This window comes from Streptomyces sp. NPDC126499 (genome assembly GCF_040302485.1).
Lineage (GTDB): Bacteria > Actinomycetota > Actinomycetes > Streptomycetales > Streptomycetaceae > Streptomyces.
Genome location: NZ_JBEOUO010000002.1, coordinates 394,641 through 452,311, shown reverse-complemented (window position 1 = coordinate 452,311; position 57,671 = coordinate 394,641). Strand labels below are relative to the sequence as shown.

General features: G+C 72.7%; 45 protein-coding genes (2 of these 45 cut by a window edge). 18 read left to right on the top strand and 27 right to left on the bottom strand.

Features of this window, described 5'->3' with window-relative positions; genetic code table 11:
* The 3 genes from ABTZ91_RS04675 to ABTZ91_RS04665 form a co-directional block, all read right to left on the bottom strand.
* Positions 1 to 549 carry the 5' end (the start) of an aminotransferase class I/II-fold pyridoxal phosphate-dependent enzyme gene (locus ABTZ91_RS04675; protein ID WP_407077893.1) on the bottom strand. 2,844 nt of this gene lie to the left of the window's left edge, so 549 of the gene's 3,393 nt are visible here — the first part of the coding sequence; it begins with the start codon at positions 547 to 549; the stop codon falls past the left edge of the window.
* Positions 550 to 1,908: 1,359 nt separating this feature from the next.
* On the bottom strand, positions 1,909 to 2,229 hold the full coding sequence (locus ABTZ91_RS04670) for a putative quinol monooxygenase (protein WP_352075657.1): 321 nt from the start codon (positions 2,227 to 2,229) through the stop codon (positions 1,909 to 1,911).
* 265 nt (positions 2,230 to 2,494) lie between these two features.
* Positions 2,495 to 3,289: an IclR family transcriptional regulator C-terminal domain-containing protein gene (locus ABTZ91_RS04665; protein WP_352075656.1), complete on the bottom strand. Its 795-nt coding sequence runs from the start codon at positions 3,287 to 3,289 to the stop codon at positions 2,495 to 2,497.
* 150 nt (positions 3,290 to 3,439) lie between these two features.
* Here ABTZ91_RS04665 and ABTZ91_RS04660 point away from each other — a divergent pair, with 150 nt between their 5' ends.
* Positions 3,440 to 5,242 carry a VanW family protein gene (locus ABTZ91_RS04660; protein WP_352075655.1) on the top strand — a complete coding sequence of 601 codons (1,803 nt, stop codon included), beginning with the start codon at positions 3,440 to 3,442 and terminating at the stop codon, positions 5,240 to 5,242.
* 76 nt (positions 5,243 to 5,318) lie between these two features.
* Here the strand turns inward: ABTZ91_RS04660 and ABTZ91_RS04655 are convergent, their stop codons facing one another.
* A complete protein-coding gene (locus tag ABTZ91_RS04655) occupies positions 5,319 to 6,695 on the bottom strand; it encodes an MFS transporter (RefSeq protein ID WP_352075654.1) in 1,377 nt (458 codons plus the stop codon).
* 624 nt (positions 6,696 to 7,319) lie between these two features.
* On the bottom strand, positions 7,320 to 9,941 hold the full coding sequence (locus tag ABTZ91_RS04650) for a LuxR C-terminal-related transcriptional regulator (RefSeq protein WP_352075653.1): 2,622 nt from the start codon (positions 9,939 to 9,941) through the stop codon (positions 7,320 to 7,322).
* 629 nt (positions 9,942 to 10,570) lie between these two features.
* Here ABTZ91_RS04650 and ABTZ91_RS04645 point away from each other — a divergent pair.
* Together ABTZ91_RS04645 and ABTZ91_RS04640 are read left to right on the top strand one after the other, a co-directional pair.
* A complete protein-coding gene (locus ABTZ91_RS04645) occupies positions 10,571 to 12,145 on the top strand; it encodes a S8 family peptidase (RefSeq protein WP_352075688.1) in 1,575 nt (524 codons plus the stop codon).
* Between the two features lie 771 nt (positions 12,146 to 12,916).
* Positions 12,917 to 13,516, top strand: a complete 600-nt coding sequence (locus ABTZ91_RS04640; RefSeq protein WP_352075652.1) for a protease inhibitor I9 family protein — start codon at positions 12,917 to 12,919, stop codon at positions 13,514 to 13,516.
* Positions 13,517 to 13,605: 89 nt separating this feature from the next.
* Here the strand turns inward: ABTZ91_RS04640 and ABTZ91_RS04635 are convergent, their stop codons facing one another.
* Positions 13,606 to 14,214 (bottom strand): proprotein convertase P-domain-containing protein, encoded by a 609-nt coding sequence (locus tag ABTZ91_RS04635; protein ID WP_352075651.1) that lies wholly within the window; start codon positions 14,212 to 14,214, stop codon positions 13,606 to 13,608.
* Positions 14,215 to 14,379: 165 nt separating this feature from the next.
* On the opposite strand from ABTZ91_RS04635, the gene ABTZ91_RS04630 reads away from it, so the two are divergent.
* Together ABTZ91_RS04630 and ABTZ91_RS04625 are read left to right on the top strand one after the other, a co-directional pair.
* Positions 14,380 to 15,783 (top strand): GAF domain-containing SpoIIE family protein phosphatase, encoded by a 1,404-nt coding sequence (locus ABTZ91_RS04630; RefSeq protein ID WP_352075650.1) that lies wholly within the window; start codon positions 14,380 to 14,382, stop codon positions 15,781 to 15,783.
* Complete coding sequence (locus ABTZ91_RS04625; RefSeq protein ID WP_352075649.1) at positions 15,780 to 16,148, top strand: STAS domain-containing protein; 369 nt, start codon at positions 15,780 to 15,782, stop codon at positions 16,146 to 16,148. Before ABTZ91_RS04630 ends, ABTZ91_RS04625 begins: the two co-directional genes overlap by 4 nt.
* A gap of 571 nt (positions 16,149 to 16,719) precedes the next feature.
* Here ABTZ91_RS04625 and ABTZ91_RS04620 read toward each other — a convergent pair.
* On the bottom strand, positions 16,720 to 17,358 hold the full coding sequence (locus ABTZ91_RS04620) for a HEAT repeat domain-containing protein (RefSeq protein ID WP_352075648.1): 639 nt from the start codon (positions 17,356 to 17,358) through the stop codon (positions 16,720 to 16,722).
* 252 nt (positions 17,359 to 17,610) lie between these two features.
* On the opposite strand from ABTZ91_RS04620, the gene ABTZ91_RS04615 reads away from it, so the two are divergent.
* Together ABTZ91_RS04615 and ABTZ91_RS04610 are read left to right on the top strand one after the other, a co-directional pair.
* On the top strand, positions 17,611 to 18,735 hold the full coding sequence (locus ABTZ91_RS04615; protein WP_352075647.1) for a histidine kinase: 1,125 nt from the start codon (positions 17,611 to 17,613) through the stop codon (positions 18,733 to 18,735).
* Positions 18,732 to 19,406 carry a response regulator transcription factor gene (locus tag ABTZ91_RS04610; protein WP_352075646.1) on the top strand — a complete coding sequence of 225 codons (675 nt, stop codon included), beginning with the start codon at positions 18,732 to 18,734 and terminating at the stop codon, positions 19,404 to 19,406. The genes ABTZ91_RS04615 and ABTZ91_RS04610 overlap by 4 nt, the downstream gene beginning before the upstream one ends.
* Before the next feature lie 56 nt (positions 19,407 to 19,462).
* On the opposite strand, the gene ABTZ91_RS04605 is transcribed toward ABTZ91_RS04610, so the two are convergent.
* Positions 19,463 to 20,533, bottom strand: a complete 1,071-nt coding sequence (locus ABTZ91_RS04605) for a glycosyltransferase family 2 protein (protein WP_352075645.1) — start codon at positions 20,531 to 20,533, stop codon at positions 19,463 to 19,465.
* A gap of 228 nt (positions 20,534 to 20,761) precedes the next feature.
* Between ABTZ91_RS04605 and ABTZ91_RS04600 the strand changes: the two genes are divergently transcribed.
* Positions 20,762 to 20,911: a hypothetical protein gene (locus ABTZ91_RS04600; protein WP_352075644.1), complete on the top strand. Its 150-nt coding sequence runs from the start codon at positions 20,762 to 20,764 to the stop codon at positions 20,909 to 20,911.
* A gap of 216 nt (positions 20,912 to 21,127) precedes the next feature.
* On the opposite strand, the gene ABTZ91_RS04595 is transcribed toward ABTZ91_RS04600, so the two are convergent.
* On the bottom strand, positions 21,128 to 21,877 hold the full coding sequence (locus ABTZ91_RS04595; protein ID WP_352075643.1) for an alpha/beta hydrolase: 750 nt from the start codon (positions 21,875 to 21,877) through the stop codon (positions 21,128 to 21,130).
* Positions 21,878 to 22,289: 412 nt separating this feature from the next.
* Complete coding sequence (locus ABTZ91_RS04590) at positions 22,290 to 24,635, bottom strand: Orn/Lys/Arg decarboxylase N-terminal domain-containing protein (RefSeq protein WP_352075642.1); 2,346 nt, start codon at positions 24,633 to 24,635, stop codon at positions 22,290 to 22,292.
* A gap of 366 nt (positions 24,636 to 25,001) precedes the next feature.
* Here ABTZ91_RS04590 and lanKC point away from each other — a divergent pair, with 366 nt between their 5' ends.
* The 4 genes from lanKC to ABTZ91_RS04570 all read left to right on the top strand — a co-directional run bounded on the left by lanKC (position 25,002) and on the right by ABTZ91_RS04570 (position 31,663).
* Positions 25,002 to 27,632 (top strand): class III lanthionine synthetase LanKC, encoded by a 2,631-nt coding sequence (gene lanKC, locus ABTZ91_RS04585; protein WP_352075641.1) that lies wholly within the window; start codon positions 25,002 to 25,004, stop codon positions 27,630 to 27,632.
* Between the two features lie 45 nt (positions 27,633 to 27,677).
* Complete coding sequence (locus tag ABTZ91_RS04580) at positions 27,678 to 27,806, top strand: SapB/AmfS family lanthipeptide (protein ID WP_345491208.1); 129 nt, start codon at positions 27,678 to 27,680, stop codon at positions 27,804 to 27,806.
* A gap of 165 nt (positions 27,807 to 27,971) precedes the next feature.
* The gene (locus ABTZ91_RS04575) at positions 27,972 to 29,813 is read left to right on the top strand and encodes an ABC transporter ATP-binding protein (RefSeq protein WP_352075640.1); all 1,842 of its coding nucleotides are present in this window, start codon (positions 27,972 to 27,974) and stop codon (positions 29,811 to 29,813) included.
* 86 nt (positions 29,814 to 29,899) lie between these two features.
* Positions 29,900 to 31,663 (top strand): ABC transporter ATP-binding protein, encoded by a 1,764-nt coding sequence (locus tag ABTZ91_RS04570; protein ID WP_352075639.1) that lies wholly within the window; start codon positions 29,900 to 29,902, stop codon positions 31,661 to 31,663.
* 36 nt (positions 31,664 to 31,699) lie between these two features.
* Here the strand turns inward: ABTZ91_RS04570 and ABTZ91_RS04565 are convergent, their stop codons facing one another.
* The 4 genes from ABTZ91_RS04565 to wecB form a co-directional block, all read right to left on the bottom strand.
* Positions 31,700 to 32,311, bottom strand: coding sequence for a response regulator transcription factor (locus ABTZ91_RS04565; RefSeq protein WP_352075638.1), 612 nt, complete (start codon positions 32,309 to 32,311; stop codon positions 31,700 to 31,702).
* Between the two features lie 254 nt (positions 32,312 to 32,565).
* Positions 32,566 to 33,945: a glycosyltransferase gene (locus ABTZ91_RS04560; RefSeq protein ID WP_352075637.1), complete on the bottom strand. Its 1,380-nt coding sequence runs from the start codon at positions 33,943 to 33,945 to the stop codon at positions 32,566 to 32,568.
* Positions 33,946 to 34,036: 91 nt separating this feature from the next.
* Complete coding sequence (locus tag ABTZ91_RS04555; protein ID WP_352075636.1) at positions 34,037 to 34,183, bottom strand: hypothetical protein; 147 nt, start codon at positions 34,181 to 34,183, stop codon at positions 34,037 to 34,039.
* Between the two features lie 118 nt (positions 34,184 to 34,301).
* Complete coding sequence (wecB, locus tag ABTZ91_RS04550) at positions 34,302 to 35,441, bottom strand: non-hydrolyzing UDP-N-acetylglucosamine 2-epimerase (protein WP_352075635.1); 1,140 nt, start codon at positions 35,439 to 35,441, stop codon at positions 34,302 to 34,304.
* A gap of 535 nt (positions 35,442 to 35,976) precedes the next feature.
* On the opposite strand from wecB, the gene ABTZ91_RS04545 reads away from it, so the two are divergent.
* The gene (locus tag ABTZ91_RS04545; RefSeq protein WP_352075634.1) at positions 35,977 to 37,422 is read left to right on the top strand and encodes a hypothetical protein; all 1,446 of its coding nucleotides are present in this window, start codon (positions 35,977 to 35,979) and stop codon (positions 37,420 to 37,422) included.
* Positions 37,423 to 37,604: 182 nt separating this feature from the next.
* On the opposite strand, the gene ABTZ91_RS04540 is transcribed toward ABTZ91_RS04545, so the two are convergent.
* The 6 genes from ABTZ91_RS04540 to ABTZ91_RS04515 form a co-directional block, all read right to left on the bottom strand.
* Positions 37,605 to 39,719, bottom strand: coding sequence for a VCBS repeat-containing protein (locus ABTZ91_RS04540; protein ID WP_352075633.1), 2,115 nt, complete (start codon positions 39,717 to 39,719; stop codon positions 37,605 to 37,607).
* The gene (locus ABTZ91_RS04535) at positions 39,716 to 40,900 is read right to left on the bottom strand and encodes an FG-GAP-like repeat-containing protein (protein ID WP_352075632.1); all 1,185 of its coding nucleotides are present in this window, start codon (positions 40,898 to 40,900) and stop codon (positions 39,716 to 39,718) included. Before ABTZ91_RS04535 ends, ABTZ91_RS04540 begins: the two co-directional genes overlap by 4 nt.
* A 144-nt stretch (positions 40,901 to 41,044) precedes the next feature.
* On the bottom strand, positions 41,045 to 42,349 hold the full coding sequence (locus tag ABTZ91_RS04530; RefSeq protein WP_352075631.1) for a VCBS repeat domain-containing M23 family metallopeptidase: 1,305 nt from the start codon (positions 42,347 to 42,349) through the stop codon (positions 41,045 to 41,047).
* A gap of 253 nt (positions 42,350 to 42,602) precedes the next feature.
* Positions 42,603 to 44,021, bottom strand: a complete 1,419-nt coding sequence (locus tag ABTZ91_RS04525; RefSeq protein WP_352075630.1) for an FG-GAP-like repeat-containing protein — start codon at positions 44,019 to 44,021, stop codon at positions 42,603 to 42,605.
* 314 nt (positions 44,022 to 44,335) lie between these two features.
* Complete coding sequence (locus tag ABTZ91_RS04520; RefSeq protein ID WP_352075629.1) at positions 44,336 to 44,524, bottom strand: hypothetical protein; 189 nt, start codon at positions 44,522 to 44,524, stop codon at positions 44,336 to 44,338.
* A 165-nt stretch (positions 44,525 to 44,689) separates the two neighbouring features.
* Positions 44,690 to 45,661, bottom strand: coding sequence for a helix-turn-helix transcriptional regulator (locus ABTZ91_RS04515; RefSeq protein ID WP_352075628.1), 972 nt, complete (start codon positions 45,659 to 45,661; stop codon positions 44,690 to 44,692).
* 144 nt (positions 45,662 to 45,805) lie between these two features.
* Between ABTZ91_RS04515 and ABTZ91_RS04510 the strand changes: the two genes are divergently transcribed.
* The 5 genes from ABTZ91_RS04510 to paaI all read left to right on the top strand — a co-directional run bounded on the left by ABTZ91_RS04510 (position 45,806) and on the right by paaI (position 49,325).
* Positions 45,806 to 46,102: a hypothetical protein gene (locus ABTZ91_RS04510; RefSeq protein ID WP_352075627.1), complete on the top strand. Its 297-nt coding sequence runs from the start codon at positions 45,806 to 45,808 to the stop codon at positions 46,100 to 46,102.
* A 342-nt stretch (positions 46,103 to 46,444) separates the two neighbouring features.
* A complete protein-coding gene (locus ABTZ91_RS04505) occupies positions 46,445 to 47,026 on the top strand; it encodes a carbonic anhydrase (RefSeq protein ID WP_352075626.1) in 582 nt (193 codons plus the stop codon).
* An 11-nt stretch (positions 47,027 to 47,037) separates the two neighbouring features.
* Positions 47,038 to 48,540 carry a SulP family inorganic anion transporter gene (locus tag ABTZ91_RS04500; protein WP_352075625.1) on the top strand — a complete coding sequence of 501 codons (1,503 nt, stop codon included), beginning with the start codon at positions 47,038 to 47,040 and terminating at the stop codon, positions 48,538 to 48,540.
* Between the two features lie 87 nt (positions 48,541 to 48,627).
* Complete coding sequence (locus ABTZ91_RS04495) at positions 48,628 to 48,771, top strand: hypothetical protein (protein WP_352075624.1); 144 nt, start codon at positions 48,628 to 48,630, stop codon at positions 48,769 to 48,771.
* Between the two features lie 110 nt (positions 48,772 to 48,881).
* Entirely contained in the window at positions 48,882 to 49,325 is a 444-nt protein-coding gene (paaI, locus tag ABTZ91_RS04490) for a hydroxyphenylacetyl-CoA thioesterase PaaI (protein WP_352075623.1), read from the top strand.
* A gap of 142 nt (positions 49,326 to 49,467) precedes the next feature.
* Here paaI and ABTZ91_RS04485 read toward each other — a convergent pair whose 3' ends face one another.
* The 7 genes in view from ABTZ91_RS04485 to ABTZ91_RS04455 are tightly spaced (at most 53 nt apart) and all read right to left on the bottom strand, a layout consistent with a single transcriptional unit that may run on beyond the window.
* Positions 49,468 to 50,724 (bottom strand): AMP-binding protein, encoded by a 1,257-nt coding sequence (locus ABTZ91_RS04485; protein WP_352075622.1) that lies wholly within the window; start codon positions 50,722 to 50,724, stop codon positions 49,468 to 49,470.
* Positions 50,724 to 51,596, bottom strand: a complete 873-nt coding sequence (locus tag ABTZ91_RS04480; protein WP_352075621.1) for an SDR family NAD(P)-dependent oxidoreductase — start codon at positions 51,594 to 51,596, stop codon at positions 50,724 to 50,726. The genes ABTZ91_RS04485 and ABTZ91_RS04480 overlap by 1 nt, the downstream gene beginning before the upstream one ends.
* A 53-nt stretch (positions 51,597 to 51,649) precedes the next feature.
* Complete coding sequence (locus ABTZ91_RS04475) at positions 51,650 to 52,951, bottom strand: MFS transporter (protein WP_352075620.1); 1,302 nt, start codon at positions 52,949 to 52,951, stop codon at positions 51,650 to 51,652.
* On the bottom strand, positions 52,948 to 54,168 hold the full coding sequence (locus ABTZ91_RS04470) for an AMP-binding protein (RefSeq protein WP_352075619.1): 1,221 nt from the start codon (positions 54,166 to 54,168) through the stop codon (positions 52,948 to 52,950). Before ABTZ91_RS04470 ends, ABTZ91_RS04475 begins: the two co-directional genes overlap by 4 nt.
* Before the next feature lie 3 nt (positions 54,169 to 54,171).
* Complete coding sequence (locus ABTZ91_RS04465; RefSeq protein ID WP_352075618.1) at positions 54,172 to 55,257, bottom strand: hypothetical protein; 1,086 nt, start codon at positions 55,255 to 55,257, stop codon at positions 54,172 to 54,174.
* Positions 55,254 to 56,684 (bottom strand): lysine 2,3-aminomutase, encoded by a 1,431-nt coding sequence (locus tag ABTZ91_RS04460; protein ID WP_352075617.1) that lies wholly within the window; start codon positions 56,682 to 56,684, stop codon positions 55,254 to 55,256. Before ABTZ91_RS04460 ends, ABTZ91_RS04465 begins: the two co-directional genes overlap by 4 nt.
* Before the next feature lie 12 nt (positions 56,685 to 56,696).
* Positions 56,697 to 57,671: the 3' portion of a class I adenylate-forming enzyme family protein gene (locus tag ABTZ91_RS04455; protein ID WP_352075616.1), read on the bottom strand. 732 nt of this gene lie beyond the right edge of the window; 975 of the gene's 1,707 nt are visible here — the last part of the coding sequence; its start codon lies off the right edge, out of view; its stop codon occupies positions 56,697 to 56,699.

Genomic DNA, 57,671 nt, shown 5'->3' with positions numbered 1-57,671 from the left:
GCTCACGGCGTCGTCGGGGGCGAGGAGTTCGCTGAGCGGGGTGCCGGGCAGCAGGGGGTGCCCGAACAGTTTCTCGGCGGACGGGCTGGCGTAGCGGACGGTGTCGTCGTCGTCCACGATCAGGATGACGTCCGAGGCGTTGTGGACCAGGGTGCGGAAGTAGGCCTCGCTGGTGCGGCGGTTGACCTCTTCGCTCAGTCCGAAGCGTTCCAGGGCGAGCGCGGCCTGGGAGGCGAGGGACTGGGCGGGGTCCGCGATCTCGGAGAGCTTCTTCTCGGTCCCGGCGAGCAGCAGGGCGCCGAGCAGCGGCTCGCCGCCGGCCGGGGCCTGGAGGGCGAGCGGGCAGATCAGGGCGTGGGTGTGGGGTGTGAGGGCGCGCGCGAGGGCCGGGTCGAGCCGTTCGACGGGCAGCAGCCGGCTGCCCCCGGAGAGGAGTTCCGGCCAGGGCGGACCGTGGGGTGCGGTGAGCTCGGCGACCTGGACGCGCCAGGGCCGCAGCCCGGTGGGCACGGCGGACAGCCGGCCGTGGCGGTCGCGGGCGAGCAGCATCGCGTGGTGCGGGACGCCGCGGCCGAAGAGGGTGGCGGTGGCCGTCTCGACGGCGGCGGCGACCTCGCGCGGGCTGAGCGCCGCCACCAGGGACGCGGCGGCCACCCGCAGGCTGCGCTCGTGGGCCTCGGCCCTGCGGTGCTCGGCCATCATGCCCCACAGGCGGACCAGGACCAGCAGGAACATCAGGGCGGAGAAGATGGAGATGACGCCGATGTCCCGGCCGGGTTCCTGGCGCAGCGACTGGAACAGCAGCAGGGCGGGGGCGATGAGGGAGGCGAGGGCGAGCAGGAACAGCCGGCGTTCGGCGCTCCCGGAGACCGGTTCGGGCGTGGGCTCGGTGAGCCCGGTCATCGAGGGGTGCAGGGCGGCGAGGCCCCAGGCGGTGAAGAAGACCACCCAGCCCAGGTCCCACGGGGTGCCGACCTGCCAGGTGCCGTCCAGCTGCTTCACGCCGTAGACGACGTCGGAGAAGAGGATGCCGCAGGTGCCGAGGGCGAGGAGCTGCACGGCGCGGGACCGCAGTCCGCCGGGGACGAGGAGGCGGGCGAGCATGGCCAGCATCAGCACGTCGCCGAGCGGATAGGCGAGGGAGATGGTGCGCTCGACCCAGGTCATGTCGGGGGACGTGGCGAGCGGGGTGATCAGGTGGACCCAGGACAGCAGCGCGAGCCCGGTGGTGAGGATCAGCGCGTCGAGTGTCACGGCCAGGTTCCGGCCGACGGCGCGGTGGCGGATGAAGCCGGACAGGCCGAGCGCGAACAGCGGATACGTGGCGAGGTAGAAGGCATCGGCGACGGAGGGGAACGGCCGGGGCTGGCGGAAGAACGTCTCCAGCGTGTTGTACGCGGTGTCACCGGCGACGAAAGTGAAGTTGGCGGCGGCGAGCACCAGCCAGGGCCAGCGGCGGGCGGGCCGGTGGAGGTGGACGCCGGTGAGGATGACGGCGACGCCGCTGAGGCCGATCAGCGCCCACAGGACGGTGTGCCGGGACGGCACCAGCAGATAGGCGACGGTGACGGTGGCCACGAACAGCACGTACAGGACGGTCCATCGGCGCAGTGGCCAGGACACCCGTCGCAGCGGCACATCCACCGCCCCCTTGCCGTGTGGGCCCGTGTGACCCCGGATACGTTCAGTCTCCCGGGTGCGACGGGGCCGTGCATCTCACGGCGCCCGCCGCGGTGGGGGCTTGGTCGGGGGCTGGCGGGGGGCCTGGTGAGGGGCCCGGTGGGGGCCGACCGGACTCGGCCGGTGGGCAGGTCGGGGCCGGCCGGGCCGCCGGTCGGGGTAGGCGGAGTAGGCGGGTCCGGCCGGTCGGGGTAGGCAGGTCCGGCCGGTCCAGGCGGGTGGGGCGATTCAGCGGGCGAGCTCGGCCATGGCGCCCCAGCCCTGCTGCGGCACCTCGACGTTGATGATCTCGGGGGTCGCGGCGATGGCGGCGCCCATGGCCTCCAGACCCGCCCTGAAGTGCTCGGACGCCACATGGGCGGCGCCGGCCTCGGCGTCGGCGAAGGCCTCCAGGAGGACGTACCGGTTCGGGTCCTCGACGCTGCGGGACCAGTCGAAGAAGAGGTTGCCGGGCTCCTCGCGCGTGGCACGGGTGAAGTCGGCGACCCGGTCGAGCCAGGTGTCGGCGTGCTCGGGACGGACGGTGAAACGTACGGCGATGAAGATCATGCGTCTACGCTGCTCCGCCGCGCGGGGACCGGTCCAGCGACCCGGGCGGCGATTCCGGCAGGGCCGGAAACGGGGCGGGGGACTGGGGTACGGGCCGGGGTACGCCGTCGGCCGGCCGACGGCGGGCTTACGGGGCAGCCGACCGGCAGCGTGCGCACGGAGCAGCCGGCCGACGGCGGGCGTATGGGCCAGCCGGCCGACGGCGGAGCTGCCGGTCAGCCCGCGTGGCGGAGGTGCCGGTCAGCCCGCGTGGCGGAGGTGTCGGTCAGCCTGCCGTCCCCGGGGCGCCCGGCGCGGTGTCGCCGGCCGTGAACAGCGGCACGGCCCGGGCCAGGGCGGCGCGCACCTCGCCGTGCCGGCGCCGGAAGTCGGCGGTGGGCAGCGACACGGACAGCGCGTGCAGGGCACCGTCGGCCCGCCCGGGCCCCGGCAGGACCGTCGCCACACAGGTGTACGCGGGGTCCGCCTCGCCCACGGAGACGGCGAAGCCCCGGTCGCGCACCCGGGCCAGCTCCGCCTCGAAGCGCTCGGGGCTGGTGATGGTGCGCTCGGTGAAGCGAGCCATGCCGTGCTCGTCCAGGTACCGGCGGCGCAGCGACCGGGGCAGGTGGGCGAGGAGCGCCTTGCCGTGTGCGGTCGCGTGAGCGCGGGCCTCGGGTCCGGGCGCGAAGGGGTGGGCGGTGTCGGTGAGGGGCGCGGTGGTGTCGACGACCGTGATCCGGCCGCCCTGGTAGGCGGTGAAGTAGGCGTCGGCGCCCGACGCGCGGCGCAGCCGGCCGAGGAGCTCGGCGACACCGCCGTCGAGGCCGTGGTGGCGCTGGTAGGAGCGGTGGAGCGCGGGGACGCGCGGCCCGGGCGCGTACCCCTCGGAGGTGCGGACGAGGTGTCCGCGGGCGACCAGCGGCCCGGTGAGGTGGTACACGGTCGACAGGGCGCAGCCGAGCGTCCGGGCCAGCGCCTTCGCCGCGACGGGCCGGTCGGCGTCCGCGACGGCGTCGAGGATGGCGAGGGCCCGCTCGACGGACTGGGGGCCGGGCGTGCCGGAGGGGGTCGGATGCACCGGTCCACTTTAGAGCGCCGTTTTCGGAGCGCCGTTCGGCGGGGTGAGAGGAGAGTCACCACCCAGCAAATCGGATCATATAGATCTTTTACCCCCATTCGGCGTACCGTCGAGGGATACCCCTGACTCCATACCGCACCGGGAGGGTGTGTGCGCCGCTCCACGACCGACCACGCCGCCGCGGGCCCGCACGGGCGCCGCGGCCACATACGCAAGGCGGCGATCGCGACCGGTGTGGTCGCGGCCGTCGCCGGCGGACTGTACGTGGCGGGCCTCGTCGCCACCGGAGACGACATCTCCGAGGGAACCCGGGTGGGCGGTGTCGACATCGGCGGCCTGAGCCGCTCGGAGGCCGCCGCCCGCCTGACCTCCGCGGCCCCCGCCGCCTGGAAGGACCCGATGCGGGTCACGGTCGGTGACACCATCACGGCCCTCGACCCCGCCGAGGCGGGGCTCACGGTCGACGTGGCGGCCACCGCGGAGCGGGCGGCCGACCCCTCCCGCGATCCGGTCACCGTCATCGGCCGGCTCTTCTCCTCCGGCAGCAGGGACATCGATCCCGTCGTCTCCTTCGACGCCACCAAGGCGCGGGAGGCGGTCACCGAAGTCGCCGAGAAGCACGACCGGACCGTCCGCGAGGGCGCCGTGGCCTTCAAGAAGGGCAAGACGGTGGTCACCCCGGCGCGGGACGGCCGGAAACTGGACGTCGACCGGGCCGTGGACGCCCTGCGCGCCGCGTATCCCGGCGCCGGAACCGCCGCCGCGATCGGCAGCGGCCTGGGGACCGGCACCGGGGTCGGGGCGGGCTCCGGCGGCTCGAAGCCGGTGCCCCTGCCCGTCGCGGTCACCAAGCCGAAGGTGGGGCAGGCGGAGGTCGACCGCTTCGTGAAGGAGTTCGCGACGCCCGCCCTGTCGGGCCCGGTCACGCTGACCGCGGCCGGCAACCGGCTGACGATCCCGGCGGTCACCCTCGCCGACCACCTGAAGGTGACGACCGAGGGCGGCCGGCTCACCCCGTCGCTCGACTCCCCCGGGCTGCTGCGCGACCCCGACGTGGCACGTCCGCTGCACACGTTCACCGGCGGTCCCGTCGAGGCGAGCCTCGGCGTGCGGGACGGCAGGGTCGTGGTGGAGCGGGACGGCCGGGCGGGCCGCGAGGTGTCGGCCGACGCCCTCGGCCGCGCGGTGACGCCGCTGCTCACCAAGGTGGGCGACGCGGCCCGTACCGGCCCGGTCGCCACCACGGTGACCGAGCCGGAGCTGACGGCGAAGAACCTGGCCCCGCTCGGGATCACCGAGGAGATGTCCACGTTCACCGTGAACTTCCCGGCCGCGCCGTACCGTACGACCAACATCGGCCGGGCGGTCGAGCTGATCAACGGCTCGCTGGTCCGGCCGGGCGAGGTGTGGAGCTTCAACCGCACGGTGGGCGAGCGCACCGAGGCCAACGGCTTCGTCGACGGCACGATGATCATGGACGGGCAGTACCAGAAGGCGCCGGGCGGCGGTGTGTCGGCGGTCGCCACGACCGTGTACAACGCGCTGTTCTTCGCCGGGGTCAAGCCCGTCGAGCACGGGGCCCACTCCTTCTACATCGAGCGCTACCCGGCCGGCCGGGAGGCGACGGTGGCCTGGGGCACGCTGGATCTGAGGTTCCGCAACGACTCGGGCAAGGCGATCTACATCAAGGCGAGTTCGACGGACTCGTCGGTGACGGTGAGCTTCCTCGGCACGAAGAGGTACGACTCGGTCGAGGCGGTCGCCGGCCCGCGCACGAAGATCACGCCGCCGGCGGAGCGCAAGGGCACCGGCGAGAAGTGCGAGGCGCAGGAGCCGCTGGAGGGCTTCGACATCAAGGTCGACCGGGTCTTCAAGATCGGTGGCACCGAGGTGAAGCGCGAGACCTTCGACACGCACTACACGCCGCGGGACAAGGTCACCTGCGAGCGATGACGGAACGCCGAAGGGCCCCTCTCGGAGGAGAGAGGGGCCCTTCGGCGTGTACGGGTGTACGGGTCGGCGCCGCCGGTCAGGCGTCGGCGCGCACCGGGGCGGCGGGCGCCTCCCGGCCGGCGTCGTCGAGGTCGGCGAGGTCGCGGTTGCGGGTCTCGCGGGCGCAGGCGACGGCGACGACGGTGAGCAGCGCGGCGGCGATCACGTACAGGGCGATGGGGGTCGAGGTGCCGTAGTCGTCGAGCAGCGCGGTGGCAATCAGGGGGGCGGGGGCGCCGGCGGCGACGGAGGAGAACTGCGCGCCGATGGAGGCCCCGGAGTAGCGCATCCGGGTCGCGAACATCTCGGAGAAGAAGGCGGCCTGGGGCGCGTACATGGCGCCGTGCAGGACGAGGCCGACGGTGACGGCGAGCAGCAGGCTGCCGAAGGTTCCCCGGTCGATGAGGGCGAAGAAGGGGAACATCCACAGTCCGACGCCGACGGCCCCGATCAGATAGACGGGCCGGCGCCCGAGCCGGTCGGAGAGCGCGCCCCAGAGCGGGATGACGGCGAAGTGGACGGCCGAGCCGATGAGAACGGCGTTGAGCGCGTTCTGCTTGGTGAGGCCGACCTGGGTGGTCGCGTAGACGAGGATGAACGCGGTGATGACGTAGTACGAGATGTTCTCGGCCATACGGGCGCCCATGGCGACGAGCACGTCACGCCAGTGGTGCCGGAGGACGGCCACGAGGGGCATCTTCTCGACCCGGCCCGCGGCGGCGGCCTTGCGTTCCTCGGCGGCGGCGAGCGCGGCCTTGAAGACGGGCGACTCGTCGACGGAGAGCCGGATCCACAGGCCGACGATCACCAGGACGCCGGAGAGCAGGAACGGGATCCGCCAGCCCCATGAGACGAACGCGTCCTCGGACAGCAGCGCGGTCAGGGCGGACAGCACCCCGGTGGCGAGCAACTGCCCGGCCGGCGCCCCGGTCTGCGGCCACGAGGCCCAGAACCCGCGCCGCTCGGCGTCCCCGTGCTCCGACACGAGCAGCACGGCCCCGCCCCACTCCCCGCCGAGCGCGAATCCCTGCACCAGCCGCAACGCGGTCAGCAGCAGCGGGGCGGCGGACCCGACGGTGGCGTGGGTCGGCAGCAGCCCGATGGCGAAGGTGGCCCCGCCCATCATCAGCAGACTCAGTACCAGCAGCTTCTTGCGCCCGAGCCGGTCCCCGTAATGCCCGAACACCAGCGCCCCGAGCGGCCGCGCGGCGAACCCGACGGCATAGGTCAGAAACGACAGCAGCGTCCCGACCAGAGGATCGGACTCGGGAAAGAACAGCTTGTTGAACACCAGCGCGGCGGCCGAACCATACAAAAAGAAGTCGTACCACTCGATAGTGGTACCAATCAGACTCGCGGCGACGATGCGCTTGAGGGGTCCGGGAGGCGTGGGAGCGTGTGTTGCGGCGGCCATGTGCACCACTTCCGAGCGGGTGACGGGAACGGGTTCGTGTCGCCACACCGTAGGAAGGCGCAGGTCAGGCGCGTATGTGGTGGGACACCATAGTTCGGGGAGCGGGGGTGCGGGCGGGCACCATGCCGAGCTCGGCAGAGGCCTTCCGAGGGCGGTCGAGGTGATTCCGGTTGGCGGTGACGGCCTCCACAGCGGGGTGTCAGATATGGCAGTTTGTGCCCTGCTTTGACGGTGGTCCAGGGGCAGGGGCAGCTCGGTCCGTCGAAGCGCAGGGCGAAGAAGAGGATCCAGCTGCCGACGCTGGAGGAGATCGAGGCGATCGAGCGGAACCTCGCACCGACCACGCGTTGATGGAGCCGGTGTCGCTGCCCCGGCTGCCGTTCATGATCGCGGGCACGGCGGGCGGCGGGCGGGGTCAGCGGCGTAACGCTCGTACTCGAACCACAGGCCGGCCTCCGCGCCGCCGGGTCCGACTGCTCTCAGTCGTCTGGTGGGTGACACCCCGCGCCTACCTCCACCGCTGGTTGACCTGGCTGTCGCCGGCTTCGCCTTCGGCCGCAACACCGTCTGAACCGAGTCTCAGCTTGAGTTGTCGCGTGCTCACCACAAGCACGCCCCGGCCCGTCAGACATCCCTGGCTCGAAAAGCCGACGTGGTAGGCCCGATCAGAGCGGTACGGGAGGGTGCGCCGAGCTTCCGCATGGCGCGTGCGATGTGCTGTTCGACTGTTCGGGGCGACAGGTGCAGGGTGCCGGCGATCTCCCGGTTGGTGAGGCCTGTCGCTGCCAGTTCGGCGACCTCCTGTTCACGCGGAGAGAGCTGGTCCCTGTAGGACGGACGGCCCCGGGGCCGTCGCTCGTCGGCAGGCTGGTGGGTCCGTAGTTCGGCCCGGACACGGGCGGCGTCCCAAGCGGCGCCGAGCTCCGTGTACGTCTGTGCGCAGGTGGTCAGTTCGGACAGCCCTTGCGTCCTGACGGCCGTGCTTCCGGTGGCCAGCTCACAGCGGGCGGCGGCCTCGGTCGTCATCGTCTGGCTGTACGGCCGACGTATGTGGCCGAAAGCGGCCGCGGCCCGGCGGTAGTGAAGCACGGCCGCCTTCCAGCTGCCTTTCGACTCTTCGAGTACCGCTCGGGTCCAGTGGAGTGCAGCCGATGCCACGGGACAGTCGCGGCCTTCGATGCCGGCGGTGTAGGCCGCCGTCATGGCCTCGGCCTTGGCGACCTCGCCCGCGCGGGCCGTCGCCTCCACCGCCCAGGGAGCCAAGTCGGCCGCCCACGCCCACACGCCCTTGGCCGTGAGCCGTTCCCATGCCCGCTCCGACTCCGCGAGGGCCGTGTTCATGTCCTGGCGTGCCAGGGCGAGGCGGATCAGTCCGCCGGACACCGCGGCTGCCAGCGGGGCCGCCGTGCCTTCGCTCAATGCCGCGGCACCTGCTGTGAACCACTCGTCCGCGCGCCCCCAGGCGCCCTGTGCCAGAGCATGCAACCCCAGCACCACACGGGCGTCGGCACTGATGACCGGCATGTCAGGGGTTTCGGTGATAAACGACTCGCACCGGGCCACCAGACCTGACCAGCGCCCGGTGTTCCACTCCAGCAACAACCGTGTGCCCAGCCCCATGTGGGCGGCGTACTGGGCGCCGCTGCGCGCCGACTGTTCGAGCCCTGCCGCCAGCAGCTCGGCGGCCCGGTCGTAGTGGCCGAGCCATACGGCGGAATCTGCGGCGTTGCACAGCCCCCTCGCCGCGTGCTGGATCACACGCTGGTCGGAGCTGTCCGTCGGCAACTGCTCCAGCGCCTGCCAGGCGTTCGGGTCGCCGCAGCACAGCGCCAGACTGGCCCGGTTCCCGGCGACAGCCACGCGTGCCGCCTCGCTGCCGCTGGCCGCGGCGGCTTCCTCCGCGCGGCGTAGCCAGCTCAGGTGCTGGTCGACTGAGCCCCCTGGCCACTGAGGCATGGCCAGAGCCGCCATGGCCCGGGCGGCGAGGTCCGCGCGGTGGTCCCTCAGTTCCTCCGCCGCACGTTCCAGCGCACGCCAGCCGGCATCGGTCCGGCCCACTTGGTTGTGAAGAAGCAGCCCCAGATCCAGGCGAAGCTCTCCGCGTACCGCGACGGGCAGGCTGTCGTCCTCGACCAGTTGCGACAACACCTCCACCGTCTGGTCGGACCGCAGGCCCACCACCGCGCTGCGGGCCAGCATCGGTGCGAGACGGCCCCGTGCTCGCTGTGGGACGACCGGCGAGGCGAGGGCCCGTTCCAGCAGGGTGATGACCTCCTGGTGCCGCCCGGCCTCACTCGCCTCCCGAGCAGCCTGCTCGACGGCCCGCGCCCACCCCCGGACCTGGCCGGCCTCTTTGCGGTGCCGGGCCAGCACCGTCCAATCCACCGGCTGGCGCCGGGCGATCACCCGTGCTGCCCTCGCGTGCAGCTTTTGCTGTTCCGACCAGGGAAGGTGATCCCGCACTGCGACAGCGGCCAACGGAACGGGCAGGACGTATCGGCCCTCACCATCCGTTGTCAGCGTGGCACCGGTGAGCGCGGCGGTCAGGGCCGCACGTCCCTCTTTCCCCTTCTCCGACAGGCCGGCGACCGCGAGCAGTTCTGGACCCGGTACCGGTTCGTCAAGCACCGCCGCCGCCCACACGAGTGCCCGGTGCTTCTCCGGAAGAGCCACCATCCGGCTCAGTACCAATTCCGCCAGCCGCACCGGCACACCCGCGTTGTCGACCTCGGTCTGCGTGCACCGACCGCCGGTGTCCCGCAGGACGGTGAGAACGTCGACGACGACCTGCGCCACGCCGCCTGACTGTTGGAACAGCCTGGCTACCGCCTCCGGGGTGCCCCGGTCACCGATGGCCTCCGCCACGGCTTCACCCACCTGCTCCACGTTCCATGGGTCGATGCGGTGTCTCAGCACCGCCAACTCCGCCGGATAGCGCACCGGCGTCCTCCCCAGCGGCAGCCCCGGCCCCACCGATTCCTCGGGCCGATACGTCATGACAGCGGCAAGCCCGGGCCTAGGGTTCTCCAGCATCTCTCGCAGCCGGTGCGACTCAGCGGCACTGGCCCGGTGCAGGTCGTCGACCAGCAGCAGTACGGGGCCGTCGTCCGGTATGCCCGACGGCGGGCTGCCAGTCCCGCACATCCAGACGATCTTCGGCGCGTCGGCGGCCTCCGGCAGCTTGGCAAGCCTGCGCAGCAGATGGCTTTTGCCCGTCCCCGCGGCGCCTTCGGCGAAAACGAGCAACGGTCTGGCTCCCTGGCGCACCAGCGCGCGCCGTAGCCGTTGCTCCCACGCGGCTTCCCTTACCGTGACCACTGCTCTCCACACGTACGTCGGAACTTCCCGCCCCGCACCCTCCAGTGAGGGCGTCCACCGTGCGCACATCTTGGCCAGAAGTCGTCGGGCGTGTCACTGGTCGTGGCGTGACCGGCGAGGCCGAGATAGGGGACCGACCCCGGTCCTGCGCCACTGTCGCGCATGTCAGACAAAAGACTCCTTCGAACGCTTCCTGGCCCCAGGATCATGACGGAGCCAAACGAAAACCCCGGGCGCAACAGCCCTCACCAACGAGGACGCACGCTTGGCCGCGCCCCTGGAATGACACCTCGCGTCCGCTGGCGCCTGTGCTGTGCCCTTCCCCACGCAAGACCAGGGGACCAGCGAAGGACATATCGCTCTTGGAACTCGCCTCCCTGCGCGGTCAGATCTTTTTTTGCGTATCCGTGCCTGTCGGGACCGAGCCTTGTGGGGGCATCTGACGCCGATCAAAGTTCGGGTACTCCGCCGACCGCACCTGCCGGTCACGGAGAAACACGCCGATTCGCCCATTCCGGGGCCGGCGTGAGACCCGCACTCCATCGGAGACCAGGATGATGTCCAACCCCCGCAAGAGGGTCTCGGTGGCCGTCACCGTGCTGACGCTCGCCGCCGCGGCGACGAGCTTGGCGCCCACGGCGTCCGCCGACTCCCGCCCCACACCCCAGCCCGGCAAACTGCTGAGTGTCCCCGAAGGCCAGCAGGTCAAGGGCCGCTACATCGTCCAGCTGCTCGACAACGACACCACGGTGTCGACCGCTTCGGCGAACAAGCTCGCCAAGACGTACGGCGGCACGGCGCACCGCGTCTACAACCACGCGCTGCGAGGTTTCTCCGCCCAGCTGAGCGAGGACGAGGCCCGCGCGCTGTCCGCCGACCCCAAGGTGAAGTACGTCGCGCCGGTCCAGATCGGCCACTCCGCCGCTACCCAGACGGATCCGCCGTGGGGCCTGGACCGAATAGACCAGAAGTCCCTGCCGCTCGACCGTAGCTACACCTACGCCGGCACCGCCGGCAACGTCACCGCCTACATCGTCGACAGCGGCATCCGCATGAGCCACCAGGACTTCGGCGGACGGGCCAAGAGCGGCTACGACTTCGTCGACAACGACACCGACGCCAGCGACTGCCTCCAGCACGGCCACGGAACGCACGTGGCCGGCACGGTCGGCGGCTCGACGTACGGAGTGGCCAAGGGCGTCAAGCTCGTTTCGGTCCGCATCCTGGACTGCAACGACAGCAGCACGACCGAGCAGGCTCTCAACGGCATCGACTGGGTCACCCAGAACGCCGTCAAGCCCGCCGTGGCCAACTTCAGCCTGGTGTTCGGCTCCTCCGACACCGTCGTCGAGGGCGCGATCAAGCGGTCCATCGCCTCAGGCGTCGTCTGGACGCTGTCAGCTAACAACCAGAACATCGACGCCTGCCAGTCCTCCCCGGCGAAGCTTCCCGAAGCGATCACCGTTGGAAACACCGACAGCACGGACAGGCGCTACTCCAACTCGAACTACGGGCCCTGCCTCGACATCTGGGCACCCGGTACCAGCATCGTCTCCGCCAGCCACCAAAGCGACACCGGCACCCGCACCATGACCGGTACGTCCATGGCCGCCCCTCACGTGGCCGGTGCGGCAGCCCTGTACCTGGCCTCCAACCCCAACGCCACGCCCAAGGACACACGGGACGCGCTGGTCGCCCAGGCCAGCACGGTCACCATCGGCGATGCCAAGTCGGGATCCCCGAACAAGCTGCTCAACACCAACCCCGGCACCACCACGCCTCCCGCCGGGCCGCGGTTCGAGAACACCAACGACTACACCATCAAGGACAACGCCACCACGGAGTCTCCCGTCACCGTCAGCGGCGTCAGCGGAAACGCTCCCTCCACCCTCTCCGTCGGCGTCGACATCCGTCACACGTACCGCGGGGACCTGCGCGTCCAGCTCGTGGCCCCCGACGGCACGGCCTACCTGCTCAAGGACTACAACTCCAACGACGGCGCGGACAACGTCCAGGCCACCTACACCGTCGACGCCTCCAGCGAACCGGCCAACGGCACCTGGAAGCTGCGCGTGACGGACAACTGGGTCAACGACACCGGCTACATCAACGGCTGGTCCCTGCAGTTCTGACCCACCTGCCTTCCTCCCAGCGGGCAACCCCCCAGCACGAACTTGCGGGAAGCCACCGCTGAGCAGACCGTGGGCCGCGGCGAGACCACTCGCCGCGGCTCACCGCGCTTCGCCCCACACGGTTCAGAGCATGGGGAGTACGCGCCTTCGCGCAGGCGAAGCCCTGGCAGCTGTTGCGACGTCGGGTACTCCACCTGTCGCGTCATTACCATCGCCCAAACCGTCCGCACGCCGCCGGCCTGCAACCACGCAGTGAATGAGGTATCCGTACCGCCCCGTCCCCGGATGGAACGAGGTCACGGTCCAGCCATGTCGTGACATCAGTCGGGATGACCGGACTGCCAGGCCCCTGGGGCTGGTCCTGAAGCCGCCTCGGTCGACCGACACTGTGTGCCCGGGCATACGGGGCCGGCGAGGCTCACCACTGCCAGCCGCCTCTTCAGCCGGCAGCGAGCTTGGCCGGCCGGCGCCTCATCGCATGTGTCCCGCACAGCACGTCCCGCGGGAGGCGCGTTCCGCGTGCCCGGGTACCTTCCCCGCATCCGATCACTGATGGGATGGGGGGCCGGATCGAGCCGCTGCTACCGGCCGATCCGGTCCGCATGTCAGTGGACTCCACCCTCTGGCGGGCCCACCAGCATGCCGCCGGGGCCAGAAAGAGGCGGCACCGGACCTGGCCGGAACACGACTCTCCCTGATGTGGCATGGACACGTAATGTCCACCGCGGCGCTCACCCGGCGCCATCCCCCACCCGTCGAGGCAGGAGACACATGCGCCGTCGGTCCATCACCCTCAGATCCCGGAAGGCGTCCCGCGCCGCGGCTCTCGCCGCCGTCGCGCTCGCCGGAACGCTGGCTGCCGTCGGACTCCCCGGTGCCGCCACCGCGGCCGAGACCGCGCCCACCGCCGTGCCGCTCACCGCCGCGCCGGCTGCCGACGGCGTGCGGCCGATCTCCGGCTCGTACATCGTGCGGCTCACCCCGGGCGCCGACGCGCGTGGACTCGCCCGCACCCTCTCCGTCAGCCCGCGCTACGTCTACGACACAGCCGTCGACGGCTTCGCCGCCGACCTCACCGCCGGGCAACTACGCACCCTTCAGCGCCAGAAGTCCGTCGTCGCCATCGAGCAGGACTCCTACGTCGACAACGCCAAGGACGCCACCCAGACCAACCCGCCGTCCTGGGGCATCGACCGCGTCGACCAGCGCAATCTGCCGCTCTCCGCCAGTTACACGTACACCGCGACCGGAGCGGGCGTGCACGCCTACGTCATCGACACCGGCATCGACGTCACCCACCCCGACTTCGGGGGCCGCGCCCAGTTCGTGGCCGGTACGCCCAACCTGCTCGTATACACCGGCGGGCTGTGATCCGACCCGGACGCGACAGCTCCGCCCCGGCCGCGCACCACGACGGCCGGGGCGGGGCGGTTCGTTACTCACGAGCTTATGGCCAGGCGTCAGAACTGCAGCGACCAGGCGTCGATCTTCCCCGTGTCGTCCTCCACGTTGTCCGTGACGCGGGGCTTCCACGTGCCGTTGGGGCGTTGCCTGAGACGCCACTGACGGTGTTCGGGACTCGACGGTCGCGTTGTCGCTTCGTCCGCAATGTTCTCGGCGCGCTGGACGACCCCCGCAGGGGCGGGGAGCAGTCGCCTCGTCTCACCCCGGTAGTTGCGTGGCGGGACGACCCCTTTGGGCACCGTTTTGACGGTGCGGTTGTCGCTCCCGTGCCCTGCGGCATTCGCGCGTCGGTGCGTAAGTCTGGGTCCGGGTTCCGGATCGCCGTCCAGGAAGCCCTTGATGATCCCGTCCGCCACCGGCCCGGAAGCCGCTCCCGGCACCCGCTCTCCAGGTTCCCACCGGCGTGCCTGCGCAGCGGGCTCGCGGGCGGTGACCGGTCCGTCGTCCGGCTTCGAGCGCTCTTCGAACGCGGTCCGGAGAGGGTCGACACTGGCCGGCAGGACGGCTTTGCGGAAGGAGCGCCTGGTCGGCCTTCGCCGGGAGGGCGCGGCGGATTCCGCGTCGGCGCAGGAGGCGCTGTTCTCGCGGGAGGCGTCCATCGTCATCGGATCGGGTGACCTCGGGGGCGTTCGGTAGAGTTCTGGTGTGCTGGCTGTCCGGTCGGTGCCTTCCCGGGGGGGACGAGCGAGACGAGGACCATGCCGGAGCAAGCGAGCCCGTCTGCGATAGCGCCGGGCCGACCTCGTGCCGCGTCGGTCGAGGCGGCACGGATGGCGGCGGTGCGCCGTTACGACATTCTGGACACTCCGCCGGACGGCGCCTACGACCGAGTCGCGGCACTGGCCGCGCGGTTGTTCGAGGTCCCTGTGGCGACGGTCACGATCGTGGACGAGGACCGGATCTGGTTCAAGGCCGCGCACGGGCTGGAAGGGGTCACCGAGATCGGCCGCGACCCGGGCCTGTGCGCCTCGGCGGTCCTGACCGATGACACCACCGTCATTCCCGACACCTTGCTCGATCCGGTCGCCTGTTCCAACCCGCTGGTCGCCGGCCCGATGGGGGTGCGGTTCTACGCCGCCGCTCCGATCATCACCGCCGACGGGTACCGGCTGGGCACGGTCAACGTCCTGGACACCCGCCCGCGTGAGATCAGCGAGGCGGATTCGGCCACGCTCGCGGACCTGGCCGCGGTGGTACGGGACCAGCTTGAGCTGCGGCTGTCCGCGCTGAACGCGGTACGCGCCGAACAGGAGCGCCGCAAGGTCGAAGAGGAGAAGCGTCAGGCGGAGGAGGAAGCCCGCCGGCGTGCGGAGCGGGACAAGGCGGCCATCACCGCGTTCGCCTCCACCCTGCAGCGCACCCTGGTGCCTCCCGCTCTGCCCGCCGTACCCGGGCTGGAGCTGGCCTGCCACTACAAGACCGCCTCCCCGCAGGAAGTGGGCGGCGACTTCTACGACGTCTTCCCCGTCGGCGGGGGCCAGTGGGCGTTCTTCCTGGGTGACGTGTGCGGCAAGGGCGCCGAGGCCGCCTCGGTCACCTCGCTGACCCGCTACACGCTGCGGGCCGCGGCCCTCGTCGACGCGGACCCGATGGCCGCGCTGCAGGCCTTGAACACGGCGCTGCTGCTGGACCCGGCGGTCGGCACCCGCTTCTGCACCGCTGTCTTCGGCCTGCTCGATCCGGCTCGGGACGGCGGTTTCACGGTCACGCTGGCCACCGGCGGCCACCCGCCCGCCTACCACCTCAGGCCCGCCGAGGGCAGCGGTGTACGGGTCGAAGCGGTCCGCGCCAAGGGCGGCATGCTGGTCGGCGCGTTCGCCGAAGCCGTCTTCGCCTCACGCACCCTGCACCTGGCACCCGGCGAAGGACTGCTGCTCTACACCGACGGGCTGACCGAGGCCCGCACCGCCGACGGCCAGATGCTCGCCGACAGCGGTCTGGTGGACTTCCTGGCCAAGCGAACCGGGCCGGTCAGTGCCGGCACCCTGATCGACGACACCGTCGCGCTCCTGGATACTCTCCCCGACACCGAACGCGACGACGTGGCGCTGCTGGCCCTGTCCGTCCCCACCGCGGATGCCGCTCCCGTCGGCACCACCGCCACCGCCCACAGCGCCGCCGCCCCGACCGCACCCGCCGACGCCTCCGTCGGGCAGGAGAACCGACGCCCATGACCGACGCATTCCACATCGACGTCCCGCACACCGACGGCACCCTGGCCGTGCTCGCGCTGTCCGGCGAATTCGACATCAACGCGGCGCCCGCCGTGCGTGCCCGCGCCCTGGAACTGATCGCGGACGGCCACCCCCACCTGGTCGCCGACCTGGCGGGCGTCACGTTCTGCGACTCCTCCGGGCTGGGAGCCCTCGTCGGCATCTGGCGCTGCGCCAAGGACGCCGACGGCACCCTGACCCTGTCGGCCGTCCCCGACCGGCTGAGCCGCCTGCTCAGCGTCACCGGGATGGACACCCTCCTGCCCGCCTACCCCACCGCCGAAGCTGCGCTCGCCGCCCGCCAAGGAAACCGCACCACCGCCTGAAGACCCTCGCCCGCACAGGCGGCCCCCATGCGCCCGTCCGGTCCGGAGCGGGACCGGCCGACCCTGGGCGAGGGACGGGACCGACACCGGCGCACGCCCTCGAAGCCCGGCGACACCCGAGCCGGCTCCTCCCCTCTGCCACACGGCGGGAACCCGGCGCCGTCGCCCAGGCCGCTCCGCGTAACGGTCGAAGCGGCCTGCCCGGCGCCGTTCCGGCGCGCGAGCTCTCGTGCCCCTGCCGCTCGTACGGAGGAGGCCGGCCGTTGGACACCGACGCCCTGCCCACCGACGGGGACATGCCAGGCGCGAAGTCGAGGAGCAGGAGCGCCGCGGTCACGCCCACCCGGGGGCGGGCCGGCGCGGCGCCGAGCCAGGCCCGCCACGAGCCCCCGTTGCGGTCATCGATCCGCCCCCCGCCCGCGAGGCATCTCGGCGCGGCTCCGCAAGCTGCCTCTGAGGAGATCGCGGCAGCCGCCTGCGTCCCCTGGCGCAACGGAGGCGCCGGACAGAAGACCGACGTCGCCCCGAAGTCACCGCTCCGCGCTCGTACCGACCATCCGGTGAACGTTGATCAGTCATCGAACGGCACGCCGGCCCGGGGCCGACCGACGTCCCCCTCGCCGGTTTCTCCGTCGGTCGCCTCACGGAGCACGTCAGCGCGGCGGTCAGCCCCCGGCACTTCCACACCGGTCGCCGCTTCGGACCTTCTCGTCAGCTGTTTCCGCGCGTTCTCGCGGATGATCTCGTTCTCGTCGTCCCGCAGGCCCTCGAGGGCTTCCCGGGCTTCCGGGCCGGGAACGGCGCCGAGAGCCCAGATCGCCTTCACCGCGAGGGCCCGGTTCTCGTCCCAGTCCAGGTGCTCGGGGACCCAGCGGGTCGCCAGGGCCAGCGTCGGCACCGCCCGGGGCGAGCGGAGCTCGCCCAGGACGGACACGACGTCCTCATGCCCCCGGTGCCATTCGGCGGGGAACAGCTCGGTCAACGGCTCCAGGAACTCCTCGCCCGAGGCGTCGGCGGCGGCATGGAGGATCAACGCCATCTCGACGTCGTCGGCGTCCCGGCGCTCCATGGCGTCCCGGAGCAACCGGAGTGCCAGGGCCGAACCGTCGGGCTCGCCGAAGTGGGCGAGCACCTCGTCGAGCGTGCGCGTCGCTCCCTCGCCCGGTGCGATCACCAGGCCCGTGACCAGATCCTGCTCCTCCGGGGTCATCGACTGACCACCTCTCCCCTGTGGCGAACGCCCCAGGTGTCTCGTCCTGGGTGGACCCTAGCGAGATCGGTCTCAGGGGGTGCCTTCCGCACTCGTGACATCGGCCTGGCCGCAACCACAGGGCGCCTTCCGCGCTCGTCGACGAACGGCTCCCGCGCTTCAGGAGCGGCTCGTCATCCCGCGCGGGGGGGGACGTCTCTCCGGCGGGGCGTCGCGGTGGCCCGCGCGGGCCGGTGTGCCTAGGGTCGGTTCATGAACGGTCTGGTGCGCAGCGGGCTGCCGGTCATGGCCCTGGTGGCGGTGGTGGCCCTGGTGCCGGGCTGGGCTGAGGGGCGCGCGCCGACCTGGCCGGAGGCCGGGGCCGCGGCGGTCAGCTGTGGGGTTCTGCCCTGGAGCAGACGCCGTCCCGTGGCGGTCTTCCTGGTGGCGCTGGCGGGTTCGCTGGTGTCGCTCTTCCTGAGCAAGCTGGTCTTCCCCGCCGCCGTGCCGGTCGTCGTGGCGCTCTACGTGATCGGGTCGAGTCGTTCGCTGCGCATGACGACGGCGTGCACGGCGACGGCTGTGGTCGCCGTGATCACCCAGGTGCAGGTGGTCCGGCAGATTCCCACCTTCACCCTGCGCAACGGCACCCAGCTGGGCTGGTTCGTCGCGGCGGCGGCGATCGGAGTGGCGCTGCAGACCCAGCGCCGTCTTCGTGAGACCGTCGAGGAACGGGCCCGCAAGGCCGAGGAGTCGCGCGAGGCCGAGGCCAGGCGGAGGGTCGGTGAGGAACGGCTGCGGATCGCACAGGAGCTCCACGACGTGATCGGCCACTGCATCTCGGTGATCAACGTGCAGGCCGGAGTCGCCGCCCACCTGCTGCGCAAGGACCCGGCCGAGGCGGAGAAGTCCCTGGACGTGATCCGTGGCACCAGTGGTACGGCCCTGGAGGAGATCCGTACGACGCTCGGTCTGCTCCGCGGGGCGAGCGAGGCGGCACCTACCTCGCCGGTGCGCGGCCTCGACGATCTTCCCGCCCTCCTCGACCGGGCGAGGCGCAGCGGCCTCCTGGTCACCGTCACCCGCCACGGCGATCCGAGGGGGGTCCCGCACGTTCTGGAGGAGACGGTGTACCGGCTGATCCAGGAGACCTGCACCAACGCGCTGAGGCACGCCGGGCCCGGCACCGCCGTGCACGTACGGCTCACCTTCGCGGAGCAGGAGCTCGTCGTCGTGGTGGAGGACGACGGCGCCGGCTCCGCGCCGACCGGCGGCGGGAGCGGTTTCGGGCTCCAGGGCATGCGCGAGCGGGTGGAGGCGGCCAGCGGCACGCTGGAGACCCGTCGGCTCGACCCGGGCTTCCGGGTGACGGCGCACATTCCCACGGAGGCGTCATGACGGTGCGTGTGCTGCTGGCGGACGACCAGCGGCTGATCCGGGCGGGTCTGAAGTCGCTCATCGACTCCGAGGACGGCCTCGAGACCGTCGGTGAGGCCGCCGACGGCAACGAGGCAGTGCGCCTGTCGCGGGCGCTGCGGCCCGATGTCGTCCTGATGGACATCCGCATGCCGGAGCTGGACGGTCTGGGCGCCACCCGCGCCATCTGCGCCGACCCGTCGCTCTCGGCCGTCAAGGTGGTGGTGGTGACGACCTTCGGGCAGGAGGAGTACGTGGTCGCGGCCCTCCAGGCCGGCGCCAGCGGCTTCCTGGTCAAGGACACACCGCCCGCCGAACTGCTGGCCGCCGTCCGCACGGTCGCGGCGGGCGACAGTCTGCTGTTGCCTCAGCTCACCCGCCGTCTCGTCGCCGCCCACGTCCGCCCCGCCCCGGGAGCCGGCGCCGGACCGAAGGGGCTCGATCCGCTGAGCCCCCGGGAGAGGGAGGTCCTCGCCCTGGTCGGCAGGGGCCTGTCGAACGACGAGATCGCCGCCGAGCTGTTCCTGTCGCCGCTGACGGCCAAGACGCACGTCAGCCGCGTCATGACCAAACTGGGTGCCCGTGACCGGGCACAACTCGTGGTGATCGCGTACGAGAGCGGCCTGCTGCAACCGGGACGGACCGGCTCCTGACCGGCCGGGCCGCACCGCGGACCCGGCCCGGCCGCATCGCGTCGAGGAGGTGCCGCCTACGTCGCGGCCTCCTGACCCACGTGGTGCCACTGCGCGGCGCGCCCCCTCACGAGGTCCATCGCCGAGCGGACGAAGACGGCCTGGACGAACGCGTCGTAGGCGAGCTCCGGCAGGAGCGGAACCGCCAGCAGACGCGCCCGCCGGCCCGCGCCCCACACGGTCAGCACCCGCTCGACGACGAACAGCACCCCCACCCCGACCCACAGCGGATGCCATCCCCACGTGCCCGTGATCGCGGTGATCAGCACGAGCAGCAGATACAGGCCGAACGCGATGGTGCCCGCGCCGAGGCCCAGCTGTTGGCCCCAGTATCTCCACGTCACCGATGTCAGTCCGTAGTGCCGCAGGTTCTCCAGAGCTCCGCGCTGCCAGCGCAGACGCTGGTGCCACAGGTCGCGCCAGGTCGGCATGATCTCGGTGACCACCCGGCACTCGTCGGGAGAGACCAGATCCCACCGGAGGGTCTTCAGCGCGAGGGTGAGCTCGTTGTCCTCGGTGAGGGCCAGGGTGTCGTACACCTGCCCCGGTGTGCCGGGCAGGACGTCGCCCCGGCAGGCCGCCACCTGCCTCAGCGCGCCGACCCTGATCGCCGAGGCCGTTCCCGTCAACACCATGACCCGGCCCCCCTTGCGGGATATCTCCCGCCCGTAGCGGGCGTACTCGTTGCGCTGGAACTGTCCGAGCACGCCTCCTCCGGGCGCCCCGTGGAACACACCGCCCACGGCACCGAGCCGCGCGTCCGAGGCGAGCAGCCGCTGCGCGGTCTCCAGGAACTCGGGGGCGATCACCGAGTCGGCGTCCATGACGAGAACGGCGTCGTCCTCGTCCAGGTGCGGCAGCAACCGGGTGAGGGCCTGGTTGAGCGCGCCGGCCTTGCGGGCCGCGTTGCCGCGGGTCTCCCACACCTCGGCACCCGCGCGGCGGGTCACCTCGACGGTGTCGTCGGTGCTGTTGTCGCTGATGACCACGACACGGTCCGGTGCACGCCGCTGTGCGCGGAGGGAGTCCAGCGTGGCGGTGATCCCGGCAGCCTCGTTGTGGGCGGGGATGAGCACGACCAGTTTCACGGGGGCCTTCCAGGGTGCGGCACGGTTCGCGGCCGCTCCGGTCGGACGCGGCCGGTCTCCACCGTGCGACGTGACCCGTGCCCGGGTCGCCCTGCCCGGGATGTATCGCACAGCCGGCGTACCACCCCGGGAGTACGTCCTCTTGTCATCCCCGGGCGGACGCGGACGCACCGGGGGGCCGGGCACCGTGGGGGCGTCAGCCTGCCGAAGGAACGAAAGGACGGCTCCATGTACACCACCGCCGCCGGCGCGACGGGAACCGGCTTCACCGGCGCTCTCGCCGCCACCGGCCTGACGGCCCTCAGCTGGATCGTCGCGGCCACGACCCTGGTCTTCGCGGGGCTTGCCGTGGGCAAACTCCTGCCGCGACGCCGCTGAGGCCTCGGTCGGCCCCGTGACCACCGCCGGGGCCGGGGGACGGAGGACGGGTGGCGCAGAGCGGTGATTCGGGCCATCCGGGCCGAGGGCGTCGGCGACCGGCCGCGGAAGGTGACGGCGCCCTCGGCGAGGAGATCGCACACCGGCGGCGTGCGCGCCTCACTGAGGTCGGCTCGTTCCACCGGGCGCAGACGCAGTCCGTCGCCGGGACAACGGTCAGGCGGCGTGAGCCGTGCCGTGTGCGGCGTCGGCGAGGAGGCGGGCCGCTCGGTTTCCGGCCCGGAGGGCGTGAGGGGCGTGGCTGAGCCGGCAGCGTTGGGACGCGGGGTCGTACGCGGTCATGATCACACCGGCGTGATCGGTGCCAGGCTCCTCGATCGAGGCGGGCCAGCCCCGCTGCCGAAGGGCGGTGTGGAGCCGCCGTGACTCCTCGACGCCCACGATCGGATCGGCGGCGCCGTGGACGAGCCGGACCGGGAGGGACGGCAGCGCACTCTCGACGCTCGTCAGCTCGTCGAGCGGGGCACGGCCGGTCAGCGGTTGAGACCGGCTGTACGCACCGGCGAGACCGACGACGGCTCGGGGCCGCCAGCCGTCGAGTGCGTACGGGTCGAGGGCCGCGGCGAGGGCCGCGTTGGCTCCGAGGGACCAGCCGGCGAGCGTGGTCCGGCCGCTGTCCCCGCCGAAGGCGGCCGCGCTCCGCTGGACGAAGACCGCGGACTCCCGCAGATGGGCACGCCCGCCGTCCTCGGCGTCGGGACGCCAGTCCGGTACGAAGCACACCAGGCCCAGGCCGGCGGCGGCCCGGGCCAGCGGTGCGAGGACGTCCCGCTCGTCAGGGCCTCTGCCGTGCCAGAGCAGCGCGACGGGCGAGGCCGCAGGCGCCGTCGCGGGCCGGTACACGTCGACGCGCTGGCCACCGGCCCCGTACACGAGCCCGCTCGTCACGGCGACGTCCGCGCTCACCACTGCCTGCCTGCCCCGTTCCGCATGTGCTCCCGGTGCGTCTCCGCGCCCCGGCCCCGGCCTCTTCGAGCCTACCGAGGGGCGTCCGCTCGGTTGCTGCCGGGGCCCGTTGGCACCCGTGGGGCGTCGAGGAGGAGCGGGGCGCCCTCGACGCCGAGGTGCCGCAGGCGGAGACGGTCCGCCGGTTCGGCGACGCCTCCCGGCGCGCCGGCGCCGGGTCGCCGACCGGCCCCACCGCTTCCTCGACGGCTACCGGCGGCCGGCGCACTCGGTGTGGTCCGTCTTCGGGCCCTCGTGGCGGTCGGCGGACGGGCTGCTCCTGCGCGGGGCGGAACGTGTCGGGGTCGCGTCCATGACGGGTGGTCTCGACTCACTGCTCAGCACCCGCGTGCGCACGCGCGTCCCGTGCGCGTCAGGGGTGCGAGAGGTTCCGCCGGGCCTCGGGGCGGACGCATTCGATGAGGTAGTCACCGTTCTCGGGGTCGATGGTGACGCCGTGGGCTTCGCTGTGGAAGCCGGGGAAGGCGCGGTCGAAGGCCTCCAGCGCGGTGAGGTAGCGCAGGACCGGACCGTCGGGCTCGCCGAGCGCCTCGCCCGGCATCAGGACGGGGATTCCGGGCGGGGTCACGGTGACCATGGCGGCGGCGACCCGTCCCGCCGCCTGGGCGAGGGGGATGCGTTCGGTGCCGCCGCGGATCAGCTGCCGGTAGCAGGCCCGCGGCGGAGCGACGGGTTCGGGCAGCTGCTGGAAGGCGGTGTCCAGGGCGTCGATCAGTTCGGCGCCGGTGAGGTGTTCGTGCATCTCCTGGCACAACTCGCGCAGGCTCAGACGTCCGTAGCGCCCGGGGTGGCTCTCGACGAGGTCGGGCAGTACCTGGCGCAGCGGGGTGCCGGCGTCATGGAGGGCCTTGAAGTCCATCAGGGCGTCCATCAGGGTGCCCCACTTGCCCTTGGTGATGCCCATGGAGAACAGCACGAGCGTCGTGTAGGTGTCGGTCTTCTCGACGACGATGCCGCGCTGCGCGAGGTACGCGGTGAGGACACGGGCCGGAATGCCCCACGGGTCCGCCTGCCCCTGGGCGTCGACGCCGGGGCAGGTGAGGGTGACCTTGACGGGGTCGAGCATGCACTGGCCGCGGCTCAGCCCCTGGAAGCCGTGCCAGGCGGCGTCGGGGTCGAGTTCCCAGCAGCGCGGGTCGGAGGCCAGCAGGGCGGGAGAGGCGTCGGCGAACGCGGTCGTGGTGCCGTCGGCCGGATCGGTGACGGTGTCGGGCTGCCAGACGCCGAAGAACCACGGCGGCCGGTCACCGGCAGCGGCGATGCGGCGCCCGGTGCGGACCACGGCCTGGCGGAAGCGGATCGCCTCCGTGACGGCCTCGTTGATCAGCCATTCGCCCTGGGGGCCGTCCATCATGGCGGCGGCCACGTCGAGGGAGGCGATCGCCGGATAGAGGGCGGAGGTCGTGCCGTGCATCATGAACGCCTCGTTGAAGCGGTGGTGCTCGACCGGCGCGCGGGGCGAGGACTTCACGTGCACCATCGCCGTCTGCGACAGCGCCGCCAGCAGCTTGTGGGTCGACTGGGTCGCGAAGACGGTCGGCCGCTCGTCGCCCTCGAAGGTGTCGGGCCCCACCGCCATTCCGTACCGGCCGGCGTAGAGGGGGTGGAAGCGCGCGTACGCGAACCACGCCTCGTCGAAGTGCAGACGCGGGCTGCTCGGCGCGAGGGCCCGGGCGGTCTGGACCGTGTCGTAACACAGGCCGTCGTACGTCGAGTTGGTGACGACCGCGTACTGGGCGTCGGGCGACACCGCCCCGGGCGTCAGCGGATGGCCGGCGATGCGGGCGGCCACCGCCTCCGGGCGGGTCTCCCGGGCGGGCAGAGGTCCGGCCAGCCCGTAGCCGTTACGGGTGGGGATCAGGTACACGGGACGGGCGCCGGAGATCACCAGACCGTGCAGGACCGACTTGTGGCAGTTGCGGTCCACGAGGGCGATCTCGTCGCCGGTCACGCAGTAGTGCCCCACCATGCGGTCGGCGGTGGAGTTCCCGTGCAGCACGAAGTAGGTGCGGTCGGAGCCGAAGACGCGGGCGGCGTTGCGTTCGGCGTCCCCGATGGGGCCGCTGTGCTCGAAGAGGGAACCCAGCTCCCCCACCGAGATCGACAGGTCGCTGCGCAGCAGCCGCTCACCGTAATAGTCGAAGAACGCCCGCCCCACCGGCGACTTCAGGAACGCCACCCCACCGGAGTGCGCCGGCGTGTGCCAGGAGTACTCGTGGGCGTCGTCGAACCGCCGCAGCGCCTTGAAGAACGGCGGCAGCACCGCCTCACCGTAGGCGCGGGCGGCGGCGGCGACCCGTCCGGCGATGAACGAGGGCGTGTCCTCCAGGGGCCAGATGTAGCCGACGGCGGTCTCCGCCACCCACAACGGCAGCCGGTCGAGACCGATGTCGGACGCCTCGGACATGACGACGAAGGACGGCAGGTCCTTGAATCGACGGGTGATCTGCCGCAGCACCGCCGCCCCCTGCCCGTCGGCCGCCCCGCCGTTCTCCGACGGCAGGTCCCAGGCCACGACCGACGCGATCAGCGCGGCCTCGGTCCGCAACGCCGCGCACGCCGCCTCCACGGTCCGCGCCCACCGGACCTCCACCCCCCGGCTCTCCAGCTCCTTGGCGATCCGCCGCAGTTGCTCACCGCCCACGCCCTGACCCAGGGGATCCTCACGCAGGGCCAGCAGGACACTTCCGTTCGCCATCACGCACGCACTCCCCACACTCGCTGCACCGAGCAGCCTTCGCGAACCGATGTGGCAAGTGTCGAAGGCAAGGTCCACACATGACACCGAAACAGCCCGTCACTCACCCGAAAGGGGTGAGTGACGGGAGCCCTGCCGCCGACTGCGCCGGCCCGGCGCGGGGCCCGTGGGATTCCCAGCCGTTCGGTTCCCAGCCGCTCCGAGGAGGACTCCACGGCCTCGCGCCCTCAGCCAGGGGGATCAAGGTGCCCGCACGGGCCCTGGTTACCCGTGCGTTCCGCACATACGGAAGGTGACAGCGGCGACTGTCGGGGCCCGTGAGGGAGGTGACAACGTCGTGTCCGTCACCGACCGAGGGAGTGCGCAGTGAACAAGGGGTACGCGGTCTTCTGCGACGCCGACCGTCACTTCTACGACGCGCCGCACCGCCTCGTCTTCGGCGAGGCCGAGAGCGGCTCCCTCTACCGGGCCGCCACCCTTCCCGTGCCCGAGGGCTGGACCTCTCACCGGACGGGTGACTGGCTCGCTCTGCGTCCGCTGGACCGCCCGCTCCCCTCGCAGGGCTGGAAGATCCACGTCTCGGCCGGTCTCGACAACGCGGAGGCGGTCCTCGCCAAGGTCCGGGACTACTGTCTGGGGCGGGACGTGGCCTTCAAGTTCGTCCCCAGCCGCTACCTGCTGCACCAGCGCAACGCCAAGTACGCGGACCGCGCGGCGAGCGGCAAGTTCATCACCGTCTACCCGGCCGACGACCGGGAGTGCGAGCGCGTGGCCACCGACCTGGCCGGACTGCTGGACGGCGAGGCCGGTCCGTACATCCTCAGCGACCTGCGGTGGGGCCGGGGCCCCGTACACCTGCGGTACGGAAGCTTCACCCGCCGCCACTGTTACGACGAGCACGGCGAGCTGCGGCCGGCCCTGGAGGACGGCTCCGGCAGGCTCGTACCCGATCGCCGGGGTCCCGTCTTCCACGTGCCCGACTGGGTGACCCCGCCGGCCTTCCTGCTGCCGCACCTCGCGGCACGGGCCGCGGTGACCGTGCGGGACCTGCCGTACGAGATCGACAAGGCGCTGCACTTCTCCAACGGGGGCGGCGTGTACGAGGCCCGGCACCGGCCGACCGGCCGGCGGGTCGTCCTGAAGGAGGCGCGCCCCTACGCCGGGCTCGCCGCGGACGGGGCGGACGCCGTGACCCGGCTGCGCCGGGAGCGCGACGCGCTGGAGCAGCTGTCGGGGCTCGCCTGCACGCCGGAGGTCCTCGACGGCTTCACGGTCGGCGACCACCATTTCCTGGCGCTGGAGTTCGTGGAGGGCAAGCCGCTCAACACCTTCTTCGCCCGGCGGCATCCGCTGATGGAGGCCGATCCGTCGGCGGAGAGGCTCGCCGAGTACACGGAGTGGGCCCTGCGGATCCACGGGCTCGTCGAGCGGGCCGTGGCCGAGGTCCACGCACGCGGGATCGTCTTCAACGACCTGCACCTGTTCAACATCATGGTGTCCGAGGACGAGTCCTCGGTGGTGCTGTTGGACTTCGAGGCCGCCCAGCCGGCTGCGCAGGGCGGTCGCCAGACCGTCGCCAACCCGGCGTTCGTGGCACCGGCCGACCGGCGGGGCTTCGACGTGGACCGGTACGCCCTCGCGTGCCTCCGGATCGCCCTGTTCATCCCGCTCACGAGTCTGCTGGCCGTGGACCGGGCGAAGGCCGCGCACCTGGCGGAGGCCGCCGCGGCGCGGTTCCCGGTGCCCGCCGGTTTCCTGGACGAGGCGGTGCGGGAGATCACGCGCGCGCCGGCCACCAACCGGCCTGGCGAGGGCGCCCGGGTGCCGACCCGGCACCCGGACGGCTCCCGGTTCCTGCCCGTGGAGCCGGAGGACTGGCCCGCCGCCCGTGAGTCCTTGGCGCGCGCCGTCCACGCGTCGGCGACGCCGGACAGGGAGGACCGTTTCTTCCCCGGCGACATCGCCCAGTTCGCCACCGCCGGCGGGGGCATGTCCGTCGCGTACGGCACCGCGGGAGTGCTCCACGCCCTGCGGGAGAGCGGGGCCGGCCGGTGTCCGGAGGCCGAGGACAGACTGCTGCGGTACGCCAAGGCACCCGGCTCCGGCACGCCGCTCGGCTTCTACGACGGGCTCACCGGCGTCGCGTGGACCCTCGACCGGCTCGGGCACACGGCCGCCGCGCTCGAACTGGCCGCGCTCGTCCTCGAACAGGACCATGACGCCCTCGCCCCCGACCTGCACGGAGGGACCGCCGGCGTCGGCCTCGCCCTGGACGCCCTGGCGACCGCCACCGGCGAGAGCGGCCTGCACGCGGCGGCCCTGCGGTGCGCCGAGCTGACGGCCCGCCCGCTCCGGACGTCCGCCCGAACGCCGGGGGCGGCGCCGGGCAGGGTGCGCACGGGGCTGCTGCACGGCGGTGCCGGACGGGCGCTGCTGTTCATACGGCTCTACGAACGCACGCGGGACACCGCGCTGCTCGACCTCGCCGCCGAGGCGCTCCACGACGACCTCTCCCGCTGCGTCCGCGGGGCCTCCGGGACCCTGCAGGTCGACGAGGGCTGGCGCACGATGCCCTACCTGGGCGCGGGCAGTGTCGGCATCGGCATGGTGATCGACGACTATCTGCTGCACCGGCACGACGACGTCCTGGACCGGGCCCGCCGCGACATCGTACGGGCGGCGCAGGCCACCTTCTACGCTCAGCCGGGCCTCTTCCGCGGCGTCGCCGGGATGGTGCTCCACCTCTCCCGTACGAACGCCGGCGGACCCGGTACGACACCGGAGGACGTACGCCGCCAGATCGGATGCCTCACCTGGCACGCCATGTCCTACCAGGGTCATCTCGCCTTCCCCGGCGAGCAGATGATGCGCCTCTCCATGGACCTCTCCACCGGCACCGCCGGCGTCCTGCTGTCCCTCGCGGCGGCGCTGGACGACCGCCCGGCGCACCTGCCGTTCCTCCCGCCGCTGCCGCGGCCCCACGAACCGGCCCCGTGACGGGGTCGTCCTCGCACCACCGTCCCCCTACGAAAGGAAACGATCATGAACCTGTTCGACCTTCAGTCGCTGGAGACCCCCAAGGACGAGGCCATCGGTGACGTCGAGAGCGGCAGCCGCGCGAGCCTCCTGCTCTGCGGCGACAGCAGCCTCAGCGTGACGACCTGCAACTGACCCGATCCGGCTTCCCGCACGGCGCCCTGAACGCCGGTGCGGGGTCACGGTGCCCCTGGAGCGCTGCTCCCGGGGCACCGGCCGTCGGGGCCGGACACCGTCGGCGGCCTCGCGGGGGTCCCCGTACGAGAAGACAAGAGAAGAGAAGAGAAGAGAGGGGATCGGATGGCCTCGCCGACCGGTTCCGACCGGCTGCTCCTCGGTGCCGTACGGCACACCTCGGGCCTCACCGCGGCGCTGCTGCTCTGCTCCGTCGTCGGCGCCGCCTGCTCACTCGCCGTCCCCGCCGTCGCCGGAAGGACCCTGGACCTGCTGCTGCGCCAGGGGCCAGGGGCCGAGACGTGGCTGGTGTGGACCGCCGCACTGCTCGCCGCGGAGATCCTCGCGGAGTCCGGCACCGTGTTCCTGACCCAGCTCGCCAACGCCCGCGCCACCGCGTGGATCCGGCTGCGCGCACTGGCCGGCCTCCTCGGCACCGCCCCCCACCGGGCGGCGCCCCACTCGGGCGGTGACGTGGCCGCCCGGCTGTGCGTCAACGCCACGGACAGCGGCACCGCCCCGGCGGCGCTCGCGACCTCGGTGTCCTCCGTGCTCGTGCCGGTCGGAGCGCTCGTGGCCCTGGCGCTCGTCCACCCCTGGACCTCGGTGGTCTTCGCCGCCGGTCTGCCGCTGCTCCTGCTGCTGCTGCGCGCGTTCGCCGCCCAGTCCTCCGACTCGGTCGGCCGGTACCAGCAGGCGCAGGGCACCATCGCCGCCCGGCTCGCCGAGGCGCTGGGCGGTGCCCGTACCATCGCCGCCGCCGACACGGCACGCCGCGAGGAGGACCGCGTCCTCGCCCCGCTGCCGGAGCTGACGCTGCACGGCACGCGCATGTGGCTCGTCCACGGCCGTGCCGTGGCCCGGAGCGGAGTCCTGCTCCCGCTGCTCACCACGGCCGTCGTCGCGGTGGCGGGGGTGGGCCTGGCCGCCGGTGACGTCACCGTGGGCGAGCTGCTTGCCGTGTCCCGGTACGCGGCGCTCGCCGCCGGGATCGGTGGCATCGCGGCGCCCCTCGGCACCCTGGTCCGGGCGCGCAGCGCGGGCCAGCGCACCGCCGAACTCGCCGATCTGGCGCCGATGACCCACGGCTCCGCCGTCCTGCCGCCCGACGGGCCCGGCGATCTGGAGCTGCGGCGGGTGCGGGTGGTGCGCGGGGGCGTTCCCCTGATCACGGACGTGACGCTCGCCGTCGACGGCGGGTCGACGGTGGCCGTGGTGGGCCGCTCGGGTGCGGGCAAGTCCACTCTGGCGGCCGTCGCGGGCAGGCTGACCGACCCCGATGCCGGACGCGTTCTCCTGGACGGTGTCGACCTGGCCGACCTGGCCGCCGCGGAGCTGCGCGGGGCGACCTCGTACGCCTTCGCACGTCCGGTCTTCGACGGCGGCGCCACCGTGACGATCGGCGCGGCGCTGGCCGCCGGGACCGGGCCCGCTCGGGACCCCGCCACGGCGGAGCGGGTCAGGGAGGCCGCGACGGCCGTCTGCGCCGACGCCTTCGTCCGGCTGCTGCCCCGTGGCTACGAGACCCCGGTGGACGAGGCTCCGCTGTCCGGCGGAGAGGCCCAACGCCTGGGCCTGGCACGGGCTTTCGTCGGTCATGGGCGGCTGATGATCCTCGACGACGCGACGTCCAGCCTCGACACGGCCACCGAACGGCAGGTGGAACGCGCCCTCGCCGCGTCACCGCGACCGTGCACCAGGCTGATCGTCGCCCACCGGGTGTCCACCGCCGCCCGGGCGGACCGGGTGGTCTGGATGGAGGCGGGCCGCGTGCGCAGAACCGGACCCCACCGTCTGCTGTGGGAGGACCCCGACTACCGCGCGGTGTTCACGGCGGAGGCTTCGACGCCGGCGGCCGAGGCGGACGCTGTGACAGCCGAGTCGGGAGCGGTGACGCCTGAGGCGAACACGTCGGCACCCGAGGCGAACACGTCGGCACCGGCGACCGGACCGGAGGTGCGCACGTGACGGCGGCGCCGCGCACGACACAGGCGAAGGATCCGACGGAGCCGGCCCCGGCAGACGCTCCGGCGCCGACATCGACGCCGGCACCGGTGCCGGCCTCCGAGGAGGCGGCTGCCACGGCCCGGCGCACCACGGCGCCCATCCGGTCCCTCCTGCTCCGGCGCAAGGGTGTCCTCGGGAAACTGGCGGCATGGTCGGCAGCCGAGTCCGCCCAGACGTTCCTCGGCGGCTACTGCGTGGCCCGCTCCCTCGACGACGGCTTCTTGAAGGGCTCCCCCGCCACAGGACTGCTCTGGCTGGCGGGGGCCGCCGTGGTCATCCTGCTCGGCGCGCCCGTCGTCCGGGGAATCTTCGCCCAACTCCCCCACCTCACCGAACCCTTGCGCGACGACCTCGTACGAGGGTCGGTCGTGCGGGCCCTGCGCTCGGCCGCCGCCGCGGGCCGCGGCGAGGACACCACGGCGGTGTCCCGGCTGACGAGCCAGACCGAGATCGCCCGGGACAGCTTCGCCGGACTGGTGCTCGCGGCCCGCTCCTTCGTCTTCGTCGCCGTGGGAGCCCTCGCCGGCCTGGTGTCGCTCGCGCCGCGGTTCCTCCTCGTCGTGCTCCCTCCCCTGGTCCTTGGTCTCGCCCTGTTCACGGCGTCGCTACGGCCCATGGCACGGGCCCAGCACCGTTACCTCGACGCCGACGAGGCCGTCGGCCGGCGCGCCGAGGTCACCCGTACCGCCCTGCGCGACCTCGTGGCCTGCGGCGCCCAGGAGGCGACCGCCGCGCAGAACCGCCGTGCCGTCGAGGAGGCCGCGGCCGCCCAGCGTGTCCTGGCCCGCTGGGCGGCCGTCCGCACGCTCTCCGTGGCGACGGCCGGGCAGCTGCCGGTGTTCCTCCTGCTCGCCGCGACCCCGTGGCTCCTCCGCCACGGCGTCACGGCGGGCGCCATGGTGGGGGCGCTCACCTACGTCCTCCAGTCGCTGCTCCCCGCTCTGCACACGCTGATGGCCGTGCTGGGCGCGGCGGGCGCGCGGCTGTTCGTCGTCCTGGACCGGCTCACCCGGCCGCTGCCCGCCGCCCCTCCCCCCTCCGCCCTTCCTCCCGCCGCCCCCTCGGCCGGTCCCCGCCGAACCGGCCGGGCGAGCGCGGCCCTGGAGCTGCGCCGCGTGCGAGCCGCGTACGGACCCGGGGCCCGGGCCGTACTGGACGATCTGGAACTGACCGTCGAGCGGGGGGAACACCTCGCGGTCGTCGGTCCGAGCGGCATCGGCAAGTCGACCCTTCTGCACGCGATGGCGGGCCTGCTGACGCCCGAGCAGGGGGAGGTACGGCTCTTCGGCCGCGCGATCGGTGCCCGCCGGCCGCCGGAACTGGCGGCCCTGCGCGTGCTGCTTCCCCAGGAGGCGTACGTCTTCACGGGCTCCCTGCGGGACAACCTGTGCTACCTGCGGCCCGGCGCCGGCCGGTCCGATGTCGACGGGGCCGTGGACGCGCTGGCCCTGCGGCCGCTCGTCGACCGGGTGGGCGGTCTCGACCGTACGCTGACGCCCGACACCCTGTCCCTCGGCGAACGCCAGCTCATCGCCCTGGGCCGGGCCCATCTGGCGTCCGCCCCGCTGCTGTTGCTGGACGAGGCGACCTGCCACCTGGATCCCGTCGCGGAGGCCACGGCCGAACACGCCCTGCGCGCCCGGCCGGGAACCCTGGTCGTCGTGGCCCACCGGCTGTCGTCCGCGCTCCGGGCCGACCGCGTGCTCGTCCTCGACGGCACCCGTGCCCGGTGCGGCACGCACGCGGAGCTGCTGGAGCGTTCCGCTCTCTACCGCGACCTCATGGGGCACTGGGGCGAGGCCGAGCGGTGAGCCGCCCCGGCCGCGGGGACCTCACGCGGCCGCGGGTCAGGTCCACCCGGCACCCTGGGCGATCCGGATGGCGTCCACGCGGTTGCGGGCGCCGACCTTGCGTATGACGCTCGCCATGTAGTTGCGGACGGTGCCCTTGGACAGGAACAGCGTCGCGGCGATCTCGGAGATCGGCGCTCCGTTGGCGGCCAGCGACAGGACGCTCAGCTCACGCCGGGTCAGGGGCATCTCCGCGGCCTGGAGGAACCCCAGCGCCAGCGTGTCGTCGATGAAGCGCTCTCCCCTGGCCAGACGGTGTACGGCCTCCACCAGTCGGCACTTGGGGCTGTCCTTGTCGACGAAGCCGGCCGCTCCCGCCTCGTGGGCCCGTCTCAGCACGCCCGGCCGCTGCCCCGGGACGAGGGCCAGGAGGGCCGAGCGGCCCGCCGCGCCGGCGGGGGACGAGGGTAAGCAGGCGGTCGGGGGTACGACGGAGGGCGGCAGGCACTCGGCGTCGGCGACGTACACATCGGTCTCGGGCCGCTCGGCGGCCGGGGCGTGCGACCACCGGGGCAGCGAGGAGACCACGTGGATCCCGCTCGACCGCAGCAGTTCCTCGAGCGCGATGCGCAGGAGCTGTGCCTCGTAGACCACCGTCACTCGTATCATTCCCAGCCCTTCGGTCCTGCGCCGTGCCAGGGACGCACGACGCCAGCAGTCACCCCCACCCCTCTGCCCTTGACGCTCCGGGAAGAACGGGTCACCAGGCGCACGGGGGGCGCACTGCGGAGCCTCTCGGCCGGATCCGATCCGTGCCCGCCACGGGAACGCAGGCCGACGACGTGCGGTGCCGGCCGGACCGTACGGGGAATGTCCAGATCCTGTCCCGTTCACCGGTCACGTCGTACGGCCCCGCACCGGGGTCAGGCTTCCTTGGCGACGGGACCGCCGGTCGGGGCTTCCGCGTTGCGGCGGGTCTTGGCCCAGCCGTTACGGCCGCTGATCATCCGGCCGACGGCGCGCCAGGAGACGACGTAGAGGAAGAGCAGGTAGAAGGGGTAGGCCAGTCCCCAGCCGAGCGAGCGCCAGAAGCCGGTCCCCGGTTCGCACTTGCGCCGGTAGAGGGGTCCCCAGACGACGAACTGGCCGAGCGCCATGGCCACGTAGAGGGCGATGCCGCGCCAGCCGCCGTCCGCGAGGTATCCGGCCGCGGCTTCGGGGTGGCGGTAGTAGGAGACCGCCAGGGCGATCATCGGGATCGGGTAGAGCAGCGCGCCGACGAGCTGGAGCCAGGGCTGGCTGAGGAAGAAGGTGAGTTCCAGGAAGCCGATGTTGGGGATCTTGTTGCTGCGCCAGATCGCGGGGATGTAGCCGAAGCACTGCATGACGCCCTGGGCCCAGCGGGTGCGCTGGGTGAGGAAGCGCTTGGTGTCGAAGAGGGCTTCCTGCTCGACGTACGTGTCGGCGCAGAAGGAGTTGATCCAGCCGGCCAGCATGAGGTGGATGCCCAGTTCGAAGTCCTCCAGGAGCCGCCCGGTCCAGGGGCGGCCGCGTTCGGTGTCGAGGTCGTCGAGCGCGGACATGCGGACGAACTGGCCGTTGCCGCCGAGGCAGACCGTGCGGGAGGTCTTGCGGGCGTGCTGGAGCGCGGCCACGGGAGCACGGAACTCCAGGTCCTGCATGCGGATGAGGAGCCGGCTGTAGAAGTTGCGCAGGGCGCCCTTGTCGTGGGACGGCCGCGGGTCCTCGCGGTTCATCATCCGCACCTCGATCTGGACACCGCCGATCTCGGAGCGCCCGAAGAAGCGGCGGGCGGCGACGTGGTCGAGGCATCCCGGTGCGGGACGGCCGTCGGCGTCGAAGACGCCGACGATGACGCGGTGGCGGTCGGTGCCGGGCGGAAGGGCCGAGCTGAGCATGTCGTACGCCGCGTTGAGCGCCTCGCCCTTGCCCAGGCGGGCGTCGGGGCGTCGGCGCTGGACCAGGTGGACGCCCGGGTCCATGGCGGCGGCCCGCCGCACGATGTCCCCGGTGCGGTCCTCGGAGTCGTCGTCGATGACCCAGATGTGGGCTTCGGGGCAGGAGGCGCGGAGATAGGTGATGGTGTCGCCGATGACGGCTTCCTCGTCGCGGCAGGGCACGAACAGGTGCCACTGGTAGTCGCCGGCCTTCCCGTGACGCCGCTTGCGGCGCAGGAGCAGCGGCAGGATCAGCCCGATGAGGTAGAGCGGGAAGAACACGCTCAGGATGAGGCTGAAGTCGGCCAGCAGGCCCAGCAGGCCGGAGGGCTCGGAGGACGTCACGGGCGGTTCCTGGTTCGAGGAGGGGAAGCGGGTGTCGGGTCAGGGGCCGGTCCGGCCGGCGCGTACGGCGGTCGGACCGGCCGGGGCTGGGTCAGCCCTTGGCGGCCTTGATGCGGGCGGAGCGCACCATCAGCACGCCGCCGAGCACCAGGGCGACGGCCAGGAGGGTCGTCACGACCCCCGGCGTCCCGCCCGTCATGGCGAGCTGGCCTCCGCCGATGACCACTCCGGCGCCCACGGCGCCTTTTCCTGCCGACCCGTACACGGGTCCTCCTTTCGTCGGGGAGCCGCGCCGACCGTTGTGGCGGAGCTCCGGTGGTCGCCGTCGCGCGATCGGCGCGCCGGCTGCTGCGGGGTCAGCGGCCCGTGCCGGTGTCCGGCAGGGGTGTGCCGTCGGCGAGGGCCGTCGCGAGGGCGTGGATCCGTGCGGAGGCCGTGCCGTCGCCGTACGGGGAGGCGGTGGCCGACAGCCGGTCGTGCGCGTCCGGGTGGTCGAGCGCGGCGCGGGCCGCCTCCTGGAGCGGGGCGCCGGGTTCGACGAGCCGGCTGAAGCCGGCGGTGACGGCCTCCGGGCGTTCGGTGCTGGTGCGGACGACGAGCAGGGGCTTCTTGAGTACGGTGGCCTCTTCCTGGATGCCTCCCGAGTCGGAGACGAGCAGGCGTGCGCGGTCCGCGAGGGCCAGGAAAGTGGGGTGGTCGACCGGGTCGGTGACGTCGATCCGGTCCAGCAGGTGTTCCAGGCCGAACTGCTTGACCTTGGCGCGCGTCCTGGGGTGCAGGGGCATCACGACGCGTTCGCCGAGCCCGGCCAGCGCGGTGAGCAGCGCCCGGAGGCGTTCGGGGCTGTCGGTGTTCTCGGGGCGGTGTACGGTCGCGAGGACGAACGGCCCGTCGACGCCGTGCTCGCGGGCGATGCGGTCGCGTTCCTCGGGGTCCGGCAGGGACATCAGGGTGGCTTCGACGACCGTGTTGCCGGTGACGTGGATCCGCTCGGGCGCCGTTCCGGTCGCGAGGAGGTTGGCGGCGGCCTGCTCGGTGGCGGCGCAGTGGACGTCGGCGAGCACGCCGACGACGAGCCGGTTGATCTCCTCGGGCATGGTCCGGTCTCCCGAGCGCAGCCCCGCCTCGACGTGGACGACGGGTATGCCGCAGTACTGCGCGGCCTGCGCTCCGGCAGAGGTGCTGTTGGTGTCGCCCTGCACGACGACCACGCGCGGCGGGTCCTGGACGAAGGCCCGGGCCAGCTCCGCCGTCAGCTCGCCGATCTGCGCCCCTCGGCCCCACGGCCCGGTGGCGCCGTCGAGCAGCAGATGCGGCTGCGGGAGACCGAAGTTGGCGAAGAACGTGCCGGACAGAGCACTGTCGTAGTGCTGGCCGGTGTGCACGATCCGTGCGCGCTCGCCGAGGAGCCGGATGAGGGGCGCCAGCTTGATGATCTCCGGGCGGGTGCCGAGCACCACGGCCACGTCGCGTATGCCGGAGGGGGTTTTGCTCATGTCTGGTCCTGCCGCGCATACCCGAGCGACCGGAGCACGTGCGCGCGGCCTGGTACCCGGAGCCGTACGTGATCGACGCGACAGCCAGAGGAAGCGTATGAGCCACCAGTTGGCTGAAAATGCCACTCCGGGCACTTGTGATCAAATTGTGTTCAAGCTGCGAAGGTCCGGGGCGCGGAGGGAGGAGGTCGCGGTGAGACGGAGGCACTGACCGGGCAGAGGGGATCCGGCACGCCGTCTCGGCCGTGGCGGGGCCGGGGCGAGGCCGTGGCCGCCGCTGACGTCGCACAGGGCGTCAGCGTGCGCCGCAGTGCGCCCGAAGCGTGCGGCTCGTGCGCCGGGGCGGGGGGTCAACGCGCTCGCCACGCGCGCCTGGCAGAGGCAGCTCGGGCACGCGAGGGTCGGTGCGACCGGGTGCGCCGAGGTCCCCAGGCGCTGCCCCCGCGAGGCGCGCCTGAGACCCTTCCGAGCGCCCGGGGCACCGTACGGGAGGACGGCCGGCGGCACCCATGACGTCGAATCGAAGGGAACGCCGATGAGCAGCTCGACTCCGTTCCGCGGGCGCCGTCCGGTCCTCCGGGCACGCGCGACCGTTGTCGCCGCCCTCGCGGTCGGCGCGGTGATGGCGCTGGCGCCCGCCGCGGCGGCCGCGCCCGGTGACCTGGACCCGTCCTTCAGCGGTGACGGCCAAACCACGGTCGACTTCGGCATGACCCCGCCGGAACCGGAGGTCGGCAACGACGTGTTGCGCACGGCCGACGGCTCCCTGTTCACCGTGGGCCGCAGCGGCCTCAACGTTCCCCTGGTCGGCGGGGGCAACGCGTTCGGCATCACCAAGCACGATGCCGCCGGCACCCTCGACACCGCCTTCGACGGCGACAGCGGCACGGCCGACGGCAGAGTCACCGTCGAGTTCGGGGACACCGTGGCGATCGCCCGCTCGGTCGTCGAGACCTCCGACGGTGGCATCCTGGTGGGCGGTCTGACCCGTCAGGAGCAGATCGCCGACGGTGCGCTGGCCAAACTCGACCCGGACACCGGTGAGCTGGACACCAGCTTCGGCGGTGACGGCAAGGTCACCTTCAACCCCACCCTCGGCGGGCTCCTCGGCACCGGTGTCCGGGGCATGAGCCAGGCTCCCGGCGGCGACATCCTGGTGGCCGGCGCCGCCGGACCGGACTCGTTCGTCGCCCGGTTCAACTCCGACGGCACCCCGGACACCGGATTCGGCGCCGGTGACGGAGACGGCGTCGACGGCGTGGTGCTGAGGGACTTCGGCGCCGGCGACCACTTCTTCGCCGCGGAGGAACTGCCCGGCGGCAAGTTCATCGCGGCCGGCACCACCGCCGACACCCAGCACCTCAGCGCCGACGGGGACTTCCTGCTGGCCCGCTTCAACTCGGACGGCACGCTCGACACCACGTTCGGCGGTGGTGACGGCATCGTGACCACCGACATGAGCGGCGGCCTGTTCGACCTCGCCTTCGGCTTCACCACCGCCCCCGGCGGCGACTACGTCATCGTCGGCGCGGCCGGCGCGCCCGAACCGTTCGGCCAGGGCGGGCCCCTGAGGCACGCCATCGCCCGCTACGACTCCGACGGCACCCTGGACACCGGCTTCAGCGCCGACGGCAGGCTCACCGTCGACGTCGACTCCGTGACGGCCGACGAGGCGCGGGACGTCGCCGTGGACGGCGACGGAAACATCGTGACCGTCGGGCTCACCGGTGAGGTGTCGCCCTTCCCGCTCGACCCGACCGCGGGAGACGCCTGCGTCCTGCGCGTCGAACCGGACGGCGACCTGGACGCCACCTTCGGCGGGGGTGACGGCATCGCCGTCATCGACTTCGCCGGACTCGCGGACGTCGCACGCGGTATCGCCCTCGACGATGACGACGACATCATCTTCGCCGGAGGCGCGACCGACAGCGACCCGCTCGGCACCCGGCTCGACTTCGCGCTCGGCCGGCTCCAGAGCTGACGCCGTCAACGGCACCACGCGGCCACCACGGTGAGCACGACGAGGGCACGGGCCGCCGGCAGCGGGCGGCCGTGGCGCGTGACCGAGGTGCCTGGGTCTGAGCCCCGTCTCAAGGGCTGAGGCGTCGTGGCGTTGTCGTCCTTGAGCAGGTGGGGCGGTGCCCTCGGTCGCGGCCACGGCGCCTACCAGTTGGAGCCGATCTGGATCCGTGCGCCGAGGGTGCTCGTGCCGGTGCCGGGATAGAGGTAGAGCGGTCCGCCGGTCGTGGCCGGCGCCTGGACGGCGAGGAGGTCGCCGGTGCCGTCGGAGTCGACGTCGGCGCCGGTGAGCCCGCGCATGACCTGCCAGTTGCTTCCGATCTGCGTCCGGTTGCCGAATCCTCCCGTCCCGGTGCCGGGGTAGGCCCACAGGGCGCCCTGGCGGTCGACGGCGACGAGGTCGGCCTTGTGGTCGCCGTCGAGGTCGCCCGGGGCGGCGAGTTCGTTCATCGCGTCCCAGCCGGTGCCGATCGGGGAGGGGGCGGCCAGCGTGCCGTCGCCGTTGCCGGGGTACGCCATCAGCGCGCCCTGGGGGGTGACCGCGAGCAGGTCGAGCGCACCGTCGTGGTCGACGTCGATCGTGGTCAGGTCACGCAGCGGCCCCCAGTTCGTCCCGATCCGGACGCGTTCGCGCAGGGTGCCGGTGCCGCTGCCCGGGTACAGCTGCAGGGTGCCGGTCGCGGTCTCGACGGCGATCAGGTCGGCGTAGCCGTCGCCCGTGTGGTCGCCCGCCGTGAGTTCGGCCATGGTGTTCCAGCCGGTGCCGATCTCCCGGCGCGGGCCAAGCGTTCCGTCGCCGGTGCCCGGGTAGAGCCACAGGCTGCCGGTGGCGGCCTCGACGCCGACGACATCCGGCCGGCGGTCGCCCGTGAAGTCGGCGGCGGCCAGGTGGTGCAGCCCGGCGAGCGCCGGCGGCGTGGGCCAGGTGGTGCGGTAGACCATGCGGTCTCCGGGGCGTTCGTTGACCATCCACAACTCGCCCGTGTCCGAGCGGTAGGAGAGGTTCTCGTTGTAGATGCCGGTGCGGGTCATCAGCCACACCGGTTCGTCCAGGGCTCCCTGGTAGAGGCAGCTCGGCAGGTGGGTGGTTCCGCCCTGTACGTATTCGGGGCAGGGCGCCGAGAGGACGAACCGGCCGTCGTTCATGGCCACGCCCTGGGTCCCCCCGATGGGCGAGCGGAAGGCGGCCTCGGGCAGGACGGTGCCGGAGGCGGCCTTCAGCGCTCCGGTCGTCCGGTCGAGGGGCCAGCGCACGACGGTCGAAGCGGACCGGTCGAACCGGTCGCCGACGTTGCCGCTGTCCATCTCGGCGGTGACCAGGGCGGGTTCCGCCGACGACAGGTCGAGCGAGAGGGCCGAGACGCAGGGGCGCTGCGCCAGGGAGGCGGGCGGATAGCTGCCGCAACCGGTTCCGGCGCCGGTGTACACGTAGGTGCCGATCCGGGGCAGCACGTAGCCGCCGGATCCGGTGCGCCAGATCCGGGTGGTGTCGAAGACGTCGAGGGAACTTCCGAGGCTGGCCACGTACAGGCGGGTGCCGGCCCAGACGACGCCGTGGGCGTGGCCGCCGCGCAGCGGGGCGTAGCCGCTGCCGTCGGCGGTGAGGGCGACGAGCTGAACGTGCCGGTAGCGTACGGCGGCGGGGTCGGTGACGTCGGCGACGCTGAGCCGTTCGGTGCCGTCCGGCCCGTACCAGCTGGTCAGGACGGCGTCGCGGCCGCCCACCGATCCGTGCGTGACTCCTTGCGGGTACCACTGGGTCGTGGTGTCGTCCGCCGTCGACCAGCAGAAGCCGCGCGCTCCGTCGATGTGGGTGTCGTGGCACAGCGACCGGGCCGGGGTGTTCGCCGGGTCGGTGAGGACTCCGGCGAGATGGGTGCGGGTGACGTCCGGATGGGCGGCGTCGTAGTCGTCCACGCGGGTCTCGTCGGCCCGGCCGAGGTCCTTCAGACCCATGCCGGTGGTGGCGGTCCGGGTGATCGCGTTGGGGGTGGCGATCGAGCCGTCGGGTACGTACGGGACGGCGGCGGTCGCGTGGGGAGCGTTCACGGCTCCGGCGACGGCGCAGACGAGGGCGCCGAGGGCCGCGAGGGCGGCCCGGACACGGGCGGCCCGGCCGACGCCCGTCCCTCGCGGTGCGGCCGTGCGGGAGGCCCGTCGCGGTGCGGCCGTGCGGGAGGCCCGTCGCGGTGCGGCCGTGCGGAAGGCCCCTCGCGGTGCGGCCGTCTCGGCGGCCGGGGTGGTCCGTCGCTGGTTCATGAGGTGAAGTTCCAGCCGCCGCCGTTGTCGACGCGGGCGCCGAGGTGGCCGTCGCCGAGGCCCGGGTACACCCACAGGTCGCCGTTGCTCTCCCGGGCGACGATGTCGGCCCTGCCGTCACCGGTGTAGTCGCCGGCGCCGCTGACGCTGGACATCACGCCCCAGCCCGTACCGGCCTCGACGCGGGCGCCGAAGCGGCCGTTGCCCAGGCCCGGGTAGGTGAACAGCTTGCCGGAGGCCGCCTCGACGGCGACGACGTCGCCCTTGCCGTCGCCGGTCAGGTCGCCGGCTCCGCCGATGGCGCTCATGGCGTCCCAGTTGGAACCGGCCTCGACGCGGGCGCCGAAGTGGCCGTTGGACTGGCCCGGGTAGACCCACAGCGTTCCGGTGGTCTTCTCCACGGCGAGCAGGTCGCCCCGGCCGTCGCCCGTCAGGTCGCGGCTGCCGGCGATGCGCAGGGTGTTCCAGCCGCCGCCGTTGTCGACGCGGGCGCCGAGGTGGCCATTGGTCTGGCCGGGGTAGATCCAGAGGGTGCCGGTCGACTTCTCCACGGCGGCCACGTCGGCCCGGCCGTCGCCGGTGACGTCACCGACACCGCTGACCTGGGCCATCGCCGCCCAGCCACCGTTGTCGACACGGGCGCCGAAGCGGCCCGCGCCCGCGCCCGGGTAGATCCACAGCGTGCCGGCGCCGGTCGCCTCGCGGGCCAGGAGGTCGGGGCGGCCGTCGCCGGTCAGGTCGCCCACGGCGGAGACGGGTCCGGGCTCGGGTGCGGGCGGGGGCGTGGCGGGGTAGGGGTCCGCCGGGTCGGAGGCGGGGTGGATCCTGCTCGAGCACGCGGGCCAGGCTCCCTCGCCTTGCGGTCCGTCGAGGACCTTCTCGGCGATGAGGATCTGTTCCATCTTCGTCGCCTGGTAGGCGCGCGGCGCGTACTGGTCGCCGCCGTAGGCGCGCCAGGTGGCGTCGTCGAACTGGAGGCCGCCGGTGTACGGGAAGCCCTCCCGGTAGTAGTGCCAGTCGCCGCTCGCCTCGCACTCGGCCATCTTGTCCCAGGTGGCGACGGAGGCGGCGGTGGCGGTCGGGGCGTGGGTCGCGCCGGTGAGGGAGGTCAGGGCGGTGAGGGCCGCGACGGCGGCGGCCGTGAGGGCGGCGGTGCGGGGGCGGGGGTGTCGCACGGTCATCGTGGCGTCTTTCGAGGAGAGGGTGGAGGGGAAGGCGGGGCGGGGCCGGCCGGGGCCCGGTCCGGGGTGGGACCGGGCCCCGGCGGGCGGGGAGCGGACGGGCGGGGAGCCGACGGGCGGGGAGCGGGGGGCTCCCTGGTGGGGTCAGCTGTCGAAGTTCCAGCCGCCGCCGTTGTCGATGCGGGCGCCGAACTGGCCGTTGCCGAGGCCCGGGTAGATCCACAGGTCGCCGTTGTTCTGGCGGGCGACGAGGTCGGCCTTGCCGTCGCCGGTGTAGTCGCCGGCGCCGCTCACGCTGGACATCACGTCCCAGCCCGAGCCGGCCTCGACCCGCGCGCCGAGCGTCCCGTTGCCCTGGCCGGGGTAGAAGAAGAGCTTGCCGGTGGCTTCCTCGACGGCCATGACGTCGCCCTTGCCGTCGCCGTTCATGTCGCCGGTGGCGGACACGGTGCTCATCGCGTCCCAGTTGGAGCCGATGGCGACGCGGGCGCCGAAGTGCCCGTTGGACTGGCCGGGGTAGAGGTAGAGCGTTCCGGTCTCCTCCTCGGTGGCGAGCAGGTCGCCGCGGCCGTCGCCGTTCAGGTCACGGCCGCCGGCGATGCGCATGGCGTTCCAGCCACCGCCGTTGTCGACGCGGGCGCCGAGGTGGCCGTTGGTCTGGCCGGGGTAGACCCACAGCTTGCCGGTCGACTTCTCCACCGCCAGGACGTCGGCCCGGCCGTCGCCGGTGATGTCGCCGACACCGGAGACCTGGTCGATGCTCCCCCAGCCGCCGTTGTCGATACGGGCGCCGAGGTGGCCGTTGCCGAGACCGGGGTAGACCCACAGGGTCTTGTCGCCCGTGCCGGCCCGGGCCAGCACGTCGGGCTTCCCGTCGCCCGTCAGGTCGCCGACCGCCGAGACCGGGGCCGGCGCGGGGGTCTCCGGCGCACCGCAGTTGGCGCTGGTGAAGGTACGGCTGCCGCCCGTGTAGGTCACGCCGTCGAAGACGGGGCGCTGCCCCACGCCGTTCAGGGTCTGCTCGAAGTGCAGGTGCGCGCCGAAGGAGTTGCCGGTGTTGCCGACGCGGCCGATGAGCTGGCCGGCCTGGACCGTCGATCCGGCGGCGATCTCCGTACGGGACAGGTGTGCGTAGTGGGTGGTCCAGCCGCCGCCGTGGTTGATCCGCACGTGGATGCCGGCCCAGCCACCGCTGTTGCCGGAGACCTCGACCGTACCGCCGGCGCTGGCGACCACGGGGCGGCCGGTGTCGTCGCCCGGGTAGTGGTTGAGGTCCACGGAGTACTGCGGGCTGTGACCGGAGTACGTGGTGGCCGACCAGGTCTCGCCGCAGGGCGCGGGCAGCTGGAAGTCGGGCTGCTCGGCCGCCTGGGCGGCCTGGGGGAGGGCCATCACGGTGGCGGCGAGGGCGGCGACGGCGAGGGTGGAGGGGAGCAGGCGCTTGGTCATGGCGGAGGGACTCTTTCGGTCGCTTGGGAAGTGTGGAGAAGTGTGAGGAAGAGCGAGGGGGCGGCGAGGCGGGATCGCGGCACGCCGCCGGGTGGGGGTACGGGCGCACTCCGGTGCTGCGGGGCGCGGACGTCCCCCGGTGGTACGAGGCACCACCTGGGTGGTACGAGGCGGTACGGGCGCACTCGGGTGGTCCGGGTGGTCCGGGTGCGGGAGGCGCGGGGCCCGGCGGGCGGGCCGGGCCCCGGAGGCGTCAGCCGGTGAAGTTCCAGCCACCGCCGTTGTCGATGCGGGCGCCCAGCTGGCCGTTGCCGAGGCCCGGGTAGATCCACAGGTCCCCGTTGTTCTCGCGGGCGACGATGTCGGCCTTGCCGTCACCGGTGTAGTCGCCGGCGCCGCTGACGCTGGACATCACGCCCCAGCCGGTTCCCGCCTCGACGCGGGCACCGAAGTGGCCGTTGCCCAGGCCGGGGTAGAAGAAGAGCTTGCCGCTCGCCTCTTCGACGGCGACGATGTCGCCCTTGCCGTCGCCGTTGAGGTCGCCGGCTCCGCCGACGGTGCTCATGGCGTCCCAGTTCGTGCCGGCCTCGATGCGGACGCCGAAGTGGCCGTTGGAGAGGCCCGGGTAGACCCAGAGCGTGCCGGTCTCCTCCTCGACGGCCAGCAGGTCGCCGCGGCCGTCGCCGGTCACGTCACGGCTGCCCGCGATGCGGATGTCGCCCCAGCCGCCGCCGTTGTCGACGCGGGCGCCGAGGTGGCCGTTGGTCTGGCCGGGGTAGACCCACAGCTTGCCGGTCGACTTCTCCACCGCGGCGACGTCGGCCCTGCCGTCGCCGGTCACGTCGCCGAGACCGCTGACGCGCTCCATCGTCGCCCAGCCGCCGTTGTCGATGCGGGTGCCGAGGTGGCCGTTGCCCAGGCCGGGGTAGATCCACAGCGTGCCGGTGCCCGTGCCCTCACGAGCGAGGACGTCCGGCTTGCCGTCGCCCGTCAGGTCGCCGACGGCCGACACGGGGGCCGCTTCCTGGGTGGGCGCCGGTGCGTCGGCGATGCCCTTGGGGCCGACGAACCTGAGCACCCGTCCGGCGCCGACCGGGCTGGTGTTGGTGCGCCAGTCGAACCAGTCGTGGTGCCGGACGCGGCCGCTCTCGTTGCCGCCGACCGTCCTGATCCGGCGGCCGTCGGCGGACACTTCGACGACCAGGTTGACGTGGTTCACCTCGCCGTCGGTCATGCTGCCGTCCGAGTCGTACAGGACGGCGTCGCCGACCTCGGGAGTGGCGTGGAAGGTGCCGTTCTTCCTGCCGTACTCGTTGAAGCTGAGGGCCGCTGCGTTGAGGACCTCGGTGCCCTCCGCGCCGGCCCGGCCCCACACCCAGCGGGCGAACTCCGAGCACCAGGCGGTCGGGTATTCGCATCCGTAGTACGGCGAGCAGTTGTTGCCCACCTGCGTGAGGGCGATCGAGGCGACGTTGGGCGCGGTGGCGGACGCCGACGTGGCACCCGTCATCGTGAGGAGGGGAGCGGCGACGGCGGTGGCGAGGGCCAGGCCGGAGAGCTTCCCACGGATCGTCCGGGCGAAGGAGGACGACGAGGAGGACGAGGAGGAGGACGAGGAGGAGGACGAGGAGGAGGACGTGGCGGAGGAAGCGGACGTGGCGGAAGAAGACATGGAGGTACCCACCCCTGGGATCGATGCGAGGAAATGCCGCGGAAGGGAGCGCACGCACGTGGTGCGCGGAAGGACATCGCGGAGGAGAAGCCCGGTGCGGTGTGCGGAGCGTGTCGCTACGGGACACGGAGCACGGGACTCGGGACTCGGCACTCGGGTCCCGGCACTCGGGACGTGGATGACGAGCGGTGACGAAGACGGTGGTACGGGTGAGGGCCGCGGAGCGGCGTGCGGTGCTCGGACGCCCGGCCCTGAAGGAGGGAACGCGCTCCGGTCGGCGTACGGTCAGCCGTGTCCGGAGGCTGCCCGTCGGGTCAGCTCCAGCCCCAGTCGTCGGTGCCCGTGGCCGGGGTCGTGCCGTCGGCCACGATCGAGACGGTCGATCCGGCGGCCGATCCGGCGGCCGATCCGCCGATCGGTCCGGAATCGGTCACGAGGGCGCCGAGGGCCGTCAGCGAGAGAACCGCGGAGAAAGCGACGAGCAGTGACTTGATGGCGTTCATTTCTTTTCCCACCCCTGGTTTTTCTGTTCCGTTCGCGTGCCCCTTCCGGGCTGCTGATGAAGATCCTGACCTGGGCGGAAGCCCCTGACCAGAGAAACCGGCTGGCACAAAAGGCGCCTGACACTTTCGTGCCAGACGCCTTCGGGGATGCCGGGGAGGGACGGTTCAGAGCAGTCCCAACTCCGCGGCACGTTGGCCGAGCTGGAACCGGCTGCCCGCCCCGAGCCTGGTCGACAGCTCGGTGATCATGCGGCGCTCGGTGCGCAGGGAGACCCCGAGCTTGCGGGCGGCGGCTTCGTCGGTCATCCCGTCGGAGAGCAGCTTGAGCAGCGCGATCTCCTGCCGGGTCACCTCGGGTCCGCCCCGGGCCGGGGCCTCGCCGATCGGGGTGCCGGAGGCCCACACCTGGTCGAACAGCGCGCAGAAGCCGGCCAGTGCTCCCGCCTCGTGGATCACGACCGCCCCCTTGGAGGAGTCCTGGGGATCCAGCGGGACGAGGACCACCTCCCGGTCGATGATGTGCATGCGCATCGGCAGCGACGGCACCGTGCGGATCTCGGCGCCCTGCGCGACGAGCCACTGGGCGTGCTCGCGGCTGGCGGGGTCGTTGACCACGCTGTCCAGGTAGACGGTCCTGAGCCCGACGCCCCTGTGGAGGGTGGCTTCCGCCAGCGGCCGGCCCGCGTCCCGGTTCGCCGCGGGCTGCGGCCCGCCGGGGGCGAAGGCGAGGGCCTCGCGCCGGGCACGGCAGGCCAGTTCCTCCAGCCTCGCGCGGATGGCGTCCAGGCCGACCAGCCGCTCCACTCCCCCGGTCCGCTGTCCGTCGCGCAGCACCGAGTAGTCGGCGAGCAACTCCGCCACAGCGGCCCGGCTCTGCTCGAACTCCTGCTGCCTGCGGGCCAGTTCGGCCTGCTGACGGGCGAGCAGCGCCTCCAGCGCCAGGTCCGGCGGCACCGCGCGCAGGGAACCGGGATCACTCAGCGAAGGCCGTAGCAGGGCGAGATCGGCGAGCCGGTCCAGCGCCGAGGTCACCTCCGAGCGGTCGCAGTCCAGGGCCTGCGCCATGCGCTCCACCCCCCAGGACGGGTGCTCCAGCATGAGCCGGTAGACCGCCTCCGTATCCCCGTCCAGCCCCAATGGTCTCAATGGACCCAACATCGACAAATCCCCCCAAGCATTGTTCTGTGCTCCCCTGATTCTTCCGGCACGTTTACGCCGGGGCAAGAAAGTGCCAGCCGTATCGCCACCTTCGGTGACCGGACAGGCGCCATAGTGCGTCGTGTGTACCTCGTCGAGTTCCTCCTGGCCAAACCCCCGACGGCACCGGAAGCGTCCGAGAGCGCCACGCTGAGCGCACTGCGATCCGCCTCGCTGCCGGGGGACGGGGTGGAGCACATCCGCCTCCACATGTCGCGGGCCGGTGCCCGTGGCGTCTTCTTCTGCCTCGCGCCGGATCCCGTGCACGCGATGGCCCGCGTCGACGCGGTTTGCCGCCGGGCCCTGGAGACGTGCCCCGCGCTGCGCGGGTGGCAGACGGTGAGGATCGCGAGAGCCGCGGACGTCCACGGAGCGGTCTGAGGCACCCGGGTTCACCGCGGGCCCACATATCGATCACATTCTGCGCCGAAAGATCGCCGGAGCGTCACTCCGCGGCAATCCCGCTCACACGTGGGCCGTCTAGCTTTCCTTTCGGGGGAAGCGGCACCGTGCCGGTCGACCGGCTCGCACCGCGGGACCCACAGGTCTTCCGCCGCCGAACCCGGTCTCGTTTCCCCGCTGAACCGCCCTCGCCGGCGGCACCGGAGCGCCCGTCGCCACCGTGTGCCCGCGCGCGTCGCAGGGCCGATCGACGCTGCCCCCCACAGTCGTGCTCACCCTCAACCGACAACGCGCCCTCGCGCGCGCTGGAGACAGCTGAACATGAAACCCCTCATCGACAACGCCCGAACGCTCGGACAGCGCCCTGAGGAGTTCGCTCACCTCGCCCAGGGACAATCACCGGAGGTCCTGTTCATCACCTGCGCCGACTCCCGGGTCGTTCCGTCCCTGATCACGGGCGCCCGGCCCGGCGAGCTGTTCGAGCTGCGCACCGCCGGCAACATCGTCCCGCCCTACGGCTCCGCCACCCCCACGGGCGAGGCCGCCACGATCGAGTACGCGGTGGAGGTGCTCGGCGTCGAGCACATCGTGGTGTGCGGCCACTCCCACTGCGGCGCGGTCGGCGCGGTGGTGCGCCGCGAGGACCTGACGGCCGTCCCCGCGGTGCGGGACTGGCTCGCGTACGCGGCGGAGGAGCCCCGCTCCTCGGACCCTGGTGACCCGGAGGTGGCGGAGGCCGTGCAGGGCCACGTCCTCGCCCAGTTGGAACGGCTGCGCACCTACCCGGCCGTCGAGCGGCGCCTGCGCGCCGGTGAACTGCGGCTGCACGGCTGGTACTACGAGGTCCACACCGGCGTCGTGCGCGAACACCGCGCGGCCTCCGGCACGTTCGAGACGCTCTGAGGGGGACGGTGATGACCGAACTGACCGCGCTTTCCAGATTCCCTCATCTGCGGCAGGACTTCCTCGCCTCCATCGTGGTCTTCCTGGTCGCCGTGCCGCTGTGCGTCGGGGTGGCGGTCGCCTCCGGCGTCCCGGCCGAGCTCGGCCTGGTCACCGGCATCGTGGGCGGTCTCGTGACCGGCTTGATGCCGGGCAGCAGTCTTCAGGTGTCGGGGCCGGCGGCCGGCCTGACCGTGATCGTCTTCGAGGCCGTCAGCGAGTTCGGGGTGGGCACGCTCGGCGTGATCGTCCTGGCCGCCGGTCTGCTCCAGCTCGCCATGGGCTTCCTCGGCATCGGCCGCTGGTTCCGGGCGATATCCGTCGCGGTCGTCGAGGGCATGCTGTGCGGCATCGGCCTGGTGATCATCGCCGGGCAGGTCTACGCGGCGGCGGGCATGAAGGCCCCGGCGTCCGGCATCGACAAGATCGCAGGTCTGCCGGGCGCGGTCGCCGACGCGCTCGGCAGCACCGAGGCGCTGGCCTCCCTGGCGATCGGCGCGGGCACCATCGCCGTCATCGTGCTGTGGAAGAAGCTTCCGAAGGCGGTGCAGTCCGTGCCCGGCGCCCTCGTGGCGGTGGTCCTGGCCACGCTCGCCACCCTCGTCCTGAGCCTGCCGGTGGCGACGGTCAAGGTGGAGGGTCTGCTCGGGGTCGTCCAGCTGCCGGGGGCCGAGGCCTTCGGCGAGCTGGGCGAGCCGGCCGTGTGGGGCACGATCGTCGCCTTCTCGCTGATCGCCTCCGCCGAGTCGCTGTTCAGCGCGGCGGCCGTGGACCGGCTGCACGACGGTCCGCGCACCCGGTACGACAAGGAGATGATCGCCCAGGGTGCGGGCAACACCGTCTGCGGTCTGCTCGGCGCGCTGCCGATGACCGCGGTGATCGTACGCAGCTCCGCGAACGTGGCGGCGGGCGCGAAGACCAAGGCGTCGCGGGTGCTGCACGGCGTGTGGCTGCTGCTGTTCGCCGCGGCGCTTCCGGCCGCCCTGGCGCTGATCCCGATTCCCGCCCTCGCCGGCATCCTGGTGCACGCGGGCTGGAAGCTGGTGCCGTTCCGGCAGATCGCGGCGCTGTGGCGGGACCACAAGGGCGAGGCGCTGATCCTGGTGATCACGGCCGTGGCGATCGTCGCGGTGAACATGTTCGAGGGCGTGCTCATCGGTCTGGCGCTGGCGGTGGCCAAGACCGCCTGGGACGCCTCGCACGTCAGGCTGGAGGTCATCGACAAGGGGGCCGGCCCGATCCAGGCGTACCTGTCGGGCAACGCGACCTTCCTGCGTCTGCCGAAGATCCTCGACAGCCTGGAGGCACTGCCCCAGGACCGCCCGGTCGAACTGGACCTCTCCGGTCTGCACCACCTCGACCACGCGGTCCGCACCGCCCTGGAGAACTGGGCGGCACAGCACAGCTCCACGGGCACCGAGCCCGTGCGGGTCACGGCGGACGCCCAGCCGGTGACGGCGTCCGCCGACGCCTGACGACCCTCTCCCGGCCCCGCCCATGGAACTCGAATCGACATCGGGTTTAATGGGCGGGCCGCAGTCACCCCCGGGAGGGAAGCCGTCGTGAGCAGCGAGAACCGCACCGTGGACCGGACGCACGAGAGGTGGAAGGTGAAGGGCGTCGCCTGGCGCGTGCTCTTCTACGTCGTCGGCACGTACGCGTTCTTCCACGTGGTCGGCATGCTGGGCGCGTACGCCCAGAGGTAGCGAACGTCCCTCTCGCCAGGGCTCGTTGACAGGTCAAGGCCCCGGTCGGTCTAATGCGGACGCGGAGCACCCGGGCCCGTCCGGTCCGGCCGTGAGGGAGGGGCGAAGCCATGGGTGTGCGCGTCGGCGTGCCGAAGGACGCACCGGCCGGGATCGCGGAGCTGTACGAGCGGGACCGCACCTGCCGGTCCCTGGGCATCGCCCTGGAGCAGGTCGCACCGGGGCGGGCGGTGATGCGGATGCGGGTGGGCCAGGACATGGTGAACGGCCATGGCATGGCCCACGGAGGGTTTCTGTTCCTCTTCGCCGACGCCGCGTTCGCGTACGCCTGCAACGGCTACGGGCCGGTCACCGTGGCGCAGTCCGCACAGGTCAGCTTTCTGCTGCCGGCCGCGGTGGACGACGAGCTGATCGCGGAGGCCGTGGAGCGGACGCGGTCGGGACGCAGCGGGATCTACGACGTGACGGTCCGCCGCGCGGACGGAACGGTCGTCGCGGAGTTCCGCGGGCAGAGCGTGATGCTCACCGGCGGAGCGCGGCCACCGCGAGGATGACGGCGGGGCCGGGGGCCGGGGCTCCGGGAGGCGGCCGCCCGGCAGCTGCCCGGCCTCGTGGGCGGGCAGCTGCCGGGCCCTCATCCCATCGGCCGGCCGGGCGGGCGTCAGCCCGTCAGTCGGCAGGGCGGGCGTCAGCCCGTCAGTCGGCAGGGCGCTCGTCCACGACCTGCTGGAGTTTGCCCGTGCGCGGGTTGACGGCCAGTTCGGAGCGGGGCACCCACTCGATGCCCAGCTCGTGGATGGCACCGTCCGCGACCTCCGCCGGGAAGAGGGGCCGGGCCGCGTAGACCGCCTCGACGAGCCGGGCGCTCAGGTCGGCCGGCGGCTCCTCGACGTATCCGAGGCGCAGGATCAGTCCGTCCCGCCCGTCCCAGCGGCGCTGCACCATCTGCATGCCGGCGATGTACCGGTCGGGGTCGGCCTCCACGAGGACCGCGCGAACGTCCTCGATCGGCATCGAGACCGTGCCGACGCGTCCGCCCTCCATGGACCGGCCGAGGAGACGGAACCGCCGGCACTCCGGGTCGACCCATTCGCCGCGGTCGCCGGTCGGGAAACGGATGACCGGCATGAGGGTGCGGAAGAGGTTGGTGACCAGGATCCGGCCCGGCACTCCCGGTGTGGTGATCTGCTCGCCGGTGGCCTCGTCCACGAGTTCCACGACGGTGCGGTACGGGAAGGCCTCGTGCACCCGTACGTCCTCGCCGGGCACGGGCTGCCCGACGAGGCCCGCGTCGATGGAGGCGTAACCCACCGAGGCGACGGCCGCCTTGGGGAAGGCCCGCAGCAGGATCGGCCGCAGGTCGGTGAAGAGCAGGTCGCCGCCGAACAGCAGCAGTTCCACTGAGTCGGCGGTCCGGCCGCTCCGTACGAGGCATTCCGCCACGGCGGCCAGCTTCATCGGGACACCGGCGAGGACGTTCACGCCGAAGTCGCCGATCAGGTCGGCGACGAACTCGTTGGGGGCGCCGGCCCCGACCGGCAGGCGGACGTTCTCCACCGGCGCCGCGTGCAGGGCGTGCTCGATGTAGAGCATCCCGCCGTACAGTTCGCCGGCCCAGAAGAGGTTGGCGACCCGGTGTCCGGGCTTCAGCCCGGCCCGCACGATGCCGGCGCCGAACGCGGTGACCGAGTCGGCGTGTTCCGACCGCGACCAGACCGACAGCTTCGGGACGCCGGTGGTGCCGCCGGTCTTGTAGACCCCGGCGTCGGTCAGCGGGCCGGTCAGCACCCGGTTGTCGGGCCAGGTGTTCGCCGCCCAGAACGCGGCGTGGTCGACGACGGGGAGCTGGGAGAGGTGCGCGACCGTGCGCGGCACGTCCCGGTACACCTCCGCGTAGAAGGGCGAGTGGGTGCGGACGAAGTCGACCAGTTCCTGAAGGGATGTGGCGGGCACTACCTCTCCTGCTCTGTCTCGTCGGGTTCCGGTCGGCGCCCGATCCAGGTGCGGGCGAGTTCCCGCACGACGGAGCCGTCACGGTCGGTGAGTTTGCTGTCCAGATAGGCGGCGGCCCAGGGGGTGGTGGGGACGCGGAAGGCCGGCCGTTCGGCCCGCAGGGTCCGTATCACGACCTCCGCCACCTCGGCCGCGTCCTGTCCGGCGCCCTCCCACCCCTGGTGGGTGACCCAGTGGATGTAGTCGGCGAAGGTGCCGGCGTAGGGGCCGGAGGCGGCCTCGATGGTTCCGCGGTCGATGTCGGGGAAGATCCCGAACCGGGTGCCCCGGACGAAGCCGGGGACCACCACGGACACCCGCACTCCGTGTGCCTCCGCCACCGGGGCCAGGCTCTCCATGAACCCTTCGACGGCGAACTTGGCCGCGCAGTACGCCTCGTTGAAGGGCTGTCCGACGATCCCGTGGACGCTGCCGATGGTGAGGAGGCGGCCCCGGGCGGCCCGGAGCAGGGGCATCGCGGCCCGGCTCACCTCGACCACGCCGAAGAAGTTCACCTCCAGGTTGGCCCTCAGGGCCTCGGTGGTGGACATCTCCAGGGTGGGGTCGGAGTTGGAGACGCCGGCGTTGTTGACCACGGCGTCGAGTCGTCCGTAGGTCCGGTGCACCTCGTCGACGCAGCGGGCGACGGAGTCCGGGTCGGTGACGTCCAGCCGGCGGATGTCCAGCGCGACCCCGGCCCGGTCCGCCGCCTCCCGGAGCGCCCCGGCGCGGGCGGGCTCGCGCAGGGTGGCGACCGTGGTGAAGCCGGCCCTGGCCGCGGCGACCGCCGTGGCGAGACCGACGCCGGAGGAGGTCCCGGTGATCAGGACCACCCGGGGTGTCCCGCGCCCTGCCCCTTCAGCGGTGGGCGTCGGGCGGGCCGCGGTCACGAGGCGCCCTCCGCCAGGGCGGGTTCGGCGTCCCCGCGGTCCGCCTCCGGCGGCTTCTGCCGTTCGGCCGCGTCGAGGAGGCGCTGGATCCGCAGCGCGGGCAGGAAGGAGCAGGCCGCCAGCAGCGTGCCGCCGGCCATGGTGACGCGGGCCGCGTCCAGGATGCCGAGCGGACCGGTGAGGAGGCTGACCGCCAGGCCGCCGGCGAGGGCGGCCAGCGGGATCACGCCCCAGGTGGCGGTCCGGAAGGCCGCGTGCGTCACGCCCTGGTGGTGCGCGGACATGCGGGACTGCCGGACGGGGGCGCTGCACACGTTGACGCAGGACATGAAGAAGCCGTAACAGCCCATGGTCACGGCGATCACCGCACCGGCCGGGAGGGCGGGTGCCGCGAGCACGCCGAGGCCCACCAGGCAGTGCAGCAGCAGCGCCCAGGCCAGCATCCGCCCGGTCCCGAGGCGTTCACCGGCCTTCGGCGCGACGGCCGCGCCGAGCAGGGCGCCCACCGCCGCCACGGACATGGCGGCGCCGAAGACCCCGACGGAGACGCCGAGTCCCTGGTAGGCGAGGATCGGCAGCACGGTGACGAACACGGGCCCGCCGCAGTTGAGCGTCACGGCGGCCAGCACCACCCGGCGCAGCACCGGGTCGGCCCAGTTCAGCCGGAAACCGGCCGTCAGCCGCTCCCACACCGATCCCTCGGCGACGGTCCGCTCGCCCCAGGGCCGCATGGACCGCAGGCACAGCGCGGAGACGAGGTAGCTGGCGGCGTCGACGATCAGGGCGCCGACGCCGAGCGCGCCGTAGAGGCCGGCCGCCAGGGACGGGCCGGAGACCTCGGAGACCGACCGGCTGCCTTCCAGCCGGGAGTACGCGCGTACCAGATGCTCCTTCGGTACGACGGCGGGCACGGCGACCAGGTAGCCGACGGTGAAGAAGATGGTGGCGCCGCTGATCACCGCCACGCAGGCGAACAGCAGCGGGGTCGACAGCCAGCCCCGCCAGTACGCCAGGGGAATGACGGCGACCGCCACCAGCCGGGCGAGGTCGCAGACCAGCAGGGTACGGCGGTTGTCCCACCGGTCGACCAGCATGCCGGCGAGCGGACCGAGCAGCGGGATGCCCAGGTACTGGGCCATGGCCACGATGCCCACCTGGAAGGCGGAGGCGTCCAGGACGAAGATCATCAGGGTCGGCACGACGAAGACGGTGATGCGGTCGCCGACGGTGCTCACCGACTGGCCGATCCAGAAGCGGTTGAACTCGGGCCCGAGGGACACCGGCCGCCAGGACGTCACCGCCCCTCCCGCACCACGAGGTGGGCGGTCTTCCCGGTCCGGTCGTTGCTGATCAGCTCCGCGACGGGGCGCACGCGGAAGTTCTCCGGATCGTGCTGGAAGGCCGTACTGAGAGTGAAGGTCTCGGCGAGGAGTTCCTTGCGCAGCCGCTCGGCGTCCGCGTCCGCGCCCGGGGCGGTGAGCAGCAGCACGTCCACACGGGCGGCGCGCCCGCCGGTCTCGGTGATCACCACCTGGGCGCGCGAGACGCCCGGCTCCCGCTCCACGCGCGCGATGAGCTCGTCGACGTGCAGGCCGAGGCCACGGACCTGGACCACGCTGTCGCGGCGGCCGAGCACCCGCATCGCCGGTCCGGGCCGGCCGCAGGGGCAGTCCTCCAGGCGGCCCGCGTCCCCGGTCCGGTAGCGCAGCACCGGGTTGAGCATCTCGGGGTCGAGGGTGGTGAAGTCCAGGAGCTGGTCCTCGCCCACGTGGACGAGCTGGTCGGGCAGGACGTGGAAGAGGTCCGCGGGGCAGCCGGGCGTGTTGGTGCCGACCACCCAGGTCTCGGTGCTGCCGAACATGCCCCAGCGCCGGGCGGCCGGCGCGACCGCGGCCATGTCCTCCTCCAGCTGGGGCTGCCAGGCCTCGCCGAGCCAGAGCACCTTGCGCAGGTCGGGCAGTTGCAGGCCGGCGGCCCGGGCGTGGGCGAACCAGAGGCGCAGCACGCTCGGTGTGCCGCCGATCGCCGTCACCCGGCGCGCCGTGAAGAAGGCCAGCCACTCGGCGTACTCGTCCTTGGTGACCGAGCCGACCGCGATCACCTGGCAGCCGGACAGGTCGGCCAGGGCGGCGGCCAGGAAGTGGGCGCCCCACATGCGTCCGGCGCCCCAGGCGTTGACGAAGACGTCCTCGCGGTCCAGCGGTTGCCAGTGGGCGTGCACGTGGGACATGTAGAAGCCGGTGGGGGCGTGGCCGAGTTTGGGCGCGCCGGTGCTGCCGCCGCTCTGGAAGAGCCAGGTGGCGCCGTGCTCGGCGCGCGGTCGCAGGTGCGCGAGGGCGAGGTTCAGGTCGTCCTTGAGCAGCGGCGGGAGCGCGGCGACGTCGTCGAGGGTGCGAAGGTCCGGGCGGTCGCGGTAGCGGGGGGCCAGTTCCGGCACCTGCCGCAGGCGCTCCAGCGTCCTGCGGGCGACCGCGAGCCGTGGTCCGGCCGCCTCCGGGGTGAGCGAGAACGTCATCGGTCAGCTCGTTTCCTTCGGTGTGGTGGACAGGGGCGCTCCGCCGTCGGCTTCCGCTCCGCCGTCGGCCTCGCCGTCGGCTTCGGCGGCGGCTTCGGCGGCGAGGTGCCGGGCGTGGGCGTCCCGGTAGGCGGTGAACCGGGCGCGCACGACGGCCCGCTGGACGGCGCGGTCCGGGTCGGTGGGGACGCGGGGTATGACGCCGTCGGGCTCCAGCTCGGAGAACCAGAACCGCTGCCCGTCGTGGAGGAAGTCGACGCAGAAGAAGGGGATGCGGAGCCGTTCGGCGAAGTAGGAGGTGGCCTTGGCGAGTTCCTCGGGGACCGGGGTGAACTCCAGGGTGCCGCCGTGGGTCGCGTTGGAGACCGGGGACCCGGGTTCCGGGGTCCGCTTCAGGACCGTGTGGGGGGCGCCGTCGATGACGTACACCCGGTGGTCGACCGTGCCGTCGCCGAGGTAGGGCTGGACCACGAGGGTGGTGTCGCCGCCCTGGGCGAGGCCGGCCAGGCCCCGGATGTCGCCCGCGCTCCGGGCCAGGTTGATGCCGCCGCCACCACACCAGCCGGCCGGTTTCACGATGGCCGGATAGGTCATGTTCCCGAGGGCCACCTCGTACAGGTGCCTGCTCACGTCGCGTCCCGTGCCGATGCGGACGGTCGGGACCGGCGGGATCGGCGAGCCGCCGAGGTGGAGCAGGGTGGCCAGCTTGTCGTTGCCGATGAGGGAGGTCTCGGGCGGGAAGGGCAGGTAGAACCCGGCCTGTTGCAGCACCGCGCACAGGGCGTACTGGTTGAAGACGTCCATCTGCTGGTAGGGCAGCGAGTAGAGCGCGGTGATGAAGAGGGTGTCGTGGGGCGTGACCGGTTCGTCGTCCACGTACACCCGGGTCCGTGCCGGGTCCGTGCAGTCCACCGTCACGGCGTCGGGGGAATGCCGGGTCCAGCTCAGGCCGAGGTCGGCGGCGACCTCGGCGTAGAGGTCCCAGAACATGCCGTGCCAGGTCTCTGCCATCCGGGTCGACTCCCGGTCGGGGAAGATCCAGCACATCCGGCGCAGCGGGCCGGCGGCGGGGGCTTGGGAGGGGTTCACGCGGTGTCCTCCGGTGCGGTGGGGCGGGGGTGCGGGGCGCCGGCCGGTCCGTCCTGGGCGGGGGCTCGCTCCGCCCACCAGCGGCGACCGGACTCGGGCAGGGTGTCCAGCGGGTCGTAGTAGGGGTGGCGGCGGGCCAGCGTGGACTCCAGGTCGGCTTCGGGCGACTGCCGGACCTCCAGCTCGGTGCGGTAGTTCTTCGTCCAGTACGAGATGCCGCGTTCCCGGTCGTAGGCGACGGCCTGGTGCACCCAGCGCTTGCCGACGTGCGGTACGTCGCACACGATCCGCGGGGTGGCGTAGCCGGGGAGGTAGCCCATGATCGCCTCCTGGAGCCACTGGGCCTCGTGGAGGGAGGTCCGCCAGTGTTCGGCGTGGGGGATCACGTCGCAGAGGTAGAAGTAGTACGGCAGGATGTTCGCCTCGCCCTGGAGTGCGAAGCAGAGGTCCAGCAGGTCCTCGGGGGTGGCGTTGACCCCGCGCATCAGCACGCCCTGGTTGCGGACGTCCCGGACGCCCGCGTCGAGGAGCGCCCGGGCGGCCTCGGCGACCAGCGGGGTGACGGACTGCGCGTGGTTGGCGTGGGTGTGCACCGCGAGATTGACCGCACGCCGCGCGGCGACGGCGGCGACCCGCCCCACGCCCTCGACCACCTCGGGCCGCAGCCAGTGCTGGGGCAGCCCGACCACCGCCTTGCTGGCCAGGCGGATGTCCCGGACCGACCCCAGGTCGAGCAGCCGCATGAGGAAGTCCTCCAGCCGCGGCCAGGGCACGTTGGCGACGTCTCCGCCGGACACCACCACGTCCCGCACGGCCGGGGTGCGCTTGAGGTAGTCCAGCATCTGCTCCTGCCGGTCCCGGGGCCGGAGCGCGAGCCTCGCCTTGGTGACCTGGGGGGTGGAGGTGCCGACCAGGTCCATCCGGGTGCAGTGTCCGCAGTACTGCGGGCAGGTGGCGACCAGTTCGGCCAGGACCTTGTTCGGGTAGCGGTGGGTGAGGCCCTCCACCACCCACATGTCGGCCTCGTGCAGCGAGTCCCGTCCCGCCTTCGGGTGGCTCGGCCACGTCGGGTGCCGGTCCGAGCGCACCGGCAGCATGTACCGGCGGACCGGGTCGGCGAGGAACGCCTCGGTGAACGCCTCCGGTTCGAGGGCGGCCCGGGGCGCCATGGTGTTGAGCATCTGCGGGGTGAGCAGCATCGCCATCGTGGCGAACCGGGCCTGGTCGGCGGCGAGATCGGTGAAGAAGCGGTCGGTGAGCAGGTGACCGGTGACGGCCTTGAGCTGGCGCGGGTTCTTCACGCAGTGGGCCCGCTGCCACTGGGCGTCGCGCCACTCGCGCTCCGTGACACGGCGCCAGCCCGGCAGCCGGCGCCAGTCCGGCTCGGTCAGCGAGGTCCGCGCGTACGGGTACGGCTGCCGGATCATCCGAGGTCCCGCCTACCGGCCGGTCAGAAAGGTGGCGAACCGCGTCCGGAGCTCTCGCTTGAGGACCTTGCCGGTGGGGCCGAGCGGGAAGTCCTCCGGCGTACGGGCGATGCTCACCGCGGCCAGCGGGGTCAGACCGGCGGCGGCCAGGGCCTTGTTGGCCGCCTCCCGTACCTCCTCCGCGGTGCTCCCGGCGGCCTCCGCCTGCAGGCGGACGACGGCGAGCGGCAGTTGGCCCCGGCCCGGTCCGGCGGGGACGCCGACCACCGAGCAGTCCTGCACCAGCGTGGCGCAGTCGGCGAGCAGGACCTCCTCGAGGGGGAGGCTGTACGCCGGCCCCTCCACGGTGTCGATGACGTCCACCGTACGGTCGAGGTGGTAGAACCGGCCCTCGGCGTCGCGGCGGGCCACGTCGCCGGTGAGCCAGTAGCCGTTCAGTTCGAACGTGCGGGTGAGCCGGTCGTCGTTCCAGTAGCCGGGGGTCCGGGACGGCGTGATGACACCGAGCAGCCCGACCGTGCCGTCGGGGACCTCCTCGCCGTTCTCGTCGAGTACGGCGGCCTTCTCGACGACTTCGAGGGGCTTGCCGACGCAGCGGTCGTCGCGCTCGGTCTCCGGCGTGGTCATCTGCCCGAACAGGGCCATGCCCATCTCGGACGAGCCCAGGCCGTCGACGAACTGCGAGCCGGGCAGGGCGGGCTGCTCCTCCTTCTCGCGCGGCAGCAGCCAGGGCCTGATCAGACCGGCGGGCCGCTCGCCGAGCTGTACGAGCCGGCGGATGTGACCGTAGTGGGCGCTGTCGCCGGTGTTGAACCAGGAGTGCACCTTCGCCGCGCCCTTCACCGGGAGCTCGCCGGTGGCCAGCTCCACGAAGGTACGGGGGAAGGAGGCGACCATGGTGGGCTGGAACGCCTCCATCACCGGCTCCACGACCGTGCGGCGCCAGTCGGACATGACCACGGTCGGCAGGCCGAGCAGGGTGGCGGT

Bases quoted from the DNA above. Each gene is read 5' to 3' on its own strand.
- ABTZ91_RS04460 (WP_352075617.1), bottom strand. From the start codon at position 56,684: ATGATCCGGCAGCCGTACCCGTACGCGCGGACCTCGCTGACCGAGCCG.
- ABTZ91_RS04645 (WP_352075688.1), top strand. From the start codon at position 10,571: ATGTCCAACCCCCGCAAGAGGGTCTCGGTGGCCGTCACCGTGCTGACG.
- ABTZ91_RS04600 (WP_352075644.1), top strand. From the start codon at position 20,762: ATGTACACCACCGCCGCCGGCGCGACGGGAACCGGCTTCACCGGCGCT.
- paaI (WP_352075623.1), top strand. From the start codon at position 48,882: ATGGGTGTGCGCGTCGGCGTGCCGAAGGACGCACCGGCCGGGATCGCG.
- ABTZ91_RS04535 (WP_352075632.1), bottom strand. From the start codon at position 40,900: ATGACCGTGCGACACCCCCGCCCCCGCACCGCCGCCCTCACGGCCGCC.
- ABTZ91_RS04625 (WP_352075649.1), top strand. From the start codon at position 15,780: ATGACCGACGCATTCCACATCGACGTCCCGCACACCGACGGCACCCTG.
- ABTZ91_RS04580 (WP_345491208.1), top strand. From the start codon at position 27,678: ATGAACCTGTTCGACCTTCAGTCGCTGGAGACCCCCAAGGACGAGGCC.
- ABTZ91_RS04525 (WP_352075630.1), bottom strand. From the start codon at position 44,021: ATGTCTTCTTCCGCCACGTCCGCTTCCTCCGCCACGTCCTCCTCCTCG.
- ABTZ91_RS04505 (WP_352075626.1), top strand. From the start codon at position 46,445: ATGAAACCCCTCATCGACAACGCCCGAACGCTCGGACAGCGCCCTGAG.
- ABTZ91_RS04640 (WP_352075652.1), top strand. From the start codon at position 12,917: ATGCGCCGTCGGTCCATCACCCTCAGATCCCGGAAGGCGTCCCGCGCC.
- ABTZ91_RS04610 (WP_352075646.1), top strand. From the start codon at position 18,732: ATGACGGTGCGTGTGCTGCTGGCGGACGACCAGCGGCTGATCCGGGCG.
- ABTZ91_RS04545 (WP_352075634.1), top strand. From the start codon at position 35,977: ATGAGCAGCTCGACTCCGTTCCGCGGGCGCCGTCCGGTCCTCCGGGCA.
- ABTZ91_RS04575 (WP_352075640.1), top strand. From the start codon at position 27,972: ATGGCCTCGCCGACCGGTTCCGACCGGCTGCTCCTCGGTGCCGTACGG.
- ABTZ91_RS04590 (WP_352075642.1), bottom strand. From the start codon at position 24,635: ATGGCGAACGGAAGTGTCCTGCTGGCCCTGCGTGAGGATCCCCTGGGT.
- ABTZ91_RS04540 (WP_352075633.1), bottom strand. From the start codon at position 39,719: ATGAACCAGCGACGGACCACCCCGGCCGCCGAGACGGCCGCACCGCGA.
- wecB (WP_352075635.1), bottom strand. From the start codon at position 35,441: ATGAGCAAAACCCCCTCCGGCATACGCGACGTGGCCGTGGTGCTCGGC.
- ABTZ91_RS04630 (WP_352075650.1), top strand. From the start codon at position 14,380: ATGGCGGCGGTGCGCCGTTACGACATTCTGGACACTCCGCCGGACGGC.
- ABTZ91_RS04655 (WP_352075654.1), bottom strand. From the start codon at position 6,695: ATGGCCGCCGCAACACACGCTCCCACGCCTCCCGGACCCCTCAAGCGC.
- ABTZ91_RS04615 (WP_352075647.1), top strand. From the start codon at position 17,611: ATGAACGGTCTGGTGCGCAGCGGGCTGCCGGTCATGGCCCTGGTGGCG.
- ABTZ91_RS04620 (WP_352075648.1), bottom strand. From the start codon at position 17,358: ATGACCCCGGAGGAGCAGGATCTGGTCACGGGCCTGGTGATCGCACCG.
- ABTZ91_RS04635 (WP_352075651.1), bottom strand. From the start codon at position 14,214: ATGACGATGGACGCCTCCCGCGAGAACAGCGCCTCCTGCGCCGACGCG.
- ABTZ91_RS04470 (WP_352075619.1), bottom strand. From the start codon at position 54,168: ATGACGTTCTCGCTCACCCCGGAGGCGGCCGGACCACGGCTCGCGGTC.
- ABTZ91_RS04520 (WP_352075629.1), bottom strand. From the start codon at position 44,524: ATGAACGCCATCAAGTCACTGCTCGTCGCTTTCTCCGCGGTTCTCTCG.
- ABTZ91_RS04530 (WP_352075631.1), bottom strand. From the start codon at position 42,349: ATGACCAAGCGCCTGCTCCCCTCCACCCTCGCCGTCGCCGCCCTCGCC.
- ABTZ91_RS04565 (WP_352075638.1), bottom strand. From the start codon at position 32,311: ATGATACGAGTGACGGTGGTCTACGAGGCACAGCTCCTGCGCATCGCG.
- ABTZ91_RS04500 (WP_352075625.1), top strand. From the start codon at position 47,038: ATGACCGAACTGACCGCGCTTTCCAGATTCCCTCATCTGCGGCAGGAC.
- ABTZ91_RS04670 (WP_352075657.1), bottom strand. From the start codon at position 2,229: ATGATCTTCATCGCCGTACGTTTCACCGTCCGTCCCGAGCACGCCGAC.